General features: G+C 67.8%; 47 protein-coding genes and 1 tRNA gene (1 of these 48 running past the window's edge). 32 read left to right on the top strand and 16 right to left on the bottom strand.

Going from position 1 to position 57671, the window contains the following annotated elements; genetic code table 11:
• Nucleotides 1-563, bottom strand: the 5' end (the start) of a protein-coding gene (locus AC1DTF_RS07310; RefSeq protein ID WP_082614077.1) for a DEAD/DEAH box helicase. Its footprint begins 1006 nt before the window's first position; 563 of the gene's 1569 nt are visible here — the first part of the coding sequence; its start codon is at nt 561-563; its stop codon lies beyond the left edge, outside the window.
• Between the two features lie 295 nt (nt 564-858).
• On the opposite strand from AC1DTF_RS07310, the gene AC1DTF_RS07305 reads away from it, so the two are divergent.
• Entirely contained in the window at nt 859-1575 is a 717-nt protein-coding gene (locus AC1DTF_RS07305; protein WP_477473597.1) for a ferritin-like fold-containing protein, read from the top strand.
• A gap of 4 nt (nt 1576-1579) precedes the next feature.
• Here the strand turns inward: AC1DTF_RS07305 and AC1DTF_RS07300 are convergent, their stop codons facing one another.
• Nucleotides 1580-2464 (bottom strand): hypothetical protein, encoded by an 885-nt coding sequence (locus AC1DTF_RS07300; RefSeq protein ID WP_477473596.1) that lies wholly within the window; start codon nt 2462-2464, stop codon nt 1580-1582.
• A gap of 212 nt (nt 2465-2676) precedes the next feature.
• Between AC1DTF_RS07300 and AC1DTF_RS07295 the strand changes: the two genes are divergently transcribed.
• Nucleotides 2677-2925, top strand: coding sequence for a DUF3107 domain-containing protein (locus tag AC1DTF_RS07295; protein WP_057166732.1), 249 nt, complete (start codon nt 2677-2679; stop codon nt 2923-2925).
• Between the two features lie 19 nt (nt 2926-2944).
• Here the strand turns inward: AC1DTF_RS07295 and AC1DTF_RS07290 are convergent, their stop codons facing one another.
• Complete coding sequence (locus tag AC1DTF_RS07290; RefSeq protein WP_057166733.1) at nt 2945-3604, bottom strand: HTH-type transcriptional activator FasR; 660 nt, start codon at nt 3602-3604, stop codon at nt 2945-2947.
• Nucleotides 3605-3948: 344 nt separating this feature from the next.
• Between AC1DTF_RS07290 and AC1DTF_RS07285 the strand changes: the two genes are divergently transcribed.
• From AC1DTF_RS07285 to AC1DTF_RS07275, 3 genes are all read left to right on the top strand, one after another.
• On the top strand, nt 3949-4950 hold the full coding sequence (locus tag AC1DTF_RS07285) for a DUF3152 domain-containing protein (protein ID WP_057166801.1): 1002 nt from the start codon (nt 3949-3951) through the stop codon (nt 4948-4950).
• A gap of 108 nt (nt 4951-5058) precedes the next feature.
• Entirely contained in the window at nt 5059-6234 is a 1176-nt protein-coding gene (moeZ, locus tag AC1DTF_RS07280) for an adenylyltransferase/sulfurtransferase MoeZ (RefSeq protein WP_477473595.1), read from the top strand.
• A 37-nt stretch (nt 6235-6271) separates the two neighbouring features.
• Nucleotides 6272-7126 carry a TIGR02569 family protein gene (locus AC1DTF_RS07275; protein ID WP_477473594.1) on the top strand — a complete coding sequence of 285 codons (855 nt, stop codon included), beginning with the start codon at nt 6272-6274 and terminating at the stop codon, nt 7124-7126.
• 77 nt (nt 7127-7203) lie between these two features.
• Here AC1DTF_RS07275 and AC1DTF_RS07270 read toward each other — a convergent pair whose 3' ends face one another.
• The gene (locus AC1DTF_RS07270; RefSeq protein ID WP_477473593.1) at nt 7204-7500 is read right to left on the bottom strand and encodes an MGMT family protein; all 297 of its coding nucleotides are present in this window, start codon (nt 7498-7500) and stop codon (nt 7204-7206) included.
• A gap of 2 nt (nt 7501-7502) precedes the next feature.
• The gene (locus AC1DTF_RS07265; protein ID WP_057166737.1) at nt 7503-8294 is read right to left on the bottom strand and encodes an alpha/beta hydrolase; all 792 of its coding nucleotides are present in this window, start codon (nt 8292-8294) and stop codon (nt 7503-7505) included.
• 94 nt (nt 8295-8388) lie between these two features.
• Here AC1DTF_RS07265 and AC1DTF_RS07260 point away from each other — a divergent pair, with 94 nt between their 5' ends.
• Both AC1DTF_RS07260 and AC1DTF_RS07255 read left to right on the top strand, forming a co-directional pair.
• The gene (locus tag AC1DTF_RS07260; RefSeq protein WP_477473592.1) at nt 8389-11496 is read left to right on the top strand and encodes a PD-(D/E)XK nuclease family protein; all 3108 of its coding nucleotides are present in this window, start codon (nt 8389-8391) and stop codon (nt 11494-11496) included.
• On the top strand, nt 11493-14741 hold the full coding sequence (locus tag AC1DTF_RS07255) for an ATP-dependent helicase (RefSeq protein WP_477473591.1): 3249 nt from the start codon (nt 11493-11495) through the stop codon (nt 14739-14741). Before AC1DTF_RS07260 ends, AC1DTF_RS07255 begins: the two co-directional genes overlap by 4 nt.
• Here AC1DTF_RS07255 and AC1DTF_RS07250 read toward each other — a convergent pair.
• The gene (locus tag AC1DTF_RS07250) at nt 14726-15130 is read right to left on the bottom strand and encodes a DoxX family protein (protein WP_057166739.1); all 405 of its coding nucleotides are present in this window, start codon (nt 15128-15130) and stop codon (nt 14726-14728) included. The two genes, AC1DTF_RS07255 and AC1DTF_RS07250, sit on opposite strands and share 16 nt — an antisense overlap.
• A gap of 42 nt (nt 15131-15172) precedes the next feature.
• Here AC1DTF_RS07250 and AC1DTF_RS07245 point away from each other — a divergent pair, with 42 nt between their 5' ends.
• The gene (locus AC1DTF_RS07245; RefSeq protein ID WP_057166740.1) at nt 15173-16264 is read left to right on the top strand and encodes a potassium channel family protein; all 1092 of its coding nucleotides are present in this window, start codon (nt 15173-15175) and stop codon (nt 16262-16264) included.
• A 6-nt stretch (nt 16265-16270) separates the two neighbouring features.
• Entirely contained in the window at nt 16271-17194 is a 924-nt protein-coding gene (nudC, locus tag AC1DTF_RS07240; RefSeq protein WP_057166741.1) for an NAD(+) diphosphatase, read from the top strand.
• A 3-nt stretch (nt 17195-17197) separates the two neighbouring features.
• Here nudC and AC1DTF_RS07235 read toward each other — a convergent pair whose 3' ends face one another.
• Nucleotides 17198-17503, bottom strand: a complete 306-nt coding sequence (locus AC1DTF_RS07235; RefSeq protein ID WP_477473590.1) for a hypothetical protein — start codon at nt 17501-17503, stop codon at nt 17198-17200.
• Nucleotides 17504-17543: 40 nt separating this feature from the next.
• Entirely contained in the window at nt 17544-17786 is a 243-nt protein-coding gene (gene mrx1 / locus AC1DTF_RS07230) for a mycoredoxin Mrx1 (protein ID WP_477473589.1), read from the bottom strand.
• Between the two features lie 99 nt (nt 17787-17885).
• Here mrx1 and AC1DTF_RS07225 point away from each other — a divergent pair, with 99 nt between their 5' ends.
• The 3 genes from AC1DTF_RS07225 to AC1DTF_RS07215 all read left to right on the top strand — a co-directional run bounded on the left by AC1DTF_RS07225 (nt 17886) and on the right by AC1DTF_RS07215 (nt 20728).
• The gene (locus AC1DTF_RS07225) at nt 17886-19979 is read left to right on the top strand and encodes an ATP-dependent DNA helicase UvrD2 (RefSeq protein WP_477473622.1); all 2094 of its coding nucleotides are present in this window, start codon (nt 17886-17888) and stop codon (nt 19977-19979) included.
• A gap of 111 nt (nt 19980-20090) precedes the next feature.
• Nucleotides 20091-20315: a hypothetical protein gene (locus AC1DTF_RS07220; protein ID WP_057166744.1), complete on the top strand. Its 225-nt coding sequence runs from the start codon at nt 20091-20093 to the stop codon at nt 20313-20315.
• Between the two features lie 143 nt (nt 20316-20458).
• Nucleotides 20459-20728 carry a WhiB family transcriptional regulator gene (locus AC1DTF_RS07215; RefSeq protein ID WP_477473588.1) on the top strand — a complete coding sequence of 90 codons (270 nt, stop codon included), beginning with the start codon at nt 20459-20461 and terminating at the stop codon, nt 20726-20728.
• 29 nt (nt 20729-20757) lie between these two features.
• Here the strand turns inward: AC1DTF_RS07215 and AC1DTF_RS07210 are convergent, their stop codons facing one another.
• The 3 genes from AC1DTF_RS07210 to AC1DTF_RS07200 are packed head-to-tail and all read right to left on the bottom strand — an operon-like array spanning nt 20758 to nt 24362.
• Nucleotides 20758-22074, bottom strand: a complete 1317-nt coding sequence (locus tag AC1DTF_RS07210; protein WP_477473587.1) for a macrolide-binding ATPase MABP-1 — start codon at nt 22072-22074, stop codon at nt 20758-20760.
• Between the two features lie 57 nt (nt 22075-22131).
• On the bottom strand, nt 22132-22971 hold the full coding sequence (locus AC1DTF_RS07205; protein ID WP_477473586.1) for a cyclodehydratase: 840 nt from the start codon (nt 22969-22971) through the stop codon (nt 22132-22134).
• Between the two features lie 35 nt (nt 22972-23006).
• A complete protein-coding gene (locus AC1DTF_RS07200) occupies nt 23007-24362 on the bottom strand; it encodes a zinc-dependent metalloprotease (protein ID WP_477473585.1) in 1356 nt (451 codons plus the stop codon).
• Between the two features lie 290 nt (nt 24363-24652).
• Here AC1DTF_RS07200 and AC1DTF_RS07195 point away from each other — a divergent pair, with 290 nt between their 5' ends.
• Complete coding sequence (locus tag AC1DTF_RS07195; RefSeq protein ID WP_477473584.1) at nt 24653-25387, top strand: GntR family transcriptional regulator; 735 nt, start codon at nt 24653-24655, stop codon at nt 25385-25387.
• Nucleotides 25388-25391: 4 nt separating this feature from the next.
• On the opposite strand, the gene AC1DTF_RS07190 is transcribed toward AC1DTF_RS07195, so the two are convergent.
• The gene (locus AC1DTF_RS07190; protein WP_477473583.1) at nt 25392-25991 is read right to left on the bottom strand and encodes an SRPBCC family protein; all 600 of its coding nucleotides are present in this window, start codon (nt 25989-25991) and stop codon (nt 25392-25394) included.
• Nucleotides 25992-26089: 98 nt separating this feature from the next.
• Between AC1DTF_RS07190 and AC1DTF_RS07185 the strand changes: the two genes are divergently transcribed.
• The 12 genes from AC1DTF_RS07185 (at nt 26090) to AC1DTF_RS07130 (ending at nt 39305) form a co-directional block, all read left to right on the top strand.
• Nucleotides 26090-27088 carry an LLM class flavin-dependent oxidoreductase gene (locus AC1DTF_RS07185; protein ID WP_477473582.1) on the top strand — a complete coding sequence of 333 codons (999 nt, stop codon included), beginning with the start codon at nt 26090-26092 and terminating at the stop codon, nt 27086-27088.
• Nucleotides 27085-27354, top strand: coding sequence for a hypothetical protein (locus AC1DTF_RS07180; protein WP_156409121.1), 270 nt, complete (start codon nt 27085-27087; stop codon nt 27352-27354). Before AC1DTF_RS07185 ends, AC1DTF_RS07180 begins: the two co-directional genes overlap by 4 nt.
• A gap of 97 nt (nt 27355-27451) precedes the next feature.
• Complete coding sequence (locus AC1DTF_RS07175) at nt 27452-28438, top strand: ABC transporter substrate-binding protein (RefSeq protein ID WP_057166752.1); 987 nt, start codon at nt 27452-27454, stop codon at nt 28436-28438.
• Nucleotides 28439-28540: 102 nt separating this feature from the next.
• Entirely contained in the window at nt 28541-29311 is a 771-nt protein-coding gene (locus AC1DTF_RS07170; protein WP_235570968.1) for an ABC transporter ATP-binding protein, read from the top strand.
• On the top strand, nt 29308-30162 hold the full coding sequence (locus AC1DTF_RS07165; RefSeq protein WP_477473581.1) for an ABC transporter permease: 855 nt from the start codon (nt 29308-29310) through the stop codon (nt 30160-30162). The genes AC1DTF_RS07170 and AC1DTF_RS07165 overlap by 4 nt, the downstream gene beginning before the upstream one ends.
• Entirely contained in the window at nt 30162-30956 is a 795-nt protein-coding gene (locus tag AC1DTF_RS07160; RefSeq protein ID WP_477473580.1) for an ABC transporter permease, read from the top strand. Before AC1DTF_RS07165 ends, AC1DTF_RS07160 begins: the two co-directional genes overlap by 1 nt.
• 62 nt (nt 30957-31018) lie before the next feature.
• The gene (locus AC1DTF_RS07155; RefSeq protein WP_477473579.1) at nt 31019-33259 is read left to right on the top strand and encodes a xanthine dehydrogenase family protein molybdopterin-binding subunit; all 2241 of its coding nucleotides are present in this window, start codon (nt 31019-31021) and stop codon (nt 33257-33259) included.
• The gene (locus AC1DTF_RS07150; RefSeq protein WP_477473578.1) at nt 33256-34140 is read left to right on the top strand and encodes an FAD binding domain-containing protein; all 885 of its coding nucleotides are present in this window, start codon (nt 33256-33258) and stop codon (nt 34138-34140) included. The genes AC1DTF_RS07155 and AC1DTF_RS07150 overlap by 4 nt, the downstream gene beginning before the upstream one ends.
• Nucleotides 34130-34654: a (2Fe-2S)-binding protein gene (locus tag AC1DTF_RS07145; RefSeq protein ID WP_477473577.1), complete on the top strand. Its 525-nt coding sequence runs from the start codon at nt 34130-34132 to the stop codon at nt 34652-34654. The genes AC1DTF_RS07150 and AC1DTF_RS07145 overlap by 11 nt, the downstream gene beginning before the upstream one ends.
• Nucleotides 34655-34680: 26 nt before the next feature.
• The gene (locus AC1DTF_RS07140; RefSeq protein ID WP_477473576.1) at nt 34681-35739 is read left to right on the top strand and encodes an FUSC family protein; all 1059 of its coding nucleotides are present in this window, start codon (nt 34681-34683) and stop codon (nt 35737-35739) included.
• Complete coding sequence (locus tag AC1DTF_RS07135; protein ID WP_477473575.1) at nt 35717-36952, top strand: amidohydrolase family protein; 1236 nt, start codon at nt 35717-35719, stop codon at nt 36950-36952. Before AC1DTF_RS07140 ends, AC1DTF_RS07135 begins: the two co-directional genes overlap by 23 nt.
• 178 nt (nt 36953-37130) lie before the next feature.
• Entirely contained in the window at nt 37131-39305 is a 2175-nt protein-coding gene (locus tag AC1DTF_RS07130) for a thiamine pyrophosphate-dependent enzyme (RefSeq protein WP_477473574.1), read from the top strand.
• Between the two features lie 24 nt (nt 39306-39329).
• Here the strand turns inward: AC1DTF_RS07130 and AC1DTF_RS07125 are convergent, their stop codons facing one another.
• From AC1DTF_RS07125 to AC1DTF_RS07115, 3 genes are all read right to left on the bottom strand, one after another.
• Nucleotides 39330-42194 carry an FAD-binding and (Fe-S)-binding domain-containing protein gene (locus AC1DTF_RS07125; protein ID WP_477473573.1) on the bottom strand — a complete coding sequence of 955 codons (2865 nt, stop codon included), beginning with the start codon at nt 42192-42194 and terminating at the stop codon, nt 39330-39332.
• A gap of 92 nt (nt 42195-42286) precedes the next feature.
• Nucleotides 42287-43711 carry a 2-oxoadipate dioxygenase/decarboxylase gene (hglS, locus tag AC1DTF_RS07120; RefSeq protein WP_477473572.1) on the bottom strand — a complete coding sequence of 475 codons (1425 nt, stop codon included), beginning with the start codon at nt 43709-43711 and terminating at the stop codon, nt 42287-42289.
• A 124-nt stretch (nt 43712-43835) separates the two neighbouring features.
• A complete protein-coding gene (locus AC1DTF_RS07115) occupies nt 43836-44300 on the bottom strand; it encodes a RidA family protein (RefSeq protein WP_477473571.1) in 465 nt (154 codons plus the stop codon).
• A gap of 202 nt (nt 44301-44502) precedes the next feature.
• On the opposite strand from AC1DTF_RS07115, the gene AC1DTF_RS07110 reads away from it, so the two are divergent.
• From AC1DTF_RS07110 to AC1DTF_RS07090, 5 genes are all read left to right on the top strand, one after another.
• Nucleotides 44503-45543 (top strand): YlbL family protein, encoded by a 1041-nt coding sequence (locus AC1DTF_RS07110; RefSeq protein ID WP_057166804.1) that lies wholly within the window; start codon nt 44503-44505, stop codon nt 45541-45543.
• A gap of 102 nt (nt 45544-45645) precedes the next feature.
• Nucleotides 45646-48651 (top strand): UPF0182 family protein, encoded by a 3006-nt coding sequence (locus tag AC1DTF_RS07105; RefSeq protein ID WP_477473570.1) that lies wholly within the window; start codon nt 45646-45648, stop codon nt 48649-48651.
• Nucleotides 48652-48758: 107 nt separating this feature from the next.
• Complete coding sequence (locus AC1DTF_RS07100; protein WP_477473569.1) at nt 48759-52190, top strand: BTAD domain-containing putative transcriptional regulator; 3432 nt, start codon at nt 48759-48761, stop codon at nt 52188-52190.
• Between the two features lie 83 nt (nt 52191-52273).
• Entirely contained in the window at nt 52274-53659 is a 1386-nt protein-coding gene (locus AC1DTF_RS07095) for an FAD-binding oxidoreductase (protein WP_477473568.1), read from the top strand.
• 62 nt (nt 53660-53721) lie between these two features.
• A tRNA-Met gene (locus AC1DTF_RS07090) sits at nt 53722-53795 on the top strand.
• A gap of 72 nt (nt 53796-53867) precedes the next feature.
• On the opposite strand, the gene AC1DTF_RS07085 is transcribed toward AC1DTF_RS07090, so the two are convergent.
• Nucleotides 53868-54296 carry a PPOX class F420-dependent oxidoreductase gene (locus tag AC1DTF_RS07085; RefSeq protein WP_477473567.1) on the bottom strand — a complete coding sequence of 143 codons (429 nt, stop codon included), beginning with the start codon at nt 54294-54296 and terminating at the stop codon, nt 53868-53870.
• A gap of 332 nt (nt 54297-54628) precedes the next feature.
• Here AC1DTF_RS07085 and AC1DTF_RS07080 point away from each other — a divergent pair, with 332 nt between their 5' ends.
• Both AC1DTF_RS07080 and AC1DTF_RS07075 read left to right on the top strand, forming a co-directional pair.
• On the top strand, nt 54629-55075 hold the full coding sequence (locus tag AC1DTF_RS07080; protein WP_477473566.1) for an MmpS family transport accessory protein: 447 nt from the start codon (nt 54629-54631) through the stop codon (nt 55073-55075).
• Nucleotides 55072-57671 (top strand): MMPL/RND family transporter (locus AC1DTF_RS07075; RefSeq protein WP_477473565.1); only part of this gene is annotated, 2600 nt, incomplete at its 3' end. The genes AC1DTF_RS07080 and AC1DTF_RS07075, both read left to right, overlap by 4 nt.

Below are 57671 nucleotides of genomic sequence, written 5' to 3'. Positions count from 1 at the left end.
TCGAGCACCAGTACCGACAGGCTGCCCAGCTGCAGGTGTCCCTGCTGCGCCAGGTCGAGCAACCGGCCCGGGGTGCCGACGACGACGTCGACGCCCTTGCGCAGCGCCTCGATCTGGGGCTCGTAGGGGCGCCCGCCGTAGATGGAGGTCACGACGAACTTGCGGTCCGCGTGGCCTTCCACGTCGTCGGCGCGCAGGTACTTGGAGGCCAGCTCCAGGTCGCTGTAGACCTGCAGGCAGAGCTCGCGGGTGGGCACCACGATGAGGGCGCGCGGGGTGCCGTTGAGCGGGCGGCCACCGTCGGTGGTGATCCGGTGCAGCAGCGGTACGCCGAAGGCGAGGGTCTTGCCCATACCGGTGCGGGCCTGGCCGATCAGGTCATCGCCGGCCAGCGCGAGCGGCAGGGTCAGCTCCTGGATGGCGAAGGCGTGTTCCTTGCCGGTCTCGGCGAGGGCCCGGACGATCTCCTCACGGACGCCCAGCTCGGCGAACGAGATTGCCGGCTTGGTCTCGGGTGCGGTCAGTTCGGGTGTTTCGGGTGCAGTCAGGTCAGGTGAAGTCATATTTGTGGTCGGCGTAGCTTTCGCTGCCGTCAGCCTTTCGGTGTCAATCCTCGTCGCGTCCACGCGCGCACGACGATGACGAGTAAAAGGCGGGTATACCCAGCTAGACGGGGGATACCGCTCCGTCGGGCCCTGCCAATCGAGGGCGGGCCAAACCACGTGCACGCACATTTCTCAGGCAGCGGCTGGTCGTAAAAAGTCGCAGATGGAGCTCGAAACGCCACTACCTGACTTCCATGATAGCTGGTCAACCCGCTACCCGAGCGCCAGATGGGCCGGAGACTAGAGTTGGGCCATGATTTCACCGACGCCGCAGACGTCGTCCACGCAGCCTGTCGTCCCCGCCGGCGAGACTCGGACGCCGGGCGTGTCGGTCGATCAGCCCGGTGTCACCGAACTGTTCGCCCTCCTCGCGTACGGCGAGGTGGCCGCCTTCTACCGGCTGACCGAAGAGGCCCGGATGGCGCCGAATCTGGCCGGCCGGATCAACATGGCCAGCATGGCCGCCGCCGAGATGCGCCACTACGAAGTGCTGCACGAGGCGTTGGCCGCCCGCGGGGTCGACACGGTGCGGGCGATGACGAAGTTCGCGCCCGCACTGGAGAACTACCACCGCTTGACCACCCCGAGCACCTGGCTGGAAGCGTTGGTCAAGACCTATATCGGTGATGCGCTGGCAGCCGATTTCTATCTGCAGATCGCCGACGCGCTGCCGCCCGAGGCCTCCGACGTGGTGCGCTCGGTGCTGGCTGAGACCGGGCACTCGCAGTTCGTGGTATCCGAGGTACGGGCCGCGGTCACCGCCAGCGACCGGCAGCGTCACCGACTGGCGCTGTGGTCGCGGCGACTGCTCGGTGAGGCCATCACCCAGGCCCAGTTCGTGCTCGCCGATCACGACGAACTGGTCGACCTGGTGATCAGCAGCAGCGAGGGGCTCGCCCAGCTCTCGGAGTTCTTCGATCAGCTGCAGCGCACCCACACCAGCCGCATGCAGGAACTCGGCCTGGCCTGACCGGCTACCGGGTGCAGGTCGTGATCATCGTGTTGTTGGCCTGAACCGCCACGGCGGCGCCGCTGCCGTCGACGATCGAGCAGTTGAGTTGGCCGCCGACGCTGGTCGCCGTCACCGATGTCAGCGACACCCCCGGATCGAGGGTGACGGTCTTCACCCACGGCAGCGCCACGTTGACGTCGGTCTGCAACGCGCCCTGCTGGTCGGTGTAGATGACGGTGATCAGATCGATCAGCTGCCGGTTGCCGGTCACGTGATAGGTCACGGTGCGCGCGGCCAGCGCCGGATCGGCCACCGGCGCCTCGGGGACCACGACGGGTGCCGGAGCGGTCGGGATCGGCTCCGGGACGGGAGCGGCGGTGGCGCTCGGGGTCACCGTGGTGACGGTCTCGGGCGGTAGCGCCGGGACCGCCGGTGCCGGGGCGGTGGCGCTGGGGGCGACGGTCGCCGAGGGCTGCGCGCTGGGTTCGGCGTCCGCGGACGTGGTGGCGCCCGCGGAGACGGTGCCGCTGTCCCCGCCGCCGAGGATGATGCCGGTGCAGATGACCGCGACCATCAGGATGACGCCCGCGACGCCGGCCACCCAGATCCAGCGACGGTCCAGCGGCTCGTGGTAATCGGCCGGGAACTCGTACTCGGTGTAGTCGGTGTCGATCTCGTCGTCATAGGCGACCTCGTCGTAAGCGGGGTCGTAGGTGTCGTAGTTGGCGTACGCCGCACGCGGGACGCGTCCGTAGCCGGCGCCTCGCCGGGCGGCCCGGCGGCGCTCACGGTCGCTGCGGTACTCGGTCTGCTGATCGGCTTCCGGGTCGGTCGGTGCGGCTGACTGGTAGCCGCTGCCCGAAGAGCGGTCGCGAGTGCTCGAATATGGCGCATATTGCCTGCTCATAACCTATTTCCCAGATAGTTTCGGCACGTACTCCACCGATGTTAATGGGACAGATGTGACAGATGATGTTGACGCGGTCGCGGTCCGGTCACGGTCCGGACTCGGTCTGATCAGGGTGCTTCGCTCACGGCGCAACGACCACGGCGGCGCGATCCGGAGTGCGTCCACTAGCCTTTGACGAAGCATCGCCAACCAACCGAAAGGCCCGCAGCGTGGACATCAAGATCGGGGTCACCGACAGCCCGCGAGAGCTGATCATCAGCACCGCGCAGACACCCGACGAGGTGGAACAAGCGATCGTCAAGTCACTGGGTGACGCGACGGCCGTGCTCGCGCTGACCGACGAGAAGGGGCGCCGCTACCTGGTGCCGTCGGCGAGGATCGCCTACGTCGAGATCGGAGCGGCCGACAGCCGCAAGGTCGGCTTCGGGGTCGGCGCAGAGGCCATCAAGACCAGCTAGTGCTCAGCTGGCCCGGTCCTCAGGACCGGGTCAGCGGCACGTGTGACAGACCGCCCCAGGCGAACTGCACCGTGCCCTCGACCGCCGCGTCCTTGGAGATCGGCCGGTCGTTGTCCAGCCAGTAACGCGCGCAGTCGACGCTGGTGGACACCAGCCCCACCGCGATCATCCGGGCGCGGTGGGCTTCCAGTCCGGAATCCCGGCTGATGAGGTCGAACACCGCGTCGGTGCACGACTCGGTGGCGACCTTCACCTGAGCGGCCACCTGTGGCTCGGTGACGTAGTCGTTCTCGAAGATCAGCCGGTAGCCCTGGCTGTCGTGCTCGACGAACTCGAAGAACGCCTGCACCGCCGCGCGCAGTCGCTGCCGGTTGTCGGTGGTGGTGCGCAGCGCCTGGCGCACACCGGAGACCAGGTTGTCGACATGGCGCTGCAGGACCGCGAGGTACAACTCCAGCTTTGACGAAAAGTGTTGGTACAGCACGGGCTTGCTGACACCGGCCCGGTCGGCGATCTCATCCATACCGGCGGCGTGGTAGCCGCGGTCGACGAAGACCTCGCTGGCAGCAATAAGCAGTTGGCCGCGTCGTTCGTCGCGGGGCAGACGGTTGCCGCGCCGGTTGCCGCCGGTGCCCGCCTTGGCGCCCCGCGCTCCGGCGGCGTTGGCGAGATCGCTCATTACGTCCTCAATTTCACAAATTGTGCTGCTCACGCTCGTGCGCTGGTGTGCGCGTCATCGACGGGTGAACCTGCCGATCGACACGACATTACTACCGCACGCTGGGGGAGCGCCCGGTGTCGGTGCCCGTGTCGGTGGCGCGGCTGTGCCATCCTGGTTCGGTGACCTACGACCCGGGGCGTCGCGTCGGCGACCGTGCCCGGGCAGGGCAGGGCAGAAGCGACCCGGGAAACCGGTTCACCGGGGACTCCGGTGACCGGTACAACGATCAGGGCGCCCGGTACAACGACCAAGGCGTCCGGTACCGCGGCCAGGAGCGCAGCCAGCGCACCGACCCGGACCGCGTGCCCGTGCGGCGCGATGACCAGCGTGAGCCGCTGCGGGCCCAGCGCGACCCGCTGGCCGATGATCAGGGTCGCCCCCGGGCCAACCGCGACGAGCACCAGCAATGGCGCAAGCAGACCTGGCTGGGCCGCTTCGTCTCGACCTACGGCTGGCGGGCCTATGCGCTGCCCATCCTCGCCGTCGTCACCTGCGTCGTCCTGTACCAAACGGTGACCGGCACCGGCACGGCTCCCACCCCGGTCAACGCCGAGGGGCCCGTGCAGGGCCCGCCCACCATCGACGCCCCCAGCACCGCGATCGTCGGCGCACCGCCGAAAGGGCTGACCGAATTCGACGCCAACCTGCCGACCGGCATCCTGCCCGGCGGCGGCCCGTTCACCCAGGCCGGCGCGAAGACCTGGCACATCGTGCCGGGCACCTCACCCAAGATCGGTCAGGGCACCGAGAAGACGTTCACCTACACCGTCGAGGTCGAGGACGGTCTGGACACCGCATCCTTCGGCGGTGACGAAGGATTCGCCCGGATGGTCAGCGAGACCCTGGCCAACCCGAAGAGCTGGACCCACAACGCCCAGTTCGCGTTCCTGCGCGTGGACAACGACAGCGAGGGCCCGCCGGATTTCCGGGTGTCGCTGACCTCACCGCTGACCATCCGCGAGGGCTGCGGCTACGACATCCCGCTGGAAGCGTCCTGCTTCAACCCCGCCTATCTGGGGGACCAGGCCCGGGTGTTCATCAACGAGGCCAGGTGGGTGCGCGGCGCCACCTCGTTCCAGGGTGACATCGGCTCCTACCGGCAGTACGTGGTCAACCACGAGGTCGGCCATGCCATCGGTTACCGCCAGCACGAGCCGTGCCCGGAGAACGGGGCGCTGGCGCCGATCATGATGCAGCAGACGTTCTCGACGAGTAACAACGACGGTGCCCGGTTCGACCCGGACTCGGTCAAGGCCGACAACCTGACGTGCCGTTTCAATCCGTGGCCGTATCCCATCGCCTGAAACCCTCAGCTCGGCGCACACTGGGAACGTAATGCCCTGAATTGCTGTTGAGTACGTGTGCCTGGTCTGATTGGCCCAGGAAATCGTCGTCGATTCGAGGAGCACACGGTGACGTCGTTGCCACCGCTGGTGGAGCCAGCCGCTGAACTGACCCGCGAAGAGGTCGCCCGCTACAGCCGGCACCTGATCATCCCGGACATGGGCGTGGACGGTCAGAAGCGCCTGAAGAACGCCAAGGTGCTGGTCATCGGTGCCGGCGGGCTCGGCTCGCCGACCCTGCTGTACCTGGCCGCCGCCGGCGTCGGGACCATCGGCATCGTCGAATTCGACGTCGTCGACGAGTCCAACCTGCAGCGCCAGATCATCCACGGCCAGTCCGATATCGGCCGGTCCAAGGCGCAGAGCGCCCGCGATTCCGTGCTCGAGGTCAACCCGCTGGTCAACGTGGTGCTGCACGAGGTGCGGCTGGAGCCCGAGAACGCCGTCGAGATCTTCGAGCAGTACGACCTGATCCTGGACGGCACCGACAACTTCGCCACCCGCTACCTGGTCAACGATGCCGCGGTGCTCGCAGGCAAGCCCTACGTCTGGGGCTCCATCTACCGCTTCGAGGGCCAGGTGTCGGTGTTCTGGGAGGACRCCCCCGACGGGCTCGGCCTGAACTACCGCGACCTCTACCCCGAGCCGCCGCCGCCGGGAATGGTGCCCTCCTGCGCCGAGGGCGGTGTGCTCGGCATCCTGTGCGCCTCGATCGCGTCGGTGATGGGCACCGAGGCCATCAAGCTGCTCACCGGCATCGGCGACCCCCTGTTGGGCCGGCTGATGGTCTACGACGCGCTGGACATGACCTACCGGACCATCAAGATCCGCAAGGACCCGTCCACCCCGAAGATCACCGAACTGATCGACTACGAGGCTTTCTGCGGTGTGGTCTCCGACGAAGCCGCGCAGGCTTCTGCGGGCGCGACCGTGACCCCGAAGGAGCTGCGTGAGCTGCTCGATTCCGGCAAGCCGGTGGCGCTGATCGACGTCCGCGAACCCGTGGAGTGGGAGATCAACCACATCGAGGGCGCCAAGTTGATCCCCAAATCGGTGATCGAGGCCGGCGAAGGCCTGGCGACCGTCCCGCAGGACAAGACCGCGGTGCTCTACTGCAAGACCGGGGTGCGCTCGGCCGAGATGCTGGCCGTGCTCAAGAAGGCCGGCTTCTCCGATGCCCTGCACCTGCAGGGCGGCATCGTGGCATGGGCGAAACAACTCGAGCCCGACATGGTCATGTACTGACACCGTGTCGACCGACGCACCGCTTAGGCTGACGTGCGTGTCTGACGATCTGCCACCCGACCATGTGATGGCGGCGTTTGGTCTGGCCGGCTTGTCGCCGGTTCCGCTGGGTTCCAGCTGGGAGGGCGGCTGGCGCTGCGGCGAGGTGGTGCTGTCGATGGTCGCCGACCACGCGCGCGCCGCCTGGTCGGCCAAGGTCCGCGAGACGCTGTTCGCCGACGGTATCCGGCTCGCCCGTCCGGTGCGCTCCACCGACGGGCGCTACGTGGTCGCCGGCTGGCGTGCCGACACCTTCGTGGCCGGCACCCCCGAACCCCGGCACGACGAAGTGGTCTCCGCCGCGGTCCGGTTGCACGAGGCGACCGCAAAACTGGAGCGCCCGCGCTTCCTGACCCAGCCCCCGGTGGCGCCCTGGTCGGATGTCGACGTGTTCATCGCCGCCGACCGCGCCGCCTGGGAGGACYGACCCCTGCACGGGCTACCCCAGGGCGCGCGGCTGGCGCCCGGCTCGGCCGACGGCCAGAAGTCCGTGGAGCTGATCAACCAGCTCGCCGCGCTGCGCAAGCCGACCCGCAGCCCGAGCCAGCTGGTGCACGGAGATCTGTACGGCACAGTGCTTTTCGCCGGCACCGCGGCGCCGGGCATCACCGATATCACCCCGTACTGGCGGCCTGCCTCCTGGGCAGCCGGCGTGGTGGTCGTCGACGCGCTCGCCTGGGGCGAGGCCGATGACGGCCTGGTCGAACGGTGGAATCCGCTGCCGGAGTGGTCGCAGATGCTGTTGCGTGCCTTGATGTTCCGACTCGCCGTGCACGCGCTGCATCCACGGTCGACGGCGTCGGCGTTCCCGGGTCTGGCCCGCACCGCGGCCCTGGTCCGGCTCGCGCTCTAGGCTCGCCTTCTTTCGGCGAGCAGACGCAAATGGCCCTCAAAGGCACCTATTTTGGCACCATTTGTGTCTGCTCGCGCCTAGAACGCGTGGCGGTACTCGCGCAGCGGCACCCGGCCGTCGACGGCCAGCACCCCCTCGGCGCGTAACCGCTCCAGCTGCCGGGTGGCCAGGTGCGGCGCCGGCCATCCGGAGGCCCGAATCACCCGGTGCCACGGCAGATCCGAGGAATCGGTGCGCATGATCCACGCCACGATGCGTGGGCTGGGCAACCCGGCCTCCTCGGCGATATCGCCGTAGGTACTCACCCGCCCGGCCGGGATCCGGGCCACGAGCGCCCGCACCACCTCGACCTGATCCTCGGTGATCGGCGCCACGCTCAGGCCAGGTGCCCGCGGATGATCGCTGCGGTCTCGGCGGGCAAAGCCTGGGCCACCATGTGGTCGCAGTCCACCTCGGCCACCGTGAAACTGTCACCGAGCGCGTCGCGCAGGGTGCCGATCAGGGTGTCGGTCGCATACGGGGGAGTGGTGCGGGTGGCCAGCATCAGCGTGGTCGGTGTTCCGCTGCGCGGCAACGGGATCGGCCGGGTCAGCTCGCTCCAGTAGGACATCGCCGCCGGGACGCTGATCCGCCAGCCCACGCGCCCGTTGGGCAACTCGATCAGGTGCTCGTCCAGTTCACGGGTCAACTCCTCGGGGAACGTGGCGGCCACCTCGGCCCACGACCCGGACAGCTTGTCGGCGGTGGCCTCCTCGCGGTCGGGATAATCGGGGGAGGACAGCATCGCGTCGGCGATCTCGGCCATCCAGGCGCCGTCCAGCGCGACCGCCGGATCCAGCAACACCAGCGAGGAAACCAGATCGGGCCGGGTCGCGGCGAGGCTGAGCGCCACCGCGCCGCCGAACGAATGCCCGGCCACCAGGACCGGCCCGCCACCCTCGGCGTCCAGCAGGGCCGCCAGCGCCGCCACGTTGGCCTCGACCGTCCACGGCGCTGCCCAGGTGGACCGGCCGTGCCCGATCAGATCCGGTGCCAGCACCGAGAACTCGGGCAGATACTCATTGGACAGCGTTTCCCAGCGCCGGCCGTGCCCGGTGAGCCCGTGCACGCCCAGGATCTGGGCCGGCCGGGACGGGCCGTAGCGGTAGGTGTGCAGGCGATCGGTCACGCCTCGATCGTAGGTGCCACCGCACAGTGGGTGCCTGCCGGGCCGTCCGCGCTGGTCAGTGCGACTTGTCGGACCTCCCTGATCAAATGCTGACATGTCCGCGCCGCACACCGATCTCACCCCCGACGCGCTCACCACACCGGGTGTCCGCGGCACCGTGCGGGTGCTCGGCGGCGCCGGCACCGGCAAGAGCACGCTGCTCGTGGACACCGCGGTGGCCCACATCGCCGCCGGCGCGGACCCGGAAAGCGTTCTGCTGCTGACCGGTTCGGCCAAGCTCGGTGCGCAGGCCCGCGCCGCGATCACCGCAGCACTGCTCACCGCCGGTGCGCGCGGTGTGGTGCGCGAGCCGCTGGTCCGCACCGTGCACTCCTACGCCTTCGCGGTGCTGCGCCTGGCCGCGCAGCGCAACGGTGATCCGCCGCCGCGGCTGATCACCAGTGCTGAGCAGCACGGCATCATCCGAGAACTGCTCGCCGGCGATATCGAGGACGGCGCCGATGGCTGGCCGGTATCGCTGCATCCGGCGCTGGGCACCGCCGGCTTCGCCACCGAACTGCGTGATCTGTTGGCGCGGTGCGCCGAACGCGGTGTGGACCCGGTCGCCCTGCAGCGCCTCGGCAGGCTGTCGGCGCGCCCGGAATGGGTGGCGGCGGGACGGTTCGCGGCCACCTACGAGCAGGTGATGTTGCTGCGTTCATCGGTCGGCATGGCCGCACCGCAGGCCACCGTGCCTGCGCTGGGCGCGGCCGAACTGGTCGGCGCCGCCCTGGATGCGCTGGCCCTGGATCCCGCCCTGCTGGCCGCCGAACGCGCCCGGGTCCGCGTTCTGCTGGTCGACGATGCGCAGCAACTCGACCCACAGGCCGCGCTGCTGGTGCGGGTGCTGGCCGCCGGGTCCGATCTCGCGGTGCTCGCCGGTGACCCGGATCAGGCCGTGTTCGGTTACCGCGGCGGCGATCCGGCGCTGCTGCGCACCGACACCCCGGCCGTGGTGCTCACCGAATCGCATCGGTGCTCGACGGCAGTGGCCGCCGCGGTCACTGCGATCGCGCGTCGCCTACCCGGAGCCGACGGGCTGCGCGAGTTCACCGGGGCGCCCGGGCGGCCGGGTTCGGTGGTGGTCCGCATCGCGGCGTCCACACACGCCGAGTCCACGCTCATCGCCGACGCACTGCGCCGCGCCCATCTGATCGACGGTGTGCCGTGGTCGCAGATGGCCGTCATCGTCCGCTCGGTGTCGCGGGTGGGCGCCGCGCTGGGCCGCACCCTGACCGCCTCCGGGGTTCCGGTCGATCTGCCCGCCACCGAAGCCGGCCTGGCGCAGCAGCCCGCGGTCCGCGCGCTGCTCATCGTGGCCGACGCGACCGCGAACGGGCTCACCGGTGCAGCCGCGATGGACCTGGTGACCGGACCCATCGGACGGGTCGACCCGGTGTCCCTGCGGCAGTTGCGTCGGGCTCTGCGCCGCACCTTCGGCCATCACCAGGAGTTCTCCGAGCTCCTGGTGAAATCGGTGCAGCGCGTCCCCGACGGCCTGCCCGCCGATCTGGCGCGCTGCCTGCAACGTGTGCAGACGGTGCTGCGCGCGGCCAAGCACAGCCACCGCGGCGGTGAAGACCCCCGGAACACGTTGTGGCAGGCCTGGAATCGCAGCGGTCTGCAGAAGCGTTGGGTCACCCAGGCCGACCGCGGCGGTGCCGGGAGTGCGGCCGCCGAACGCGATCTGGCGGCGGTCACGGCGCTGTTCGACATCGCCGACCAGTACGTCACCAATACCACCGGCGCGACGCTGAGCGGCCTGGTCGACCACGTCCACGCGCTGGAACTGCCGATCACCGGCACCCGCCCGGACCGGGCCGACGCGGTGGCGATCTGCAGCCCGCACGCCGCACTGGAACGGGAATGGGACTTCGTGGTGCTGGCCGGACTTCAGGAAGGGTTGTGGCCCAACACCGTTCCCCGCGGCGGGGTGCTCGGCACCCAGCACCTGGTCGACGTGCTCGACGGCGTGACCGGATCCGACGACGGCCCGACGGCCCGGGTGTCGACCCGGGCGCCGTTGCTGGCCGAGGAGCGCAGGCTGCTGATCGCCGCGATGGGCCGCGCCCGTGACCGCCTGCTGGTGACCGCCGTCGACAGTGACACCGGCGATGCCGCGATGCTGCCATCACCGTTCTGCGCCGAGCTCGCCGCCCTGGCCACCGAGGACCCGGACACCGGCGACGAGCGAGAGATCGTGCCGGCGCCGCGGGTGTTGACGCCGGCCGCGCTGGTGGGCCGGCTACGGGCCGTGGTGTGCGCCCCCGAGGGCGACGTCGAGGCCGACGCCAGGGCGTGTGCGGCAACGCAGTTGGCCAGGCTCGCCGAGGCGGGTGTGCCCGGCGCGGACCCGTCGTTGTGGCAGGACCGTACCGAACCCTCGACGTCCGAGCCGCTGTGGTCGGGGGATGACCACGTGAGCACGCTGTCGCCGTCCACGTTGCAGACCCTGACGGACTGTCCGCTGCGCTGGCTGCTGGAACGCCACGGCGGGTCCGACAGCCGCGATGTGCGCTCCGCGGTCGGCACATTGGTGCACGCGCTGGTGTCGGACTCGACCAGGACCGAGAGCCAGATGCTTGCCGAGCTGGAGAGCGTCTGGGCCGGGATGCCCTACGAATCACAGTGGTACGCCGACAACGAACTGGCCCGCCACGGTGCCATGCTCTCGGCGTTCGCGCAGTGGCGCCAATCCACCCGCGACCAGTTCAGCGAGGTCGGCACCGAGGTCGCCGTCGACGGCATGGTGGCCCCCGGCGTGCGGGTGCGCGGACGCATCGACCGCCTGGAGCGGGACAACGCCGACCGGCTGGTGATCGTCGACGTCAAGACCGGCAAGAGCCCGGCGACCAAGGACGACGCCCAGCGCCACGCCCAGTTGGCGATGTATCAGCTCGCCGTCGCCGAGGGTGTGCTGCCCGACGGCGACGAGCCCGGCGGCGGGCTGCTGGTCTACCCGGCCAAGACGACCGCCAGTGGAGTCACCGAACGCGCCCAGGATGCGCTGACCGCCGACACGGCCCAGCAGTGGCGCGATACCGTTACCGCGGCGGCCGCAGCGACGCAGGGCCCGCAGTTCGTCGCGCGCGCCAACGACGGGTGCGGACACTGCCCGGTGCGTGCCATCTGCCCCGCCCAGAACCCGGAAGGCCGGTCGTGATCGCCCAGCAGCAGTACAGCCCGGCCGAGCTGTCCGAGGCGCTGGGGCTGTTCGCACCAACCACCGAACAGGCCGCGGTGATCGCCGCGGCGCCGGGCTCACTGGTCGTCATCGCCGGCGCCGGCGCCGGCAAGACCGAGACAATGGCCGCCCGGGTGGTCTGGCTGGTGGCCAACGGATATGCCCGGCCCAGTGAGGTTCTCGGCCTCACCTTCACCCGCAAGGCCGCCGGTCAGCTGCTGCGCCGGGTCCGCACCCGGCTGGCGCGACTGGCCGGCACCGGCATCGGCCGCGACATCCGGGCCGAGGACCCGCCCACCATCAGCACCTACCACGCCTTCGCCGGGGCGCTGCTGCGCGATCACGGGCTGCTGCTCCCGGTCGAGCCCGATACCCGACTGATCGGCGCAACCGAGTTGTGGCAGTTGGCCTTCCGGGTGGTCTGCGATCACCCGCGGGTCCTGGACACCGAGAAATCGCCGGCCGCGGTCACCGCCATGGTGCTGCGACTGGCCGGTGCGCTGTCCGAGCATCTGGTCGACACCGCCGCACTGCTGGACACCCACACCGAGCTGGAACGCCTCATCCACCACCTGCCCGCCGGTGGCAGCCGCGCCGATCGCGGGCCGGCGCAATGGCTGCTCAAGTTGCTTGCCACCCAGAACGAACGCACCGAACTGGTGCCGCTCATCGACGAACTGCACCGCCGCATGCGGGCAGAGAAGGTGATGGACTTCGGCGCCCAGATGTCGGCGGCGGCCCGGTTGGCGGTGGCCGCACCACAGGTCGGTGCCCAGCTCCGGCAGCGCTACCGGGTGGTGTTACTCGACGAATACCAGGACACCGGGCACGCCCAGCGCATCGCGCTGTCATCGCTGTTCGGTGGCGGCGTCGACGACGGGCTGGCGCTGACCGCGGTCGGCGACCCCATCCAGTCCATCTACGGCTGGCGCGGGGCGTCGGCGACCAACCTGCCGCGGTTCGCCACCGACTTCCCGCACGCCGACGGCAGCCCGGCGCCCACCCTGGAACTGCGCACCAGCTGGCGCAACCCGCCCGAGGCGCTGCACCTGGCGAACGCGGTGTCCGAGCAGGCCCGCACGCGGTCGGTGAGCGTGCGGGAACTGCTGCCCCGACCGGACGCCGAACCGGGCACCATCCGCGTCGCCCTTTTGTCCGACGTTGTCGCCGAACGCAACTGGGTGGCCGATCAGGTGGCCACCCGCTACCGGGCCACCCCGACGCCGCCGACCGCCGCGGTCCTGGTCCGGCGCAACGCCGACGCGGCGCCGATGGCCGAGGCGCTGACCGCGCGTGGCATCCCCGTCGAAGTGGTCGGGCTGGCCGGGCTGCTGGCGATCCCCGAGGTCGCCGACGTGGTCGCCATGCTGCGCCTGGTGGTCGACCCGACCGGCGGCGCGGCCGCCATCCGGGTGCTGACCGGGCCGCGCTGGCGGTTGGGCGCCCGCGACATCGCGGCCCTGTGGCAGCGCGCCGTCGACCTCGACGTGCCCGCGCCCGGGCAGCTGGGCACCATGGAACGCATCGTGGCCCAGGCGGCGCCCGACGCGGACACCGCCTGCCTGGCCGACGCCATCTGCGATCCCGGCCCGACCGAGCTGTACTCGGCCCCCGGGTACGCGCGCATCGTCGCACTCGGTCGCGAACTCACCGGTCTGCGTGCCCATCTGACGTATCCGCTGCCCGAGCTGATCGCCGAGATACGGCGGGTGCTCGGCGTCGACGTGGAAGTCCGAGCGGCCCGCCCGGTGCCCGCGGGCTGGGGCGGCACCGAGCACCTCGATGCCTTCGCCGACGTGGTGGCCGACTTCGCCGCCCGCTCCGATGGTGCACCTGCCGGGTTGCTGGCCTACCTGGATGTCGCCGCGGACGTGGAGAACGGGCTGGCGCCGGCGGAGGTGACGGTCTCGACCGACCGGGTGCAGATCCTCACCGTGCACGCCGCCAAGGGCCTGGAATGGGAAGTGGTGGCCGTCCCGCATCTGAGTGGTCGGGTGTTCCCGTCCACCGCGATGGCCCGCACCTGGCTCAGCGACGCGGGGGACCTGCCGCCGCTGCTGCGCGGGGACAGAGCCACCGTTTCCGAGCATGGGGTACCGGTGCTGGACACCTCCGATGTCAACGACCGGAAGACGTTGTCCGACAAGATCGCCGATCACAAGGACATGCTGGCGCAGCGCCGCGGGGACGAAGAACGGCGGCTGCTGTACGTGGCGCTGACCCGCTCGGAGGACACCTTGCTGCTCTCCGGGCACCACTGGGGCCCCACCGAGGCCAAACCCCGCGGGCCCTCGGAGTTCCTGCTGGAACTCAAGGCCATCATCGACGCCTCGGTGGATGCCGGGCAGCCCTGCGGCGTCATCGACGAATGGGTGCCCGACCCGCCCGACGGGGAGCCGAACCCGTTGCGCGGCAGCATCGTCGAAGCGACATGGCCGGTTCCGGCGGCCGGTGGTCGCCACGCCGATGTCGAGCGGGGCGCCGCCCTGGTCGCCCAAGCCGCCGAAGGAACCGTCGGGTCGGCGTTCGATCCCGAGGACTGGGCGGCCGACGTCGACGCGTTGCTCGCCGAGCGCGAGCGCGCCGCCGAGCAGGCCCCGGTCGAGTTGCCCGGGCAACTGTCGGTCAGCACCCTGGTCGATCTGGGCAAGGATCCCGCGGCCGCCCGGCAGCGGCTACGCCGCAGGCTGCCGGCGCGGCCAGATCCACATGCCCTGTTGGGCACCGCATTCCACGAGTGGGTGCAGCGCTACTTCCACGCGGAACGGCTGTTCGATCTGGACGATCTGCCCGGTGCGGTGGACGGTGACACCGGACGGCTACATGCCGAAGAGCTGGCCGATCTGCAGGCCGCGTTCGCGTCCTCGCCCTGGGCGTCGCGCACCCCGATCGACGTCGAGGTGCCCTTCGACATGATCCTCGACGGGCCGCGCGCCACCGTGGTGCGCGGCCGCATCGACGCCGTCTTCGCCGAACCCGACGGCGGCGCGGTGGTCGTCGACTGGAAGACCGGTGAGCCACCGAGCACTCCGGAGACCCAGCGCCACGCCGCGATACAGCTCGCCGTGTACCGGCTGGCGTGGGCGGGCCTGCAGGGGTGCCCGGTGGAGTCGGTGCGGGCCGCGTTCCACTACGTGCGCAGCGGGGTGACCGTCATGCCGGACACGCTGCCCGACGAGCAGGAACTCGCCGGGTTGTTGAAGGACGCTCAGGCGCTGCGATAGATCTTGTAGGCCTGGGTGATCATCGGGACCTGCAGCGGCAGCCGGGCGACCGCGCCGATGCGCATCCAGACGGGCTTGGCCGGCTCCTGGGACCACAGGCGCACCATGTTGACGTTGGCGGGAAACACCCCGAGAAACAGCGCGATCGAGGCCAGCGCACCGAACTTGCGGGTTTTCGGCGCGATCAGCAGCGCACCCGCGGCGACCTCGGCGACACCGGAGGCGTGCGTGTAGAAGCGGGCACTGCCGGGCAGCTCGGTGGGCACGATGGTGTCGAACGGCTTGGGCGCCACGAAATGCAGGACGCCCATGCCGACGAGCCATCCACCCATCTTCACGGCACGGCTGGCAGCTGCTTGCTTCTGATCTCCGGATGCGGGGCTTGTCATGGTTACATTGTGACGTGCCCACCCCGTCCCGATCGGTGATACGTGGCCAAAGGTAGATTGCGCCGGCGTTTGGCGGCCGTGAACGAGAACCTGACGTCGCGTCATGACGCCGACCTCGTTGACGTACTCAACATCCCGGAGAAGTTCGTCAGCCCGTGGCGGCGGATCTTCACCCGGGTGCTGTTGGCGCTGGGTGCGTTGTTCGCCGCGGTGCTCATCGTCTACATCGACCGGCACGGCTACCGCGACATCGGTGACAGCCCCAATCCGGACGACCCGCTGTCGTTCCTGGACTGCCTGTACTACGCCACGGTGTCGCTCTCGACCACTGGCTACGGCGACATCACCCCGGTGACGGCCTCGGCCCGACTGGTCAACGTTCTGGTCATCACGCCGCTGCGGGTGGCATTCCTGATCGTGCTGATCGGAACCACGGTCGAGACCCTGACGACCCAGTCGCGTCAGGCGTTGAAGATCCAGCGATGGAGGAAAAGCGTGCGTAACCACACCGTCGTCGTCGGCTACGGAACCAAGGGCCGCACCGCGGTGGCGGCGATGATCGGTGACGATGTCCTGCCCGCCGACATCGTCATCGTCGAGAACAACCCGGCTGCACTCGAGCGCGCCAAGAACGCCGGTCTGGTCACCGTGCGCGGCAGCGCCACCGACTCGGAGATCCTGCGGCTGGCCTCGGCTCAGCACGCCAAGTCGATCATCGTCGCCTGCAACAGCGATGACACCGCCGTCCTGGTCACCCTGACCGCCCGGGAACTCAACCCGCGGGCCAACATCATCGCCGCCGTGCGCGAGGCCGAGAACCAGCATCTGCTCAAGCAGTCCGGCGCGAACACCACCGTCGTCACCTCCGAGACCGCGGGGCGGCTGCTGGGCATCGCCACCCAGACCCCGAGCGTCGTCGAGATGATGGAAGACCTGCTGACCCCGGACGCCGGATTCGCCATCGGAGAACGGCCGGTCGAGCCCAAGGAGGTCGGCGGCTCACCGCGCCATCTCACCGACATCGTGCTCGGCGTCGTCCGCGAGGGCGAGCTGCTTCGGGTGGACGACGAACGGGTAGATGCGCTGGAGCTGACCGATCGGCTGCTCTACATCCGCTCCAAGGAAGACCGGTAACGCTCCGTGAGTTTCACGCTCCGCAACATCCCTCTGTTGTCCCGGGTCGGGGCCGACCGCGCCGACACCCTGCGCACCGATATCGACGCCGCCATCGCCGGCTGGCCCGACGCTCTGGTGCTGCGGGTGGACCGGCGAAACCAGGTGCTGATCGCCGGTGGCAGCGTGGTGCTCGGCAAGGCCACCGGCCTCGGCGACGCCCCGCCAGAGCAGGCGGTCTTCCTGGGCCGCCTCGAGGACGGCCGCCACGTCTGGGCGATCCGCGGCGCGCTGGAGGCGCCCGAGGATCCGACCGTGGAATCCGAGGTGCTCGACCTGCGCCGTGCCGGTGCAATCTTCGACGATGCCAGCGCGCAGTTGGTGTCCACCGCGACCGCCCTGCTGAACTGGCATGACAACGCCCGGTACAGCCCGGTCGACGGGTCACCGACCAAGTCCATCAAGGCCGGCTGGTCGCGGCTGAATCCCGACAACGGCCACGAGGAGTTCCCGCGCATCGACCCCGCGGTGATCTGCCTGGTGCACGACGGCCACGACCGGGCGGTGCTGGCCCGCCAGGCCGTCTGGCCGGAGCGGCTGTTCTCGATCCTGGCCGGGTTCGTGGAGGCGGGGGAGTCCTTCGAGGCCTGCGTGGTCCGCGAGATCTCCGAAGAGGTCGGCCTCGACGTCACCGAGGTGCAGTACCTGGGCAGCCAGCCCTGGCCGTTCCCGCGTTCGCTGATGGTGGGTTTCCACGCACTCGGCGATCCCGAGCAGCCGTTCGCGTTCAACGACGGCGAGATCGCCGAGGCGCAGTGGTTCACCCGCGCCGAGGTTCGCGACGCGCTCGCAGACGGGGACTGGAGTAGCGAATCGACGTCGCGGCTACTGCTCCCCGGATCCATCTCGATCGCCCGCGAGATCATCGAATCCTGGGCGGCCCTGGACTGATCGCTATGGCCCCAGCGCGTCGATGTCCCGCAACACGAGGCGGGCGTCGTCGTGGGTGACTTTCAGCTGGGTCGACACGAAATCCACCCAGGACCGTGCACCGAGAGCGCCCGGCGTGGTCTTCGATTTCAGGGTTGCCAGCAGCCGAAGCTGTTCCTCGCGGGCCAGGTGTTCGGCTCGACCGTAGAGCGCGATGGCGTGTTCCATCGCCGGCCGTGAACGTGACCTCGCCAGCAGTGCTTCGGCTTCGGCGACGAGCGCTGAGCGTTCGGTGCGGAGGGTGTCGATACCCGGAAGGCTCTGAGTCATGCATCGAACACTAGTTCGATGCACCGACAGATCTGCCGCGTCAGCTCAGCTTGGCCTTGACCTGCTTGATGTTCGGGTTGGTCAGGGTGGACCCGTCCGCGAACTKCACCGTCGGCACCACATGGTTGCCGTTGTTCACCGACCCGACGAATTCGGCGGCGGACGGATCGGCCTCGATGTCGATCTCGTCCCACGCGATGCCCTCGGCCTTCAGCGCGGTCTTGAGCCGATTGCAGAAGCCGCACCACGACGTGGTGTACATGGTCAGCTGAGCGTTGGTCATGCTGGAAACAACCTATCGACGTCGGTGCGTATTTCCCTGCCAGCCTAGGTGGCGGCACGGGCGCTGCTGATGTCGGAGCCCCCTGCCATGATGGACGGCATGCCGTCCGTCGACAGTCTCCTCGGCGACCTCGACGACGAACAGCGCGAGGCCGTGCTCGCGCCGCGTGGTCCGGTCTGCGTGCTGGCCGGCGCGGGCACCGGCAAGACCCGCACCATCACCCGCCGCATCGCCCACCTGGTGGTGGGCGGGCATGTGGCGCCCGGCCAGGTCCTGGCCGTGACGTTCACCGCCCGCGCGGCCGGCGAGATGCGCAGCCGGTTGCGGGCCCTCGGCGAGCAGTCCGGGGTGCCGACCGCCGCGGTCCAGGCCGTCACCTTCCACGCCGCGGCCCGCCGTCAGCTGCAGTACTTCTGGCCCCGGGTGGTCGGCGACACCGGTTGGCAACTGCTCGACAGCAAGTTCTCGGTGGTGGCGCAGGCCGCCAACAAGGCGGCCGTGAAGGCCAGCACCGATGACGTGCGTGACCTCGCCGGCGAGATCGAATGGGCCAAGGCCTCGCTGATCACCCCCGAGCAGTACGTGGCCGCGGTCGCCCAGGTCCGCCGTGACGTCCCGATGGACGCGGGCACCGTCGCCAAGGTCTACAACAACTACGAGCGGCTCAAGACCCACCGCGACGGCACCGCCCTGCTGGACTTCGACGACCTGCTGCTGCACACCGCTGCCGCGATCGAGAACGACGCGGCGGTCGCCCAGGAATTCCGGGACCGCTACCGGTGCTTCGTCGTCGACGAGTACCAGGACGTCACGCCACTGCAGCAGCGTGTGCTCAACGCGTGGGTCGGCGAGCGCGACGACCTGACGGTGGTCGGGGACGCCAACCAGACCATCTACTCGTTCACCGGCGCCACCCCGAAGTTCCTGCTGGACTTCTCCCGGCGCTTCCCCGAGGCCACCGTGGTACGGCTGGAGCGCGACTACCGGTCCACCCCCGAGGTGGTGTCGCTGGCCAACCGCGTCATCGCGGCGGCGCGCGGCCGGATGGCCGGCAGCAAGCTGCACCTGATCGGTCAGCGTGACCCGGGTCCCAAGCCGTCTTTCGCCGAGCATCCCGACGAGGTGGCCGAGGCCACCGGCGTCGCGAATAAGGTCAAGAAGCTCATCGAATCCGGCACTCCCGCAGCCGAAATCGCGGTGCTGTACCGGATCAACGCCCAGTCCGAGGTATATGAGGAGGCGCTCACCGAGGCCGGCATCGCCTTCCAGGTGCGCGGTGGTGAGGGGTTCTTCAGCAGGCAGGAGATCCGCCAGGCGCTGCTCGCGTTGCAGCGCAACGTCAACAGCGAGTACGGCGACGATCTGCCCGGCCTGGTCCGGTCGCTGCTGGAACCGCTGGGCCTGACGGCCGAGCCACCCGCAGGCACCCAGGCGCGGGAGCGCTGGGAAGCGCTCGCCGCGCTCGCCGAACTGGTGGACAACGAAGTGGCGCAACGCCCTTCGCTGGACCTGCCGACGCTGCTCGCCGAACTGCGCCAACGGGCCGACTCCAGGCACCCGCCGGTGGTGCAGGGCGTCACGCTGGCCTCGCTGCACGCCGCCAAGGGCCTGGAATGGGATGCGGTGTTCCTGGTCGGGCTGGCCGACGGCACCCTGCCGATCTCGCATGCGCTGTCCCATGGCCCCGACAGCGAGGCCGTCGAGGAGGAACGCCGGCTGCTCTACGTGGGTGTCACCCGGGCGCGGGTGCATCTGGCGCTCAGCTGGGCGCTGGCCCGTACCCCCGGCGGGCGGCAGGGCCGTCGTCCCTCGCGGTTCCTCAACGGGGTGGCCCCACAGTCCCCGGCCGACGCCGCCCCGGCCCGCCCGAAGCGCGCCAAGGGTGCCACCCCGCGCTGCCGGGTCTGCAATGGCCCGCTGAACAGCCCGACGGCGATCATGCTGCGCCGCTGCGAGAGCTGCCCGTCCGACATCGACGTCGAACTGCTGGCCGAACTCAAGGATTGGCGGCTGCGCGTCTCCCAGGAGATGAAGGTGCCGGCGTTCGTGGTGTTCACCGACAACACGCTGATCGCCATCGCCGAGACGCTGCCCGCCGATGCCGCCGCCCTCGTCGCGATTCCCGGTATCGGTGCCCGCAAGCTGGAGCAGTACGGCCCCGATGTGCTGGCGCTGGTGAAAGCCCGGTCCTGAGGCGGAGTCGCAACGTCGGCCAAGTTTCACACATATTCCGCCAAACCCGCTGGTCAGAAATTCGCTTGTGCGTTTGCACTGATAGGCTCTAGCCTCAAGATCACAAGTTCCGTGTGGGACTACATCTTTGTCTGGCGAGAGGAGGGATTCGGCATCATGACGATTTTCACAATGCAGCAAGGCGTAAACGTCAGTGGCATGCCGCTGTCCGCCCGCGCCGTCGTCGGCATTCCCGCCGCGCATCGAGCTGGTTGGGCGCCCGCTGCCGCCGCGCCGCAGCACAAGCGCCGCACCGCCGAAACGACCGCCGAGTCCGTGAAGTGGGGCACCACCTAGGTAGCCCCCAGCACCGCCGAAAAGGCCACGGACCCGCGCAACCGGATCCGTGGCCATTGTTTTCGGAACACCCGAACACCCTGGTCACCCGGTCCGGACAAGTACACCGACACCGAAGAAACGACCAGGAAGTAGGGAAAGACATGTCCGTCCAGACATGCCCGCAACGATTACTGCCCGCGGTGCCGTGCCACGAGGCCGATCCCGACCTGTGGTTCGCCGAGAGCCCCAGCGAACTGGAGCGCGCCAAGGCGCTGTGCGCGGCCTGCCCGATCCGGAGCCTGTGCCTCGACGAGGCGCTGGAACGTCAGGAGCCGTGGGGAGTCTGGGGTGGCGAGATCATCGAACGCGGAACCATCGTGGCGCGCAAGCGGCCCCGTGGACGTCCGCGTAAGGACGCGCAAGCGGCCTGACGAAATACGTCAGGCCGCTTGTCGGCGCGCTATGCGGCGTCGGTGAAGCCCGGAACCAGTTCGGTGGCAATGGCTTTCATCGGAACGTGGGCGTCCAGCTGGCAGCAGATCGCGATGGTCGACGCGATCACGCGCAGCGGGATGGCCAGGTTCGCCGGCAGGTCGAGCTGGCGCGCCATCTTGATCTGGGCCACCGAGTTGTCCATCTGTCCGGCCGCCATCCGCTGCAGCCAGCGCCGGGTGTAGTGGAAGACCTCGGTCTGCACCGGTTCCACGTACTGGCGCAGCATGTCGTCGACTTCCTGGGCCGAGACTTCCTGACCCTTCTGGATGAACCCGGCGGCTTCCATCGCCGGTAGCAGTTCGACGTAGTTCTTGTCCCGGGCCAACCGGATGCACTTGCCGAGTGCGGGCGGGAAACCACCGGGAAGCGGTGCGACAGCACCGAAATCGATGACGCCCATGCGGCCGTCGGGCATCAACATGAAGTTCCCGGGGTGCGCGTCGCCGTGCATCATCTCCAGGCGCTCGGGGGCGCCGAAGGTCAGTTCGGTCAGCCGGGTGCCCATCACATCGCGCTGCTCGGGGGTGCCCTCGCGGATGATCACCGACATCGGGATGCCTTCGATCCATTCGGCGATGACGACCTTGGGGGCACTCGCGATCACCGCGGGCACCACGAAATGCGGATCGTCGGCGTAGGCCTTGGCGAACGCGCGCTGGTTGTCGGCTTCCAGCCGGTAGTCCAGCTCCATCTCGGTGCGCTCGATGAGTTCGGCGACGACACCGTCGATATCGGCGCCCGGGGCGAGTTGCTTGAACACACTGGTCAACCGCTGGATGGTCTTGAGGTCGGCGCGCAGCGCCTCATCGGCACCGGGGTACTGGATCTTGACCGCGACTTCGCGACCGTCGGACCACACCGCTTTGTGCACCTGGCCGATGCTGGCCGACGCGATCGGCTTGTCGTCGAAGGACTGGAAACGTTCGCGCCATTTGGTGCCGAGCTGTCCGTCGAGGACGCGGTGCACCTTGGCCGCGGGCAGTGGCGGGGCTTCGCGCTGCAGCTTGGTCAGCGCCTCGCGGTAGGGCTTGCCGTACTGCTCGGGGATCGCGGCTTCCATCACCGACAGGGCCTGGCCGACCTTCATGGCGCCGCCCTTGAGTTCCCCCAGGACGGTGAACAGCTGCTGAGCAGCCTTGTCCATCAGCTCCGCGGTGACCTCGTCCCGGGATTTGCCGGCCAGTCGCTTGCCGAACCCGAGCGCGGCCCGTCCGGCAAAGCCGACGGGAAGGCTGGCGAGCTTCGCGTTTCGCGCGACGCTGCCTCGTTTGATTTCGGACACCTAACCATCATCCACGACGGGCCTGAATATGCCGCAACGAACTGGCAACATGCGATGTCAGCATGCGCACGCCGGGTGCCGCGACCAGCGCCTCGTCACCACCGAACCGGTGCCGACGTCGAATTCGACGGTGGTGTCCAGTGTGATCGGCGTCGGCGAAGCGTCCTGAGAGTCGGGCTCCTCACGCATCGCCCGGAGCACCAGATCGACCTGCGTGAGCGCCAGCGCGGCGGTGCCCAGCACGGTGGCTCGGTCGGCGGTGGTGACGGCGTGGCGAAGCTGCGCGGCCAGCGCCGGCCAGGCCGCGTCACGGTCGCTGCGGTGCAGATCCGCGCACGCCAGACAGGAGGTCAGACCGGGGATCACCAGGGGTCCCACCAGCCCGGTGCCGTCGCGCACCCGAACCGGAAGATGCGGCACCCGGGCGGTGTGCAGATCGCGCAGCACCCGCGGATCGGTGACCAGCGCGTCGGCCAGCACCACCAGGTCCGTCTTGTCGGTGGTCACCACCGAATGCCGTCGGCTGCTGCGCGTCACCCGGGTCCCCGAACAACTCAGCGCCCCGGACAGCAGGTCTGACAGCGGGCCCCGGCCATGTACCCGCACCGACACCGACCGCAGCGACGGACGGGTCCGGGTCACCACACCGGCCGCCAGCAGCGCGTCCAACAGGTCCGGAAGGGCAACCGGGGTCAGGCCGAAAGCTTCGGCGCGCGTGGTCAATTCATCGGCGGTGGCAGGGTCCTGCATGGATCGGAGCAACCGGGCCAGCGTCGCGCCGGTCGATCCGGCGGGAGGATGCACCAGCACGGCGCGGCGCGGGTCCCAGCCGACCTGCACGGTTCCGTCGGGCCGCAGCAGGACCGGCATCGCCGGGTTGAGTGCGTAGCGCCGCATGCCATGACTGTGTCACGGCGGGCGCGATCGCCGCGTCAGTTATCCACAGGGCCGTCGGGGCGCTCGTTGCGCTCCAGGTCTTCGAGTAGCTGATCGATGCCACTGGTGTCCCCGCCGATGGCCCGGTCGATGAAGGCGGCCGGCTCGTCGAGATCGGCGGAACCGGGCAGCAGGTCGGGGTGCTGCCACACCGCGTCGCGGGCATCGGCGCCCACCGCCTCGGTGAGCTTCTCCCACAGCGCGGCGGCCTCACGCATCTTGCGGGGTCGCAGTTCCAGCCCGACCAGGGTCGCGAAGGTCTGCTCGGCGGGCCCGCCGGTGCCGCGCCGGCGGCGCAGCGTCTCGCTGAGCGCCTCGGTGCCCGGCAACCGGTCCCCGAGCGCGGCGATGACGACGGTCTGCACCCAGCCCTCGATGAGCGCCAGCAGCGTCTCGAGTCGCTCCAGCGCGGCGGTCTGCTCCGGGGTGGCCTTGGGTTCGAACATGCCCTGGCTGAGCAGCTGCTCCATGGCCGCGGGATCGGCCAGCGACGCCGGGTTGAAGCCCTGCGCCATGTCCTCGATCCCGCTCATGTCGATCTTCATGCCCTTGGCGAACGCCTCTACCGCGCTGAGCAGCTGGCTGGACAGCCACGGCACATGGCTGAACAGCCGGTGGTGGGCCGCCTCGCGGGCGGCCAGGAAGGTCAGCACCTCGCTGCGCGGCTGCTCAAGACCCTCGGTCAGGGCGTCCACGGCCTCGGGCATCAGGGCGGCAACACCCTTGGGGCCCAGCGGCAATCCGATGTCGGTGGAGGTCAGCACCTCCTTGGACAGCTTGCCCAGGGCCTGGCCGAGCTGGCTGCCGAAGGCCATTCCACCCATCTGGGACATCATCGCCAGCAGCGGCCCGGCCATCGCCTGGGCCTCCTGGGGCAGCGCCGAGGCCCAGACCGTGGAGATCTGCTCGGCAACCGGGTCGCACAACCGCTTCCAGGTTTCCAGGGTGTTGTCCAGCCACTCCGTCGGCGTCCAGGCCACCGTGCGAGTGGTGCCCGCGGGCAGCGCGGTGGCGCCGTCGAGCCAGGTTTCGGCCAGCCGCACCGCGTCGGCGATCGCGGAGCTGGTGGATTCGGGTACCGGTGCCACAAAACCGATGGAACTCGTTGCCAGCTGGCGGGCCAGGTCGTAGTTGACCGGTCCGGCCTGCTGGCCGCCGGCGGCCATATTGCCTGTGCCGCTGAACATCTCGCCGAGCCGGGTGAAGATCTGGCCGAGATCGGACATGTCGAAACCCTCACCGCCCAGCCCGAACGGATCCCCGGAGGGATCTTTCTTGCGCTTGTCAGGATCCGGGTCATCTCCGTGGGAGAAGCCGAAGGGCAGGTCAGCCATAGCGTCAACGGTACCCACCGGCRGCGGTGCGGGTGGGGCCGCGGGTCACGCTGTGAGCGAAGGAGCGTCGAGGGAAGCCGTCGAGCGCGGCTGAAGCATAATCGGATAGAATATCCAACGCCAATGCATCGAAGACGCCCCAATCGAACCTTCGGTGGACGCGCGAAATCGACAAGCAGTGAATCGTGCTCAAGCGGCGAATGGGCCTTAACGTGACCAAAGAAGGCCTGACGGCCCCATGACACCGCGCAGTTACCGGCCAGGACCACGAATTCGAATAGAGTATCCAATACTTGAAAGGAGAGCTGATGCCACCGCGAGCAACGAAGCGCAGCCCCCGTGTTGCGGCCGGCGCGAGCGCGAGTGCACGCTCGGAGTTTGTGCGCCCGAAGACGGCGAACCAGGCCGTCGCCGAGGCGATTCGCCGCGACATCAGCAGCGGTCGATTCCCGCCGGGCAGCTGGATCGTGCAGGAAAGCCTCGTGGAAATGTACGGGGTGTCGCGAATTCCCATCCGGGAGGCGTTGAAGACGCTGGAGGCCGAGGAGTACGTCACCTACGTGCCGCACAGCGGCTATCGAGTCACCGAACTGGGTCTCGAAGAGCTCCGGGAGATTTTCCAGCTGCGTGCCACGCTGGAAGAGATGCTGATCCGCGATGCAATGCCCCATGTCACCGACGAGATCGTCGATCAGATGCGGCTACGGATGGCGGAGATGGACGAAGGTGTTGCCAGCGGCGACCTCGTCGCAGTCGGCCTCGCGAACCGGCAGTTTCACTTCCTGACCTTCGAGAAGAGCCGGCTGGCCCGCACGAAACGAATTGTGACCCAGCTGTACAACACGGCTGATGCGTACCGGCCGCTGTACGCGCATCTGATGAATCTGCCGAAGGTCAATACCGAGCACATCCTGCTGACGGACGCGATTGCCGACCGCGACGTGGAGAGGGTGATCGCCCTGAATTACGAGCATCGTTCGCACGCGATCGACAACCTGACCAAGGCGCTCGCCGAGGACCTGGAGGACACGGCCGCCCAGTAAGCGGTTACCGCGGCTGGCCCAGGGTTCGTCCGAGAGCGAGACCCAGCGCCACACCGGCGAGCGCCGTGACAGCGAGCACCAGGCGTTCGTCGGCGTTGGGGGAGTAGCTCGGAGCCCGACGGTGCGGCGAGCTGTCGGCGGCAGAGCGGTGCGGGTCGTCGGGGCCGGCGATGGCGTCGTTGAGGCGATTGGCGAACTGCTTGAGGATTCGGTTGCTGACCTGAGCGATCACCCCGCTGCCGAACTGCGCGATCCGCCCACTGAGCTCCAGATCGGTGGTGACGGTGACCGCCGAACTGCCGCCACGCTCGTGGGCAACCATGGTGACCGTGGCCTCGGCCGAGCCATTGCCCTTGCCGTCGCGGGCGGTTCCCCGGACCACCATCCGATGCGTTCGGTCGTCGCGGTTCACGATCCGTGCTGTCCCGCCCAGCGTGAGGCCGACGGGTCCGACCTTCACTGTGACGTTGGCCCGGTGCTCATCACCCTCGCTGCTCTCCAGTTCGGCGCCCGGAATGCACGCCGCCACCTGCGGAATGTCGGTGAGTACGGCCCACGCGATATCGATCGGTGCATCGACGACGAACTCGTTGACCAGCTGCATCGCGGTGCTCCCTGTGTGACTGCGCTGTTGAAGAACCCGGTGAGGTCCGCTTTACTATTGGATATTCTATCCAAGACGCACCGTAAAGGGAGTTACGCATGTTGAGCAAGGGTGTTGGACTTTTTCCCACCGAGCCGGTCGGTCCGATGTGCGACTACGTCAAACTCTGCGAATCGCTGGGCTATGACAATGTGTGGTTCGGCGACTCGCAGAACATCTGGCGGGAGTCCTCGACCGTGATGGGCGCAGCGGCCGTCGGTACCGAGAAGATCGTCTTCGGCACCGGGGTGACCAATGCCGTGACGCGGCACCCGTCCGTGCTGGCGTCGACCTGGGCGACCTTGGCGGAGTTCACCAACGGTCGAGTGGCGCTGGGCATCGGCACCGGAGACTCTTCGCTTCGGACCATGGGCCTTCGCCCGCAGAAGCTTGCCGAGCTCGAACAGTCGATCACCGACCTGCGTGCCTTGTTCCGTGGGGAATCGGTGGCAGAGTCGAGCAGTGGCGCCGATTTTCACCTCAACTACGTGACCGAACCGATGAACATCCCGATCTACATCGCGGYGTCGGCACCGAAGATCCTGCAGATGTCCGGCCGTATCGCCGATGGCGTCATCGTGCTGGTGGGAACGGCACCGCATTTCATCGAAGCGGCGCTGCAGACCATCGAGGCCGGCGCCAAGGAGAGCGGCCGCACACTCGACGACCTGCACATCGTGTTGTGGACACCCACAGCGATCGCCGAAGACCGCACCGAGGCCCGCGATCTGGTGCGCGCTCATGTATCCCGTGTCGCCATCCGTCCGTTACCGGCCAAGGTGGACCCGGCGCTGGAGAAAGCGATCGACCGCATCCGGGACAGCTACAACTACTACGAGCACATGAACACCGAAGCCGCGCACGCCGACCTCGTCCCCGACGAACTGGTCGATCTGTTCGCCCTGGCGGGGACCCCCGATGAGTGTGCGCAACGGCTCAAGGAGATCGAATCCGTGGGTGTCAACCAAGTGTCGATCGTTCCTTTCGTGCGTCCCGGGCAGAGCAAGGAAGCAACCATCCGCACCTTCGCCGATATCGTGGGCGGCCTCGGGCAATGACGGACCGCCGAGGTGCGCCCGCTACGGCTGCCGCCGGCTTCCCGGCTCCGGGCAGCAGGGTCGCCGGGGCGCCACCGGCACTGAAGCGCGTGCTGACACCGGCCGACGGGGTACTTCACGCTCCGCCCGTTGCTGAAGTGGCGACCGCCGCGGTGCCCGCGGCCGATCTGCGACGACCGTCCTTGTCGTCGTTCACCGCGGCCGCCGCCATGGCGGGCATCGCGGTCGGCCTCGAGCTGGCGCGACTGTCGAGAGGCGCTCGGTGAGGTGTTATTTACGTCAAGTTAACGCGATCGGTTGACGCACCTCACACCCCCTTTTATAGTTGGATCCAATATGCAGTTACCAGATGGAGGTGCTTTGATGTTGCGTCTGACCAAGTGCGTGACTGCGTCACTCACAGTCTTCGCCGTATTGGCCACCGGTGCGTGCGCCGACGAGGGGGCGGCGCCCCAGAGTGGATCCGGCAGCAACACGCTGAGCATCTCGGCCACCGGCGTCGACAGCCTGCCGTTCATGGCCATCCTGCAGGCCGGCATCAACAAGAAGTGGTTCGAGGAAGAGGGCCTGGCCGTCGACCTGTTCTCGGGCGGCGGCGGTGGTAACACGCTGCGAGTCGTCACCAGTGGCGACGCCGACGTCGCCATCGCGGGCAACAGCTCGGTCCTGCTCGCTGCCCAGCAGCCCAATTCCAATCTCAAGGTGATCGCGCCGTGGTTCCAGGTCAACGACTTCTCCTGGATCAGCCCGCCCGGACGAAGCCTGGAGGGCGCGACCCTGGGTTTCAGTTCCGCCGGATCTTCGACGGAACTGATCGTCAAGGGCCTGCAACGTGAACTCCCCGGAGTGCAGGCACAGGCAGTCGGCCCGATGGGCGACAACTGGACGGCGGCGAAGGCCGACCAGATCACCGCAGGCTGGGCCATGCAGCCCTTCATCGCCGACAAGCAGGCCACCGACAATGCCGAGGTGCTGGTGAATTCCCGGGAGTTGCTGGGTGACCTGCCCGCCGATCTGGTGGCAGTCAACACCGCATACGCCGAAGCCAACCCGGAAAACTTGCGCAAGTTCTTCAAGGTCGCCGACCGGCTGAACCAGTGGGTGGTGGAAAGCCCGGATGAAGCCGCGACCGAACTGGCGCCGCTGGTCGGTGTCGGTCCAGAAGTGATGAAGGCAGCCTTCCGTGACAATCCCGACCTCGCCAAAGGCTACTCGCTCAAGGTGGACACCGAGGGCCTGAAGAACCTGTCGGACCTGATGGTGGAGGCCGGGCAGATCTCCGAACCCGTCAACTGGGCGGAGACATTGGATCAGCAGTACCTGCCCGACGACGCCCAGTCCACGTTCTGAGCCCGCAGCGACCGCGTGAACCGAACCGTTGATGTCCGACAGCCTTGAAAGAGAGCGAAATTCGTGAGCAATCAGGGAATTCAAATCGAGAACGTGTCGGTCGTGTTCGACACGGCAGCCGGGCAGGTGACGGCGGTCAAGCAGATCGATCAGCACATTCCGCCCACCAGCTTCGTGTCGATCGTCGGCCCCAGCGGCTGTGGCAAATCGACTCTGCTCGCCGTGATCTCCGGATTGCAGAAGGCCACCAGTGGAACGGTGAGTGTGGCGGGGCGACCGGTGAGCGGGCCGGACCCCAAGATCGGCGTGGTGTTCCAGGAGGACTCAACGTTGCCCTGGCGCACCGTCGAGGAGAACGTGGCGTTCGCGATGGAGATGATCGGGACCGAGAAGGCGGCCAGACGCCGACGGGCTCAGGAGGCGATCGAGCTGGTCGGTCTGCGGGGGTTCGAGAAGTCCTATCCCTCACAACTTTCCGGTGGCATGCGCCAGCGAGTGGCATTGGCGCGCACGCTCGCGGTCCAGCCCGAGGTGGTGCTGATGGACGAGCCGTTCGCAGCACTTGACCAGCAGACGCGCTTGTTCCTCGGTGCCGAGGTCCGCCAGATCTGGGCCCGCACGCATCAGACCATCATGTTCGTCACGCACGACATCTCGGAGGCCATTCTGCTGTCCCAGCAGGTGTGGGTGATGTCCTACCGGCCCGGAACCATCATCGATGTCGTTGACATCGACCTGCCCGACGAGCGTGACGCCAGTGTTGTCTCGACACCCCGGTTCAACGAGTTGCACAACCGGATCTGGAGTTCCCTGCAGGCGGAGTCGATGCGCGGGTTCCAGCAGCAGGACACCAAGGAGAAGGCGTCGAAGTGACCACCTCCTATGTGGCGGCCGACGATCTGCCGTCGGAAACTCTGCACGGGTCGCAGCGGGAGCCGGAGAAAAACAGCACACCCGCGTGGCGTCCGGGCAAGCTCACGGTGAGTGTGTTGTCGACGGTGGGTCTGTTCGCGGCATTCATCCTCTTCTGTGAGATCGGTGCGCGCGCCGGATGGTGGAGCGCGGGCATCCTGCCGGCCCCGTCGGTCATCGTTGCCGAACTGGGCGTCCTCCTCACCGAGCCGCAATTCTGGAGTGACGCGGGCCGCACCGGATTCGAGGTGGCACTGGCCATTGTGTTCGGTGGGCTGCTGGGATTCGCTGCCGGCCTGGTCTTCTGGAAGATTCCGCTGGTCGGCCGGATCTTCGAACCGTATCTGGTGTCGTTCTACGCCGTCCCGTTGGTCTTGTTCTACCCGGTCATGATCGTCCTGGTAGGCATCAACGCCATGTCGGTGATCATCCTGGCGACCATCATGGCGGCCATCCCGATGGCGCTCAACACCGCGGTCGGTCTCAACACCATGCCCCCCGTCTACATGAAGCTGGCTCGATCGTTGAAAGCCTCACCGCGGCAGACGCTGTTCGCCATCGCCATCCCGGCGGCCGGACCTTTCATCGTCGCCGGTCTGCGACTCGCCGTGGTGTACGCCCTGATCGGGACCATCGCCATGGAATTCACCACGGCCCAGGCAGGATTGGGATACCGCATCCGCTACCTCTACGAAATCTTCGACAACGAACTGATGTTCGCCCACATCGTGATGGTTCTCGTGCTCTCCGGCATTCTCACCATCCTGCTGGCCGTGGTAGAGCGGGCACTGCTGCGCGGAAGGAATCTGTGATGACCACCATCGCCGGCCGGCACGCGGCCACCGAGCCGCCGGCGCGGCCCGACAGGTTCCAGGCCCGTGCGATCGTGACCAGCCAGGCTTTCGGGGCCGTGATGCTGGGATTCGTGATACTTGCCGTCTGGCAGGTGATGTCGGGTGTCACCTTCGTCATCCCTTCGCCTGCGCACACGGTGGCCGTGCTGTTCTCCAATCTCGCCGATCCTGCCTACCTTTTCGATCTGCGGGTCACGGCCCAGTCGGTGCTGATGGCATTCGTGATCGGCACCGCGGTGGGCGGCGGCATCGGCCTGCTCCTCGGACTGTCGCCACTTCTGCGAACGGTCCTCGAACCGTCGATCATCATCCTCAACGGTATCCCCAAGATCGTGCTCTACCCGGTGCTGCTGCCCATCTTCAGCCTGTCGGGGTCCAAGGTGGTCATGGGCGTGTTGTTCGCCCTGTTCCCGGTTCTGATCAATGTCTCGAYCGGCGTCCAGGAGATCCCGCGGGTGTACTGGAAGCTCGCGAAGTCGGTACGGGCGAACTCCTGGCAGACGCTGGTGCACATCATCTTTCCTGCCATTCGCCGTCCGCTGCTGACCGGCATCCGGCTCGCGGTGAGCCTGTCGGTCGTGGGCGTCGTGCTCTCGGAGTTCTTCGCCACTCGTCGCGGGCTCGGTCGAGTGGTGCTGCAGTCTTACAGCCACGGTGAATACCCGGCGATGGTCGCCACCATCATGCTGCTCATCACGATCTCCTTCGGTATCTCGATCGCGCTGTGGCAGTGGGAAAAGCGACTCCATTGAGTTCGGAAGCGGGCGGCGGACGCTACATCGGGACGTCGGTCCGTCGGCGTGAGGACGACCGCATGCTCAGCGGGCAGGGCCGATTTCTGGCCGACCATGCCGCCGGTGCCCACCACATCGTGTTCGTCCGGTCGAGTCAGGCACACGCACGGATCACCCGAATCGACACATCGCGGGCGGCGGAGATGCCCGGGGTGCTGGGGGTGTTCCTCGCCCACGATCTCGGTCTGGCGGACACACCGATCACCGGATTGACCACTCCCGATCCGGGTTTCACTGCGGCGACGTCGTGTGTGATCGCTGAGCAGCGCCTACCGATTCTCGCCACCGACCGGGTGCACTATGTCGGTCACCCGATCGCGGTGGTGGTGGCCGATGACCGTTACCGGGCCGAGGACGCCGCCGAGAACGTCGAGATCGAATACGAACCGCTTCCCGTCCTCACCGATGCGACGGCCGCACTCGAACCAGGGGCGCCGGTGCTCTTCGATCACCTGCCCGACAACGAGGCCGCCCGGATGCACTACGCGTTCGGTGATCCCGACGGTGCGTTCAGCCGTGCCCACCGCATCGTCGAGGGCAGCTACCAGATGAGCCGGCACGGCGCGGTGCCGTTGGAATGTCGGGGCGTGGCAGCCAGTTTCGATGCCAGATTGCAGCGCGTGGACATGCTCACCTCCACCCAGGTTCCGCACATGGTGCGTAACGCGATCTGCGCAGCCACCGGTTGGACCCGGGAGGACATCAAGGTCTCGGTACCCGACGTGGGCGGTGGCTTCGGGACGAAGGCCAACGTCTACGGCGAGGAGATCATCGTCCCGGTGGTGTCCCGATACACCGGCTACCACGTCATCTGGGTGGAGGACCGGCAGGAGCATCTGGTCGCCAGTGCCCAAGGCCGCGATCAGCTGCACAAGACCAGACTGGCGGTGGACCGCGACGGCCGAATACTCGCGTGGCAGGACGATTTCGTCGTCGATATCGGTGCCGGCAGCCTGTGGGTCGCCGGAATCGTCGCCAACACCGCCATCCACCTGCTCGGGTCCTACCGGGTTCCGGCGGCGCGCATCAGTGGCCGGGCAGCATTGACCAACAAAACGCTTGTCGCCCAGTACCGGGGAGCGGGTCGGCCCGAGGCGACGTTTGCCCTGGAACGCAGCATGGACGCGGCGGCGAGGGAACTCGGGCTCTCGACGGTGGAGATACGCCGCCGAAATCTGCTGACCGCCGACGACCTACCCTATCCGCGGCCGATCCCTTATCGCGACGGCGTACCGATCCTCTACGACGGCAAGGACTACACGGCTTGCTTGGAGTCCGTGCTGACCTCCCTTCCCCAGTCGGAGGCCGACGAATTGGCGGACACCTATCCGGATCACCGGATCGGTTACGGCTTGGCGTGTTACATGGAAGCCACCGGCCGCGGTCCGCACGAGACCGCCCGCGTGAGGGTGTTGCCGAACGGCCAGTTCGAAGCTACCGCCGGCGCGGCCTCGGCCGGGCAGGGGCACGAAACCACATTTGCGCAGATTGCTGCGGACGCCCTGGAGGTGCCGCTGGAGCGGGTGCGGTATCTGGCTTCCGACACCGAACGCCTGCCCGACGGTGTGGGCACCTTCGCGAGTCGGTCGGCGATCCTGGCCGGATCGGCGATCCATCAGGGCGCCCGCGAACTCATCGACCTGGCTCGGGGGCGGGCGGCCGGTCTGCTCGGCTCGGCCGACGTGGTGTACCGCGACGGACGTTTCGAGGCCGACGGCAAGGCCGTCGGCTGGGGCGAGCTGGCCGCTGCGGTCCGGGACGGCGCGCCACTCGATATCAGCACGGTGTTCCGGGTGAACACCGTCACCTGGACGATGGGGGTGCACGCGGTGATCCTCGGGGTCCATCGGCATACCGGGATCGTGACGGTGCTCCGGTATGCGGTATCGCACGAAGGTGGGCGGGAGATCAATCCGCAAATCGTCGAGGGACAGGTGATAGGCGGTGTTGCGCAGGGCATCGGCGGCGCGTTGTTCGAGAAGTGGGCGTATTCGCCCGGCGGCGAACCGCAGTCGACCACCTTCGCTGCATACCACCTACCCCTGAGTACCGATGTTCCTCGGGTGCGGGTGACGCATCTGCATGTCGACACGCCGTGCAACCCGATCGGTGTGCGTGGAGCAGGTGAAAGCGGCGCAATCGCGGTCTACGCCGCTGTCGCGGGTGCGATCGATGACGCGGTGGGTGGAAACATCCACATCGACCGCACGCCGATCAACACCGGTGACATCTGCCGAGCCCTGGACGCGGTGGCGTCATGAAGCCGGCCGACTTCGATTACGTCCGGCCACATACGGTTTCGGACGCCCTTGACCTGCTCGCCGAGAACCCGGACGCGAAGATCCTCGCCGGCGGCCAGTCGCTGCTGACGCTGATGAACCTGCGGTTGGCCCGCCCGACGATGCTGATCGACATCGGCGCACTGGAAGAACTACGCAGGGTCTTCGATGACACTGACGATCTGGTGCTGGGGTCCCTGATCACCCATCGCACCGTCGAGACGGACCCTCTCATCGGTGCCCGCGCGCCGTTGCTGGCCGATGCCGCGCGCTATATCGGGCATATCGGCATCCGGAATCGGGGAACCATCGGTGGCTCGGTGGCACATGCAGACCCCGCTGCCGAGATGCCGCTGGCCACTCTGGTTCTCGACGCCACATTCCACATCGAGTCGGCCACGTCCGGCCGTCGCGAGTTGTCCGCCGAGGACATGTTCGTGTCGTTCTACACCAATGCCCTGGAGCACCACGAGATCATCACCTGGATCTCGATTCCGAGTGCCCGACCCAATCAGGGCTGGGGATTCGTCGAATATTCCCATCAGCATGGTGATTACGGCATGGCCGGCGCGGGGTGTGCGCTCACGTTGAGCCCGGATGGCCGGGTCTCGGCACTGCGCGCCGGCGTTCTCGCCGCGGCCGACCGGCCGCTGCTTTTCGTGGGGGACGAGGCCGTGGGAGCCGTGCCCTCGGAGAAGCTGTGGGCCGAACTCGCCCACGAATGGGCGGCGCGCACCGAACCTGCGGCTGATGATTCCGACTATGCGCGCCGGCTGTGCGCAACGGCGTTGCGCGAAGCGCTGACCACAGCACAGCGTCGAACCATCGACCAATCAGAGGAGGAGGGCAGCTATGGCGGCTGATTCTCGGGACTCGAATGCGGTTCCGGTGTCGATCTCGGTCAACGGTCGCAATTTCCGGCGGACTGTCCCGGCCCGACTGACACTTGCCGACTTCCTGCGGGACCACCTCGGACTGACCGGAACTCATCTCGGCTGCGAGCACGGGGTGTGCGGCGCCTGCACGGTGCTCGTCGATGGCCGCAGTGCCCGATCGTGCCTGATGCTGGCGGTCCAGGCCGACGGAGCTCGGCTTGACACGGTCGAAGGGCTCGGCAGATACGAGCAGTGTGACCGGCTACGCGAGGCGTTCTCCCGAAACGGGGGATTGCAGTGCGGTTTCTGCACGCCGGGCTTCCTGGTCACCGCTCTGGAGTTGCTCCGCGATCCGGATACCGAGAAGCCGCTCTGCGAGCAGTCGGTACGGGAAGCTCTGTCCGGCAACATATGTCGATGCACTGGCTACCAGGGGATCGTGCAGGCCGTCCTCGACGCGGCGGAACCTCCGGATCCAGGTCCTGAGGTCGAGCCCGACTAGTGCGCCGCTCACCGGTGTGCCCGTGTGTGGCCGAGCTGGTGCGCCCGGTCGGGCAGGCGCAGTGGGCGATGGCGACCTGTCTGGCAGTGACGCTCGGCGCGATTCTCACGATCACCGCGGCCTTCGGCCACGCGGAACTGGGCTCGGCGGTGGGACTGGGTTTCGTGCTGACCGCGGTCCCTTCGCTGCCGCAGGAGTTGGCCGCGGGACTGAGATTGATCGCTTTACGCACGGCCACGGTGATCGTCGGTGCGTGGTTCGTGGTGGTGACCGTCGAGGTTCCCGGTGCGCACGCGGTGGCCGTCGTGGTGGCGGCAGTGTGTGGTTCGCTGATCGAAAAGATAGGCGCGACAGCGGGTTTGGTGGTCATCTTGACCGCCATCGATGTCGGGGCATCGGGCGCCGCGCACGTCCCGTGGTGGAATGTGTGGCCTTACGCCACAGGTTCGCTGACGGTGTTGATGGCCTGGCTGGCATGGTGGTGCGTTGCGCGTGTCAGAGGCTCGGGACGAGAGCCCACCGTGTCTTCCTCAGTCGGCACGACGGCCGTACCGTACCGGCATGCAGCGCGGGTGGCGGTAGCCGTCACGGCGGCCGTCCTGGTTGCCCAGGCGCTACCCGATGATCTGGTGGGCGGGCACTGGCTGATCACCAGTGTGCTGCTGACCATTCAGCCGGAGCGGCACCAGACGCGCACCCGGATCGCGCAGCGGCTCGGCGGAAACGCGGTCGGAGCGTTGATCGCGGCCGCCGTGCTCGGGGTGCAACCGCCTGCGCCGGTGGTCATTTCCGTGGCCGTCGCGTTGTTCCTCATCGCCATGGCGCTGCGGCCGGTCAACTACACCTGGTGGGCGGTCACGGGGCCGCCGGTCCTGCTGATCGTCAGCGAGTATCCCGCGCTGTTCCCCTGGTACGAGGGCGGTGTGCGGTTGGCGATGAACCTCGCCGGTGCGGTGATTGTCGTCCTCGTCGTGTTCGGCCCGGCTCTGCTGATGCGCCGGGGCCGTGCACGTGCATCCAATAATCGGATAGTGTATCCAAAATGGAGAGAAGGAGCCGCGGGTGACGACCCTGTTGATCGATGACATCGGCCTGCTCGTGCACGGTGACAGTTCGAAGTCTCCGATCCGAGACACGACTGTCGTGGTCGAGGACGGTGTCATCACCGGTATCGGAAGCAGCCATCCCGCACCCGATGCCGTGCTCTCCGCGGGCGGGATGACGGTGATGCCCGGCCTTGTCGACGGCCACGTTCACCCCACCTTCGGTGAGTGGACACCGGCGCAGAACTCCATCGGGTGGATCCACAACTATCTACACGGCGGCACCACATCGATGGTGTCGGCGGGCGAACTGCACATTCCCGGACTGGACTTCGGCGCACTGACACCGGAACTCGTGCTGAGCATCGCGATCGTGTCCAAACACACGACCGGCAGGATGCGGCCCTCCGGGGTGAAGGTGAACGCCGGTACCGTGCTGCTCGTTCCCGGCATGACCGAGGCGCACTTCGACCGGGCGGCCGCAGAGGGCATCGATCAGCTCAAGTTCATCTTCTACGACTGGAACCGGTTGGGCGACGGCGAAGCTCAGCAGTATGTCGAGTGGGCGCATCAACGGGGCATGACGGTCAAACTGCACTCGGGCGGCGTCTCCCGTTCGGGCAGCAGCCGAGTCGCCGGACGCGATGTCGTCGCGGCGGTTCAGCCCGATATTGTCGGGCACATCTCCGGCGGCCCGATCCCACCTCCGGACGCGGACATCATCGCGATCATCGAGGACGTGCCCTCGGCAAGCCTGGAAGTGTGCAGTTCGAACAATTACCGGGCTACCAAGCTGGTCATCGATGAACTGACGGCCCGCGGTCAACTCGGACGCCTGACGATGGGTACCGATACCCCCGGTGGAACCGGGGTGATCCCACGCGGCATGATGCGCGCATTGTGCTTCCTGGCCTCGGTGTGCGGGGTCGACCCGGTGACCGCCGTGGCAGCAGCCACCGGACAAACCGCGCGGGCGCACGGGTTGAACACCGGTGTGATCGCCGAGGGCATGCCCGCTGACCTGTTGGTCCTCGGGCCGATCACCGGATCCATGGCCCGCGACGGGCTGGAATGTCTGGCACTGGGCGATCTTCCGGGTATCGCGACCGTCCTTGTCGACGGTGTCCCGCTGGTGCCCACCCGCAGTGAGCAGACCCCGCCGCCGAGCCGGTCGGTCACCTGGCGTGGATCGCCGGAGACCATGGTGCCCGCCGCGCCGGTTCCGGTCCGCGCACCGCGCCCGGGTTGCTGCTGACCCACCGCTGAACAGAAAGGGCGACTCATGACCAGGGCGCATCCCGTCATCCGGGCGGTAAGCAGTCTGGAATCGGCGTTGCCCCACGGGGGCACGAGCCAAATGCCTACGCTGGTTGCCTGTCACGCCTGCTCCGGCGGGTCCGCGTTCCGCTGAATCGCGAAGTGAGGGTTGCCCGGTGGTCGAACCTATAGATACCTACTTTCTCGACACGATCGCCGGCGCCACCGCGGGCCCGGGGGAGCGGGAACAGGGGCCGCTCGGTGACCAGCTCCGGCTGGACCTGTTCGACGCGCAGTTGGGCAGTCGCCACCTCGATCTGGTGGCGCGGTGGCTTCGATCGAAGGGCAAGGGCTTCTACACGATCGGGTCGTCCGGGCACGAAGGTAACGCGGCGGTGGCAGCGGCGCTGCGCCCCACCGACCCGGCACTGCTGCACTACCGCTCCGGTGGTTTCTTCGTCGCCCGGGCCCAACAGGTGATCGGTAGTGACCCGTTGCGGGATGTTCTGCTCGGATTGGTCGCTGCGACCGAGGAACCCATCGCCGGTGGGCGGCACAAGGTTTTCGGCCGCCGCGATCTCAATATCATCCCGCAGACGTCCACCATCGCCTCGCACCTACCGCGCGCGGTCGGGGTTGCTTTCTCCATCGCACGCACCAGGAAACTGGGCGTCGCGTGTCCGTGGCCGGCGGACGCGCTGGCGGTCTGTAGTTTCGGGGACGCCTCGGTGAACCACTCGACCGCGGTCGGCGCCATCAACACCGCGGTGCACACCGGCTATCAGGGGGTACCACTGCCGCTGCTGTTCGTCTGCGAGGACAACGGCATCGGTATCAGCGTGAAATCCCCGCCTGGCTGGATCGCGGCGAACTACGCCCACCRCACCGGACTGGAGTATTTCAGCGCCGACGGCTCCGATCTCGCCGAGACCTACGCCGTCACCGCGGCGGCGGCACAGTGGGTGCGCGCCGAACGCCGCCCGGCGTTCCTGCATCTGCGCACGGTGCGGTTGATGGCTCACGCCGGGTCGGACTTCGAGCCGGCGTATCGCTCGCCGCAGGAAATCGCAGCGGACTACGACCGCGATCCGGTGTTGTGTACGGCTCTGGACCTGGTCGAGCGCGGGCTGCTGACATCCGATGAGGTGTTGGAGCGATATCAGGCAAAGCGGGCACGGGTACTGGAGATCGCCGCCGAGGTGGTCGATCTCGAGCAGCTCGGTAGCGCCGAGACGGTGATGCGCCCACTGCATGAAGGCCTCGACAATGCCATCACCGTGTCGGGCTACCCGCCTGCGAGGGACGAAACCGGCGCGCGCACCGACGAAACGCCGCTGACGCTGGCACTGTCGATCAACCGGGCCTTGGCCGAGGCGCTGGAGTGCCACCCCGAAGCGGTGCTGTTCGGTGAGGATGTCGCGGGCAAGGGCGGCGTGTACGGAGTGACCCGCGGATTGCAGGCCGGCGCCGGCCGGGCCCGGGTCTTCGACACGCTGCTCGACGAGCAGGCCATTCTGGGACTGGCGCTGGGCGCCGGGGTGTCGGGACTTCTCCCGCTACCCGAGATCCAGTACCTCGCTTACGTCCACAATGCCGCCGATCAGATTCGTGGTGAAGCCGCCAGCCTGCAGTTCTTCTCCGATCGGCAGTACCGCAACCCGATGGTGATCCGCATCGCCGGCTACGGCTACCAGAAGGGCTTCGGCGGGCACTTCCACAACGACAATTCGATTGCCGCGCTGCGCGACATCCCCGGAGTCGTCATCGCTTCACCGGCGCGACCCGACGACGCCGCGGCCATGCTGCGAAGCTGCGTCGAAGCGGCGTCGTCCACCGGGGCGGTCTGCATCTTTCTGGAACCGATTGCGCTCTATCACACCCGCGATCTGCACGAGGACGGAGACGAAGGTTGGCTCGCGCGGTATCCCGGTGCCGGCAGTCGCCTCGACGGGCGGATCGGGCACGCACGCGTGCACGGTGACGGCACCGACCTGACCCTCTTGACCTACGGCAACGGATTGCGGATGAGTCTGCGGGTTGCGCGGCGGCTGGAGCGACGTGGTATCGGTTGCCGCACCGTGGATCTGCGTTGGCTTTCCCCGCTTCCGGTCGATGACATGTTGCGGGAGGCGACGGCCACCGGCCGGGCGCTGATCGTCGATGAAACCCGCCGGTCCGGGGGCGTCGGGGAGAGCGTCCTCGCCGAACTCCTGAGCGGTGGATTCGCTGGGCGCATCGCCCGCGTGTCGAGTCAGGACAGCTTCATCCCGCTCGGCGACGCCGCACGTCACGTGCTTCTCGATGAGGACACCATCGAAGCCGCCGCGATCGACATCGTCGGAAACTGCTGAGCGGCAACCGAAAGCGCGCCGATCTCAGTCCGCCCTGCGTTGCGGCGCGATCTGCCCGGCGCGCGTGGCCGTCCGGTCGAGCCGCGCGGCCAGAACCTGTGCGAGGTGCACCCCGTGGCGATCGGTCAGGTCGGACAGCTGGGTTCGACACGAGTAGCCGTCGGCGAGGATGGTGGTGTCGGCGGCCGCCTGCGCGACCGCAGGCAGCAGCTGCTGTTCGGCGACGGCCACGGACACCTCGTAGTGCCCCTTCTCGACACCGAAGTTGCCGGCCAGGCCGCAACACCCGCCCAGTCGTTGCACCTCGGCCCCGGCCCGGCGTAGTAACTCGGCATCCGCCTTCCAGTCCATCACCGCGTGGTGGTGGCAATGTGGTTGTGCCACCACAGATTGTCCGTCCAGGCGAGGTGGTTGCCAGCCGCTCTGGACGAGAACCTCGGCCAGCGTGCGAGTGTTGTCCGCAACGGGTGCGGCGGTGCGCGGGCCGAGCAGTTCCGCCGCGTCCGAGCGGAGCACCGCCGTGCACGAGGGCTCCATGCCGATGATCGGCGTTCCGGCGGTGGCATATTCGGTCAGTGTGCGCACGGTGCGACCCAGGATTCTCTTGGCTGCGGTGAGTTGACCGGTGGAGATCCAGGTGAGCCCGCAGCACAGCGACTCGGCGGGCAGCTCCGGCCGGAACCCGGCATCCTCCAGCACGCGAACCGTTGCTCGCCCGATGTCGGGCGTGAAGTAGTTGGTGAAGGTGTCCACGAACAGCACGACAGCGTTGCCGGACTGCCTGCGCTCGGCGGCTGTCCCCTCGAACCAGTCCCGAAAGGTCTGCTGTGCCAGCGGGGGGATGCTGCGGCGACGGTCCACGCCGGCCATCGAGAGTGCCAACCGGCCTGCGCCCGGCAGCCGGGTAGCGGCGTTGGCCAGCCTCGGTGCACGACTGGCGATGCGAGCCCATCGGGGTAGCCAGCCCAGCGAGTAGTGGGAGGCCGGGCGGATCCGGTTCCGGTAGCTCTGGTGCAGGACCTCGGATTTGAGAGACGCCATGTCGACCCCGGTCGGGCAGTCCGACAGACAGCCCTTGCATGAGAGGCACAGGTCCAGCGCATCGTGCACCTCCGCTGCGCGCCATCCCCCGGTGATCTCGGAGCCGTTGATCATCTCCTGAAGGACCCGGGCGCGACCGCGCGTGGAGTCCTTCTCCTCCCGGGTGGCCTGGTAGGACGGGCACATGACGCCGCCCGTCGAGGTGTTGTCCGCCCGGCACTTTCCGACACCTGTGCACCGGTGCACTGCCTGGTTGAAGTCACCCGCGTCGTGGCGGTAGGCCAGCGCCAGGTTACGGCCGACGGCCGACGGGACGGGTGCCCTCAGGTCGGCGTCCACGGGCCGGGGGTCGACGACCACGCCTGGATTGAGGACGTTGTCGGGATCGAAGACGTGCTTCACCGCGGAGAACAGGCGCAGTGCAGCAGGGGAGTACATCAATGGCAGCAACTCGCTGCGCGCGCGGCCGTCGCCGTGCTCGCCGGATAGCGAACCGCCATAACGGGATACCAGGGTGGCGGCCTCGACAAGAAATCGGCGGAAAATCTGGGTGCCGCCGGGATCGTCCAGTGGGAGATCGATACGGATGTGCAGGCAGCCGTCACCGAAGTGGCCGTACGGCAGCCCGGTCAGCCCGAAATCGTGCATGAGAGACTCGAACTCGCGCAGGTAGGCCCCGAGGGATCCGGGCGGCACCGCGGCGTCCTCCCAGCCGGCGTGCGCAGGCAGACCTGCCGGGCTGCGGCCGGCCAGCCCGGCTCCGTCGGCGCGGATCCGCCATAGTGCCGCCGCGTTGGCGACGTCGGTGACGATGAGGAAATCGGTCGCACCGCAACCGATGCCGACTTCGCGGGCACGGTCCACGACATCGTCGAACTGGTCACCGGCCACTTCGACGAACAGCCACGCGGCACCGTCGGGGAGATCAGGAACCGCGCCGGGTCCGCGCCGCATGCGTACGACGTCGACGATGCGGGAATYCAGGCCCTCGCACGCGGTGGGGGAGAACGCCAGCACGGCAGGTGCTGCGTCACCGGCAGTGGCGATATCGGGATAGCCGAGTACCACCATCACTCGGTACGCAGGCTCTTCGACCAGACGCACGGTCGCGCTGGTGGTCACCGCCAGGGTCCCCTCGCTGCCCACCAGCATCCGGGCGACGTCGAACTTGTGTTCCGGCAGCAAATGTTCCAGCGCGTAACCGGACACCTGGCGTCCGAAGGTGCCGAACTCGGTACGGATGGTGCCGAGCCCGGCGCGGGTGACCGCGTGTAGTTGCGAGAGCGTGGGCGAGGAAACCGCTCGGGCACCCGATTCCAGGCTCAGCGTCTCGCCGGTTCCGGTGAGAACTTCCAGGTTGAGCACATTGTCGGAGGTGCGGCCGTAACCCAGCGTCCGGGAACCGCAGGCATTGTTGCCGATCATCCCGCCGATGGTGCATCGGGTGAACGTCGACGGGTCGGGTCCGAAGCGCAGACCGTGCGTCGCCGCGGCGTGCTGCAGCGCGACCTGGATGGTTCCGGGTTCGACAGTTGCGGTGCGCGCGTCCGGATCGATCGACAGCACCTTGGTCATGTGCCGACTGAAATCGAGCACCAGGCCGGTCCCGATCGCGTTGCCGGCGACCGAGGTGCCGCCGCCGCGGCTGACCACCGGAACGCCGTCCGCACGGCAGATCGACAGTGCGGTGGCGACCTCGTCGGCATGCCGGGGTCGGGCGATCACCATCGGCCGCACCCGGTACAGCGATGCATCCGAGGAGTAGGCGGCACGAGAAGTGTCGTCGGCCAGTACGTCGGCTAATCCGGCACGGCGTAACCGGTCGGCCAGGAAGGTGGCTGAGGTCACGGCGAGGTCCGCGTGGGCCGAACTGCTCCGCCGATGCCCGGTGGTCGAGCCTCGAGTTCCATGCCGATCTCCTGTGGGCTGTTTGTGACGAATTACGCAGTGTCGGAGGGCATCCCAAAGGATGTGCTGAGTCCATCGGTGATCCCGAGTTCGCCCGCGGCTGCCGCCAGGGACCGGGAGCGTTGCGCGGAATAGAGATCGTTGGGGTCTGCGACCTGACGGTCGAGAATGTCGGACATCCAGCCGATGTCGCGTGCCGATCCCGCCAGCGAGGTGTCTTTTCTGCCTTCCGAGGTCAGGTTCGACTGGAAGATGCCGGCCGCCGAACGTGGCAGGAAGTCCTCATAGACGATCGGTTCCGGGATGACCCAGCGGTGTTCGACAAGGCTGGTCAGTTTCGGTTCGGCGGGTCCGGTTCGGGCTGATTCATCCGCGACGCGGAAGGTGAAGTAGGCGAGATCCTGTGCCGCGAGCTCCTCTTCGGTGCGCGGGAGATGCTCGGTCCAGACCGCTCTGGCGATGTCCTGCCGGGTCGAGTCCGGATCGTCGGCCAGGCGCGCATCGGTCTTGGCCACCATTGCGTCATAGAGGTCTCGGCCCGCCGGTGTCAGCGCGACGCCACGGGCCTCGACTTCGCCGAATCGCACGCGCAGCGAACCCGTGGAGATGTGCCCGTCGTCGTCGCGGAACCGGCGGGGCTCCGCGAGTGCGCGAAACGACGTCTGGCGCAACAACACATCGGGTCCATCCCACCGCGGGGGGCCCTGGATCTCGTCGATCATCGTGATCCCGCGGCTCTGCATGCGCGCGTAGAGCTCATCGATATCGAGCACCCGGGGCGTCAGATGGTTGATATGGGTGCTGCGCACGCCGCCGATGTCGGCCGCGACCGATGAGATGGCGTCCAGCGTTTCGTACCACGATCGGTCCACCGGCTCGGCGGACAATTCGAAGGCCGCGGTGGCCAGCGCGACGAACCGGGCGGCGTGGGGCTGGTCGAGGCCGCCATCCGCCTCTGCCTGGCCGGCGAGTTCGAGTACCTCTGGTGTGAAGAGCCGACGCTCGCCGAGGAACGCGGTCAGGCGCTCGGAGATCTCCGGTGAGAAGAACCGGCGGTCGTCCACCACGAGCATCGAGGTGAACACCCGGAACGGGTTGAGGGCGAGTTGGTCGGTGTCCACGGGCCGGAAGGCGGTGGACACCACCGGCACGGCGCTGGTGGCGGCGTCGCGAAGGTCGTAGAAACCGACGGGGTGCATTCCGAAGCCGGCGAAAATCGTTGCCACCTGGTGCATTTCCTGGGGCGTGCCGACGCGGATCGCGCCGTGGCGTTCCTCGGCCACCCGATCGGCGGTGCCCAGTCGTTCGGCGTCGGCGCCGTCGCGGATCAAGACGTCGCGGTTGACCTCGGCTGCCACGTCAACMAGGTCGTCGTACGCCGGCACTTCGGTGCCGTACATCCGGGACAAGGACTGGGCGAACGCAGCCCGTAATTCCCAGGCACTGACAAATGTCATTCGGCAGGTCTCCTCTTCGCGGCGACGCGGAAGTGCCATGGGTGCTCACCCACTTCTCGGTCGGGAAAACTCAACAAAGTGTATATCGGATCCAATTGCGGGAAAAGTCGGTGTGGAGGGTGGCTCAGCGGTCCACGGCAGCGACGAGGTCGAGTTCCACGCATGCGCCGCCCGGTAGCGACGCAACGCCGATCGCGGTGCGGGCATGGGCGCCGACCTCCGCGCCGAAGACGGCCAGAATGAGGCCGGATGCTCCGTCGATGACCGCCGGATGGTCGGCCAGCGTCGGCGCGCCCCGCACATATCCCCGCAAATGCAACACGGCGGTGACGGCGTCGAGGCCGACCGCGGCATCGATGGCCGCGATCAGATTGAGCGCGGCGACCCGGGCCTGAGCCTGGGCGTGTTCGACCGTCACGTCGTCACCGACGACGCCGACGGTGCCGGGGCCGGCTGTGGTCCGCGCGGTGGCGCCGGAAACCCACAGCTGTCCGTTGTGCAGCCGGGTGGGGAAGTAGTTGCCCTTCGGTGGTGGGGGAGGCGGAACGGAGAGTCCGAGATCCGTGAGCCGGGCGTGTGGCGAGGTCACTGGGATGTTCCTCCGTGGTCGATCGGTCGACATGGCAATATTGGATACTATATTCAACGTCACCTCCGCGTCGCGTTTGGCGGCATCCCTGCCCTGAAGGAGCAATCCCCGCTGCCGAATGTCGTTGGCGGGCGCATCGGCAAAGCTCGTCCGGCCCGCCGGGTGCGGGCCGACCTGGCCCCGAACCTCTACTGTGGGCGGCGTGAACAGGCGGATTTTGACGCTGGTGGTTGCGCTCGTGCCCATCGTGGCGTTCGGGTTGCTGCTGTCAGTGGTGACGGTGCCCTTCGTCGCGTTGGGGCCCGGTCCGACGTTCGACACCCTCGGTGAGATCGACGGCAAGCAGGTCGTGGACATCAAGAGCACCGACGGGGTGGCCGGCGACATCACCCATCCGACCTCCGGTCACCTCAACATGACGACGGTGTCCCAGCGCGACGGTCTCTCCCTGGGTCAGGCGCTGGTGCTGTGGATGTCGGGCCGCGATCAGCTGATCCCACGGGAGCTGGTGTATCCGCCGGACAAGTCGAAGGACGACATCGACAAGGGCAACACCGCCGACTTCAAGCGGTCCGAGGACGATGCGGAGTACGCCGCCCTGTCCTATTTGAAGTACCCGAAGGCCGTCACCGTCGAGACGGTGGAGGACAAGGGCCCCTCGGCGGGCAAGCTGCAGCCCGGGGACGCCATCGACATGGTGAACAACGTCGAGGTGCCCGACCTGAACGCCTTCCAGGAGGTCGTGAAGAACACCAAGCCCGGCGAGCAGATCGTCATCGACTACCGCCGCAAGAACGCCCCCGCCGGCACCGCCACCATCACCCTCGGGAAACATCCCGAAGGGGATCGGGGATATCTGGGCATCGGGGTGCTCGACGCTCCGTGGGCCATGTTCGACATCGAGTTCAACCTGGCCAATATCGGCGGACCGTCGGCGGGCCTGATGTTCAGCCTTGCGGTCGTCGACAAGCTGACGACCGGAGAACTCAACGACGGCAAGTTCGTCGCCGGCACCGGCACCATCGACGCCGAAGGCAAGGTCGGCTCCATCGGCGGCATCACCCACAAGATTCTGGCCGCCCGGGAGGCCGGGGCGACGGTGTTCCTGGTCCCGGCCGAGAACTGTGCCGAGGCCCTCACCGCGCACGAGGACGGCCTGCAACTGGTGAAGGTCGACACGCTCAGCACCGCGGTGGACGCGCTGAACACGATTTCTGCCGGTGGCGAACCCCCTACATGCTGAGAGGTTCCTTGGCGGGTACTGCGTAGAGTTGGGGCAAGTAGTGGCCCCTCTACAGGGATTCAGACTTGCTGAGGCCACAGACCATGGACTGGAGTTGAAGAGTTGGGTATGCGGCCCGCGGCACGAATGCCGCAGCTGACACGTCGGAGCCGGGTTCTTATCGGCGTCGCGGTAGCTGTAGTCCTGTTGTTGTTGGTGGGCCCACGGTTCATCGACGGGTATGTCGACTGGCTGTTCTTCGGCGAGCTCGGGTACCGCTCGGTGTTCACCACGGTGCTGTTCACCCGCATCGCACTGTTCCTGGTGGCGGCGGTGGTGTTCGGCGCGGTCGTCTTCGCGGCCATGACGCTGGCCTACCGCACCCGCCCGGTGTTCGTGCCGACGGTGGGACCCAACGATCCGGTGGCCCGCTACCGCACCACCGTGATGAGCCGGTTGCGGCTGTTCGGTATCGGCATCCCGGTCTTCATCGGTCTGCTGGCCGGCATCATCGCGCAGAGCTACTGGCCGCAGGTTCAGCTGTTCCTGCACGGCGGCGAGTTCGGCATCACCGATCCGCAGTTCGGTATCGACCTCGGTTTCTACGCCTTCGATCTGCCCTTCTACCGCCTGATTCTGAACTACATGTTCTTCGCGGTGTTCCTGGCGTTCGTGGCGAACCTGTTGGGCCACTACCTGTTCGGCGGTATCCGGCTGTCCGGGCGCTCCGGCGCACTCAGCCGTGCGGCCCGCATCCAGCTGATCGCGCTGGCCGGCACCCTGGTGCTGCTCAAGGCCGTCGCCTACTGGCTGGACCGCTACGAACTGCTGAGCAACACCCGCGCCGGTAAGCCCTTCACCGGTGCCGGTTACACCGATATCAACGCGGTGCTGCCGGCCAAGTTGATCCTGCTGGCCATCGCCGTCATCTGCGCGGTGGCGGTCTTCTCGGCACTGGTCCTGCGTGATCTGCGTATCCCGGCCATCGGTCTGGTGCTGTTGCTGCTGTCCTCCCTGGTCGTGGGTGCGGGCTGGCCGCTGGTCGTCGAGCAGTTCAGCGTCAAGCCCAACGCGGCGCAGAAGGAAAGCGAATACATCAGTCGAAGTATCGACGCGACCAGACACGCCTACGGGCTGACCGATGAAGTGGTGACCTACCGCAACTACAGCGGTGATGCCGCGGCGACGGCCCAGCAGGTCGCCGCGGACCGCGCCACCACCTCGAACATCCGGCTGCTCGATCCGACGATCGTCAGCCCGGCGTTCACCCAGTTCCAACAGGGCAAGAACTTCTACAACTTCCCCGACCAGCTGTCGATGGACCGCTACGTCGGCCCGGACGGCCAGATCCGCGATTACGTGGTGGCCGCGCGTGAGCTGAACCCGGACCGGTTGATCGACAACCAGCGCGACTGGATCAACCGCCACACCGTCTACACCCACGGCAACGGCTTCGTCGCCTCGCCGGCCAACACGGTGCGCGGTATCGCCAATGACCCGAACCAGAACGGTGGCTACCCGGAATTCCTGGCCAGTGTGGTCGGCGCCAACGGTGGTGTGGTGTCCCCGGGGCCGGCACCCCTGGATCAGCCCCGCATCTACTTCGGCCCGGTGATCGCCGGTGCCCCCGAGGATTACGCGATCGTCGGCAAGAACGGCGACGTCGACCGCGAGTACGACTACGAGACCAACACCGAGACCAAGAACTACACCTACGGTGGCACCGGCGGTGTGGGGATCGGCAACTGGATCAACCGTGGAGTGTTCGCGGCCAAGTTCGCCGAGCGGAACTTCCTGCTGTCCAACGTGATCGGCGAGAACAGCCGGATCCTGTTCAACCGGGACCCCGCGGATCGCGTCAAGGCGGTGGCGCCCTGGCTGGACACCGACAACGGTGTCTATCCCGCGATCGTCAACAAGCGCATGGTGTGGATCGTCGACGGTTACACCACGCTGGACAACTACCCGTACTCGGAGTTGACCACGCTGTCGAACGCCACCATCGACTCCAACGAGGTCGCGGTCAACAGGCTGCTGCCGGACAAGCAGGTGTCCTACATCCGTAACTCGGTGAAGGCCACCGTCGATGCCTACGACGGCACGGTGACGCTGTACGCCCAGGACGAGACCGACCCGGTGCTCAAGGCCTGGATGTCGGTCTTCCCGGACACCGTGAAGCCCAAGTCGGAGATCTCGGCGGACCTGCAGGAGCACCTGCGCTACCCCGAGGATCTGTTCAAGGTGCAGCGCTCACTGCTGGCCAAGTACCACGTCGACGATCCGGTGAAGTTCTTCACCAACGCCGACTTCTGGGATGTGCCACTGGATCCCAACCCGACGGCCAGCAGTTTCCAGCCGCCGTACTACATCGTGGCCACGGACCAGGCGCGCCAGGACGGCACACCGTCCTTCCAGCTGACCAGCGCGATGAACTGGATCAGGCGTGACTTCCTGGCCGCCTACATCAGCGCGAGTTCGGACCCGGACACCTACGGCAAGCTCACGGTGCTGACGGTGCCCGGTCAGGTCAACGGTCCCAAGCTGGCCTTCAACGCGATCAGCACCGACACCGCGGTGTCCACCGAGTTGGGTCAGATCGGCCGCGACAACCAGAACCGGATCCGCTGGGGCAACCTGCTGACGTTGCCGATCGGCAACGGTGGCCTGCTCTATGTCGCCCCGATCTACGCCTCGCCAGGTGCCAGTGATGCGGCGTCGTCCTACCCGCGCCTCATCCGGGTGGCGATGATGTACAACGACAAGGTCGGCTACGGCCCGACGGTCCGTGACGCGCTGGATGAGATCTTCGGCGCCGGTGCGGGTGCGACCGCGACGGGCCCGGCGCCCGCCGAGGGACAGCCGGCAGCTCGCCCGCCGGCGCAGCCTGCGGCCAATCCGCAGGCCAATCCGCCGCAGCAGGGGAGTGCGCCCGCAGCGACGCCGCCGCCCGCCGCGGTGGTTCCGGGCGGTCCCGTGCAGTTGTCGGGGGCGAAAGCCGCTGCGCTGCAGGAGGTCAATGCCGCGCTGGACAATATGCAGCAGGCCCAGACCGGTGGTGACTTCGCCGAGTTCGGTGCGGCGCTGCAGCGCCTCGACGATGCGATGAACAAGTACCGCGAGGCCAGGTAGCTCCTTTCCCTTCCCGCGAGCGTGCGTGTCTGCGGCCGGACACGCCGCACCAGGTCCTGACTTTGCGCACGCTCGCGGCGGGGGGATGCTCGGATTAAGCTGCTGCCGTGCACTATCGGCTGCTCGGACCGCTGCAGGTGCTGCGTGACGGTTCGCCGGTCGACATCGGCCCGCCCAAACAGCGTGCGGCGCTGGCCGTCCTGTTGCTCGCCGACGGCGGAGTCGTCTCGGTCGACCGGCTGATCGATGCGATCTGGGCCGACGATGTGCCGGCCAGTGCCACCGCGAGTCTGCAGGCCTACGTCTCCAATCTGCGCAAGGCGTTGCGCGCCGATGATGGCGCGGTCACCTCGCCCATCGTCCGGCAACCCCCGGGTTATTACCTCGATGTCAGCGCCGCGACGGTCGACACCGCGGTGTTCGCGACCGCGTGTGCCCGGGCGGCCGGCGCGGTCGCGACAGGCCGGTGGGATGACGCGCTGGTGGCCGCGGAGCAGGCGCTGTCGCTGTGGCGGGGACCGCTGTTGGAAGATCTGCGCGACGAGCCGTGGGTGGCCGCAGAAGCCGTGCGCCTCGACGAGTTGCGCAGCGAATGTCTGGACGCGCGGATCACCGCCCTGCTCGCGCTGAACCGGCCCGCCTCGGCGTTGGCCGACATCGCCGCCCTGCGGGCCGTCGATCCGTACCGTGACCGGGGATGCTGGCTGCACATGGTGGCGCTGTACCGCTCCGGTCGTGCCGCCGATGCGCTGGAGACCTACACCCGGCACGCCCGCACGCTCGACGACGAGCTGGGTCTGGAACCCGGGGCCGAACTGCGTGAGCTGCAGACCGCTGTGCTGCGTCAGGCCCCCGAGTTGGCGGCCTGGCCGCGGCCGCCGGGCTGGACGGGTGCCGAGGACATCCCCACGCCCGCCGCGGTGAACGCCGCGGACACCGCCCCGCCGTCCAGCGCGCAGGACCTCGTCGGACGTGATCGCGAACTGGGCACGGTGGCAAGCATTCTCGCGTCCGCCGAGGCCGGGTCGACCCGCTGGCTCGTGCTGTCGGGGCCACCCGGAATCGGCAAGACCCGGCTGGCCGAGGAGGCCGTCGCCCGGGTGCGTGCCGCCGGAGGTGACACCGTGTGGGTCAGTTGTCCCGACGAGCGGGGGACACCGCCGTGGTGGCCGATGCGCCAGCTGGTCCGGACGCTCGGTGCCGACGCCGACGAGCTGCTGGCGGTACCCGCGCACGCCGACCCGGACACCGCCCGATTCGCGGTGTACGAGCGGGTGCAGACCCTGCTCGAATCGGCACCGCGGTTGCTCGCCGTCGTGATCGATGATGTGCAGTGGGCGGATTCGGCGTCGGCGGGCTGCCTGGCCTATATCGCCGGCGCCCTACGGGACCGTCCGCTGGCGATGATCCTGACCGTCCGCGACGGCGAGTACCCGTCGGATGTGTCGCGATTGTTGGGGACTGCGACCCGTGGCGTGGCCAACCGGCATATCCAAGTACCCGCGCTGTCTGCGGCCGATGTCGCGACGCTGGCGAACCAGGTTGCCGACGATCACGTGGCGGAGGCCGAGGCCGCCGCGCTGGCCGACCGCACCGGGGGCAACCCGTTCTTCGTGTCCGAGTATGCGCGGCTGCCGCGGGCCGAGCGGCTCGGCGGCGAGATCCCGACCGCGGTGAAGTCAGTGCTGGAACGCCGGCTCGGTGCGCTGGATCCCGCTGTGCTGCAGACATTGCGGACCGCCGCCATCATCGGTGACGCCATCGACCGCGAAGCGCTGCCGGTGCTGGCCGGTGCGACCCGGCTGGACCTCGACACCCTGGCCGACTACCTCGACGAAGCCGCCGACGAGCGCATCGTGGTGGCCGCACCCACCGGCGACGGCTACGTCTTCGCACATGGGCTGCTGCGGGCACAGCTGATCGCGGGCATGCCCGCGCTGCGCCGCCAGCGTGTGCACGCCAAGGTCGCCGAGGTGCTTGCCGGCGCCACGACCGACGAGGCGCTGACCCGTCGGGCCGGGCACCTGATCGCGGCACAGCCCCTGGTGGAACCGCAGGAGGTGGTCGCCGCGTGCCGGCTCGCCGCCGAACGTGCCACCGCGAGTTGGAGTTCGGACATCGCTGCGCGGTGGTGGCAGGCGGCGCTGGACGCCTATGACCGGCTGCCGCAGGCGCAGCAATCCGATACCGAGCGTGACGCGCTGACGGTGTCGATGCTGGAGGCGCACTCCCGTGCCGGACGCGGCCGGCTGGTCCTCGACGCGGTGGAGCGCTACCTGGTGCAGGCACTGCGGGCAGACCGGCCGGCGACGGCGGGCCGGGTGGCCAGTGCGCTGCTGCGCGCCAGCGGCGGGTGGCCGTGGTTGGCTCCGGGCGAGGATCCCGGAGCGGTGCTCGCTTTGCTGGATCGCGCTGCGGCACTGTGTGACTCGGACTCTGCTGCAGGCGCCCGGGTGCGGGCGGCCTTGGCGGTCGGGCACTGTTACGACAGGGACCCCACGGTGGCTGCCGATATCCTGGAGCGCGCCGAAGCGCTGGCAGCCCGCGCCCACGATCCCGATGTCACCGCCGACGTGCTGATGGGGCGGCTCATCACCTACTCCGGGGTGACGAGCTCCAGCGCGGAAAGCCTCGCCTGGATCGAGCAGCTGAACGCATTGCGGCACAGCCGGTCCCGGGAGGACAACGTCATCGCCGCATCGGTGGCCACCATGGCTGCGATGTCGCTGGGCGATGTGGACGGCGCGGTACGCCATCTCGCGGCGGGTATCGCCGGCAGCGAGGAGTTGCAGCTGCCGGTCCTGCGTGCGCAGTTGCGGTGGATGGAGGCGGTACTGGCGATCTGGCGCGGTGACTTCGCTGAGGCGCGCCGGCACCACACCATCGCCGCGCACGTGCATGAGCAGACCGAACTGTATGTGGCGGGCAGCGGAATGGTCGCCGAGGCCAGCTTGCTGTGGGAAATGGGCGGACCCGTACCCGATCTGCCGGATGTGGCGACCCAGGCTGCCTCGGGCGGCCAGAGCCTGGTCGATCTGGTGCGCGCGGTGGCACTGGGCCTGCAGCAGGGTCCGGTCGCGCGCGAGAATGCGCGGGCACTGTTGGCCGAGCGGTTCGACCCGTCAGCCACCCGGGCACAGATCTGGACGACGCTGGGCCACAACACCTTCCTGGCGCACCTGGCCGCCGAATACGGGCTCTCCGAGTTCGCCGCCGCACTGCTCGCCGAGCTGGAGCCGTTCGTCGACCGGATCGCGGTGATCGGGCAGGTCGGCTCGGCCGGTCCGGTGGCGCTCGGGACGGCCCGGCTGCACGCACTGGCCGGTGACCGGGTCCGCGCGTACGAGCATCTGGCGCAGGCGCGTGAACTGGCCCGGCGGACCGGCGGGGTGCCGTCGCTGGTGCGCTGTGACCTGCTGGCCGCTGAGTTGGCAGACCCCGCGGATCGCGCGGTGTTGGCGGCACGGGTCGGCGCCGACGCGCGCCGCCTCGGAATGACCGGAGTTGCCGAAAGGGCTGCTGAACTGGGATCGAGGTGACTTGGGGCCGGCTCCAAGAAGATGCCAAGTGGGCCGGGACATCGTGGGTCCCGATGAACAGCCCTGCCCGAAAGGACCCTCGAATGACCCTGGCCGAATCGGTCGACAACAGCGTGGTGTCGACACTGCCCGACCATGTCAGCGCCCTGGTCGCGCTGCCCGGCGAGCCCGGCTATGAACGCTGCACACCGTGGAACGTGGCCGTGCCAGTCCGTCCGGCCGCCGTGGTGTTCGCCACCTCCCCGCATCACGTCGCTGAGGCCGTCCGGTTCGCCGCAGGCCACGGTCTGAAGGTCACCGTGCAGGCGACCGGCCACGGCGCGATCCCGGTGGGCGCAGACGCCATCCTGGTGCAGACCGGCGCGATGACCGACTGCGTTGTCGACCTGCCCACCCGGACCGCCCGGGTCGGGGCGGGCGCGCGGTGGCAGCACGTGCTGGATGCCGCCGCACCGCATGGGCTCGCGCCGCTGTGCGGATCGTCACCGAATGTGGGTGTGGTCGGATTCCTCACCGGTGCCGGCGTGGGCCCGCTGGTGCGCAGCGTCGGGGTGTCCTCGGACTACGTGCGTTCCTTCGATCTGGTCACCGGAGCGGGKGAGTTGTTGCACGTGACGCCCGAGGAGCACGCCGAGCTGTACTGGGGGCTGCGCGGCGGAAAGGCCACTCTCGGCATCGTCACCGGTGTGGAGATCGACCTGCTGCCCATCTCCGAGTTCTACGGTGGTGCTTTGTATTTCGATGGCGCCGATGCCGCGGCGGTGCTGCGCGGCTGGCAACAGTGGAGTGCCGGACTGCCGGAGAACATCAACACCTCCGTCGCCTTTCAGCAGCTGCCGCCGCTGCCCGGGGTGCCCGAGCCGCTGGCGGGCAGGCTGACCGTCGCGGTGCGCTACACCGCGCTGGATGATTTCGCCGAGGCCGCAGCACTTCTGGCGCCGATGCGGGAAACCGCGACGCCGGTGCTGGACACCGTCGGGGTGCTGCCGTACGCCGCGATCGGCGCGGTGCACGCCGACCCGGTCGACCCCATGCCGGTGCACGAAGAGCAGGTTCTGCTGCGCGAATTCGGCGCGGACGCAGTCGATATCCTGCTGGCCGCCGCGGGGCCGGGTTCGGCGTCGGTGCAGACCATCGTGGAGGTCCGGCTGCTCGGTGGGGCGATGGCACGACAGGCGCCGCACCGCAGCGCGTTCTGCCACCGTCAGGCGGCCTACGCGGTGACCGTCATCGGGGTGCCCATGGGCCCGTCCGCCGAACTGGTGCCCGCACAGGCGCGCGCGTTGACGCATGCCCTGGCGCCCTGGTCGACGGGCGGTCTGCTGCCCAACTTCGCGCCCGCAGCGGACCCGGGGCGCACGGCGCGGGCCTACGACGAGGACACTCGGCACTGGCTGGCCGCGCTGGCGGACCGATATGACCCGGCCGGCGTGCTCAAGACCGGTCTTGTGGTGCGGTTCTCGGCCTGAAAATGGCGCTGACCACCCGATTTGGTGGTCTGCACCCCCTTGGGTAATCTTGTGTTTACCGACGCGGGGTGGAGCAGCTCGGTAGCTCGCTGGGCTCATAACCCAGAGGTCGCAGGTTCGAATCCTGTCCCCGCTACTAGAAGAAACGTCCCCCGGAGATTTTCTCCGGGGGACGTTTTCGTCGTGCGGGGCGAGTTGATCGACGGTCCTAGCCGCTGCCGTCGGGCTGATCGTTGTTCTTGTGGGCGCCCCACCCGTGCACGCGGTCGATCGCGATCAGAGCGCTGACCCGGGGCCGGTCCCGGTCCGGGTACGGCTTTCCCTGGTAATGCTGGGACAGTGCATCGATGTCGGCCAGGCCGTCGTCGTCGTAGATGCGGGTCACGTGTCCGATGGCGGTGATGTGGGTGTACCAGTCGTTGCCGTCGATGACGGTCAGTGACACCCGCGGGTCTCTGCGCATGTGTTGCAGACGTTTTCGACCGACGTCCATGTTGACGAGCAGGTGATCGTCTCGGAAGAGGTACCACGTGGCGGCGGACACCGGTTGACCGTCGCGCCGGGTGGTGCTGATGACGGCGGGGTTGGGCTTGGCAAGCATCTGCTTGGCCTCGTCCGTCAGGGGTGAGGATGTCATGGGATTCTCCAGGTCGGCCGAAAGATCGGACACCTGCGGGATGCCCCGCCGCTGTCCGTTCTAAGCCAATCGGCGAAACCTCCCGGGGCATCGCTCAGTGGACTGCAGTCGACATATGTCGACCTCGTCGCCAAATATTCACTACCAGAGGCATGTTCGCCCTGACAGCGGTGCGTTCTGTCAGTTTGCTGTGAATGGCAAGGGCCGGAAGGGTGCCCGCGTCGCCCGGTGTTGTGGAGTCCGGTCCGGTGTCGTACCGTCAACCTAAATCGTTAGCTTTGCTATAGGAATTGGGGACCGTCGCGCCTGTCGGCCCTCATGAAAGGTCACGGATGCAGCGGGTTTCGTTCAGCCGGCGACTCGGCCGGCGCTGGATGCCGTTGGTGGCGGTGGTGGTGATCGCGGTGGCCGGATTCGCGGTGTATCGGCTGCAGGCGATCTTCGCCTCGGAGGATGTGACGTCCACGGCCAGCGGTTCCGGGAACGAGATCGTTCCGTTCAATCCCAAGCACGTGGTGTTGGAGGTCTTCGGCCCGCCGGGCACGGTGGCCACCATCACCTACCTGGACGTGGACGCGCAACCGCAGCGCGCCGATGCTGTCGCACTGCCCTGGACCTATGACGCGACCACCACCCAGCCGGCCGTTTTCGTCAACGTCGCCGCTCAGGGCGACAGCGACTCCATCGGCTGCCGCATCAAGATCGACGATGTCGTGAAGGACGAGAGATCAGCCGAGAACGTGAACGCGTACACCTTCTGCCTTGACAAGTCCGGATGAGTACCCACCAGGCCGACCGTGAGGTTCACACCCCCACGAAGCGGGACCGCATCCCGGATTTCATCCGCCGCTTCGCCGTGCTCATCGCGCTGTTCTGGCTCGTCCTGGCGGTGATGACGAACGTCTTTGTGCCGCAACTGGAGACCGTCGCCGAATCGCACAACGTGTCGCTGAGCCCGCATGACGCGCCGTCGCTGCAGGCCAGTTTGCATATCGGCAAGGTGTTTGACGAGTTCGACTCCGACAGTTCGGCGATGATCGTCTTGGAGGGCGATCAGCCGCTCGGAGCCGATGCCCACCGCTACTACGACGGGCTGGTCGACAAGCTCTCCCAGGACACCAAACACGTACAGCACATTCAGAACTTCTGGGGCGATCCGCTGACGGCGGCCGGATCGCAGAGCGCTGATGGCAAGGCAGCATTGGTGCAGGTGTATCTCGCCGGCAATCAGGGCGAGTCGCTGGCCAATGAGTCCGTCGACTCGGTGCGCAGCATCGTCGACAACTCCACGCCGCCGCCGGGCGTCAAGGCCTATGTCACCGGCGCCGCACCGCTGGTCACCGATCAGTTCGAGGTGGGTAGCCACGGCACGCTGAAGACCACCTTGATCACCCTCGGCGTGATCGCGGTCATGCTGTTCTTCCTCTACCGCCGGCTCACCACGGTGTTCCTCGTGCTGTTCACGGTGATGATCGAGCTGACCGCGTCCCGTGGTGTGGTCGCGGTGCTCGCGAACGCCGGCATCATCGAGCTGTCGACCTATTCGACCAACCTGCTGACGCTGTTGGTGATCGCCGCTGGAACCGACTATGCGATCTTCATTCTCGGCCGTTTCCACGAAGCGCGTCACGTGGGGGAGGACCGGGTTTCGGCGTTCAACACGATGTACCACGGGACGGCGCACATCATCCTGGGCTCTGGGCTGACGATTGCCGGCGCGGTGCTCTGCCTGATGTTCACCCGGCTGCCGTATTTCAACAGCCTGGGCATACCGGCCGGAATCGGCGTTCTCGTCGCGGTGGCTGCGGCCCTCACCCTGGCGCCGGCGCTACTGGTGATCGGCCGGCATTTCGGGTTGTTCGAACCCGCTCGCCCGATGCGTACCCAGGGTTGGCGACGCATCGGCACGGCCATCGTCCGCTGGCCCGGGCCGATCCTGGCGGCGACGATTGCGATCGCCCTGATCGGGCTGCTCGCGCTGCCGAGGTACGAGACGAGCTACGACGCCCGTCCGTACCTGCCGGCCAGCGCCCCGGCCAACGTCGGTTACACCGCAGCGGAACGGCATTTCACGCAGGCGCGGCTGAATCCCGAACTGATGATGATCGAGGCGGACCATGATCTGCGCAATCCCACCGACATGATCTTGCTGGAGCGGGTCGCCAAGGCGGTCTTCCACACCGACGGCATCGCGCAGGTGCAAGCAATCACCCGACCGCTGGGCACGCCGTTGGACCACAGCTCGATACCGTTCCAGATCAGCGCGAGCAGCGCCGCGCAGATCAACAACCTGCCCTTCCAGCAGGCCCGCGGCGCCGATCTGCTCAAGCAGGTCGATGTGATCAACAACTCGATCGACATTCTGCGCCAGCAGTATTCGCTGCAACAGCAGTCCGCCGCCGTCACCGACGAGCAGACCAAGGCATTTCAGAACACGGTCGCCACCGCGCAGGACCTGCGCGACAAGATCGCCAACTTCGACGACCAGTTCCGGCCGATACGCAACTATTTCTATTGGGAGCCGCACTGTTTCGACATCCCGATGTGCGCGGCGCTGCGGTCGGTGTTCGACGCGCTGGACGGTGTCGATCAGCTGACGGACCAACTGTCCGACGTCGCGGGCAGCATCGCCAAACTCGATGCGCTGCAACCGCAACTGGTCGCGCTGATTCCGCCACAGATCGCCAGCCAGGAGGCCAACCGCGACCTGACGCTGACCAACTACGCCACCACGTCGGGTATCAACGACCAGACGGCTGCGGCGCTGGAGAATTCCACCGCGCTGGGCCAGGCGTATGACGCGTCGAAAACCGATGACTCCTTCTACCTGCCGCCGGAAGCATTCACCAACCCGGAGTTCGAACGCGGGATGAAACTGTTCATGTCGCCGGATGGCAAGGCAGCCCGACTGATCATCACCCATGACGGCGATCCCGCTACGCCCGAAGGCATTGCACACATCGATGCCATCCGGCACGCCGCCCAGGAGGCCGTCAAGGGCACGCCGCTGGCCGGGTCCAAGATCTACATCGCCGGTACCGCGGCCACCTACAAGGACATTCAGGACGGCGCGAAGTACGACCTCATCATCGCGGCGATCGCGGCGATGAGCCTGATTCTGCTCATCATGATGTTCATCACCCGCAGCATCATCGCAGCGTTCGTCATCGTGGGTACGGTGGCGCTGTCGCTGGGGGCCTCATTCGGGCTGTCCGTGCTGATCTGGCAGGACATCTTGGGCATCCAGCTGTACTGGATTGTGTTGGCGCTGGCGGTGATCCTGCTGTTGGCGGTGGGCTCGGACTACAACCTGCTGCTGATCTCCCGGTTCAAGGAGGAAATCGGCGCCGGCCTGAACACCGGCATCATCCGGGC

Source organism: Mycobacterium sp. P4_H6 (assembly GCF_056400845.1).
The sequence above is the reverse complement of the archived record's forward strand: the minus strand, read 5'-3'. Positions and strand labels throughout refer to the sequence as shown.

Excerpts from the sequence above, each read along its gene's own strand:
- AC1DTF_RS07150 (WP_477473578.1), top strand. The coding sequence starts at position 33,256 with ATGAAGCCGGCCGACTTCGATTACGTCCGGCCACATACGGTTTCGGAC.
- AC1DTF_RS07155 (WP_477473579.1), top strand. The coding sequence starts at position 31,019 with ATGCTCAGCGGGCAGGGCCGATTTCTGGCCGACCATGCCGCCGGTGCC.
- AC1DTF_RS07080 (WP_477473566.1), top strand. The coding sequence starts at position 54,629 with ATGCAGCGGGTTTCGTTCAGCCGGCGACTCGGCCGGCGCTGGATGCCG.
- AC1DTF_RS07290 (WP_057166733.1), bottom strand. The coding sequence starts at position 3,604 with ATGAGCGATCTCGCCAACGCCGCCGGAGCGCGGGGCGCCAAGGCGGGC.
- AC1DTF_RS07180 (WP_156409121.1), top strand. The coding sequence starts at position 27,085 with ATGACGGACCGCCGAGGTGCGCCCGCTACGGCTGCCGCCGGCTTCCCG.
- AC1DTF_RS07215 (WP_477473588.1), top strand. The coding sequence starts at position 20,459 with ATGTCCGTCCAGACATGCCCGCAACGATTACTGCCCGCGGTGCCGTGC.
- AC1DTF_RS07175 (WP_057166752.1), top strand. The coding sequence starts at position 27,452 with ATGTTGCGTCTGACCAAGTGCGTGACTGCGTCACTCACAGTCTTCGCC.
- AC1DTF_RS07260 (WP_477473592.1), top strand. The coding sequence starts at position 8,389 with ATGTCCGCGCCGCACACCGATCTCACCCCCGACGCGCTCACCACACCG.
- AC1DTF_RS07145 (WP_477473577.1), top strand. The coding sequence starts at position 34,130 with ATGGCGGCTGATTCTCGGGACTCGAATGCGGTTCCGGTGTCGATCTCG.
- AC1DTF_RS07250 (WP_057166739.1), bottom strand. The coding sequence starts at position 15,130 with ATGACAAGCCCCGCATCCGGAGATCAGAAGCAAGCAGCTGCCAGCCGT.
- AC1DTF_RS07195 (WP_477473584.1), top strand. The coding sequence starts at position 24,653 with ATGCCACCGCGAGCAACGAAGCGCAGCCCCCGTGTTGCGGCCGGCGCG.
- AC1DTF_RS07305 (WP_477473597.1), top strand. The coding sequence starts at position 859 with ATGATTTCACCGACGCCGCAGACGTCGTCCACGCAGCCTGTCGTCCCC.
- AC1DTF_RS07235 (WP_477473590.1), bottom strand. The coding sequence starts at position 17,503 with ATGACTCAGAGCCTTCCGGGTATCGACACCCTCCGCACCGAACGCTCA.
- AC1DTF_RS07300 (WP_477473596.1), bottom strand. The coding sequence starts at position 2,464 with ATGAGCAGGCAATATGCGCCATATTCGAGCACTCGCGACCGCTCTTCG.
- AC1DTF_RS07190 (WP_477473583.1), bottom strand. The coding sequence starts at position 25,991 with ATGCAGCTGGTCAACGAGTTCGTCGTCGATGCACCGATCGATATCGCG.
- AC1DTF_RS07085 (WP_477473567.1), bottom strand. The coding sequence starts at position 54,296 with ATGACATCCTCACCCCTGACGGACGAGGCCAAGCAGATGCTTGCCAAG.
- AC1DTF_RS07205 (WP_477473586.1), bottom strand. The coding sequence starts at position 22,971 with ATGCGGCGCTACGCACTCAACCCGGCGATGCCGGTCCTGCTGCGGCCC.
- AC1DTF_RS07225 (WP_477473622.1), top strand. The coding sequence starts at position 17,886 with ATGCCGTCCGTCGACAGTCTCCTCGGCGACCTCGACGACGAACAGCGC.